This is a genomic window from Acrocarpospora macrocephala (assembly GCF_009687865.1).
Taxonomy (GTDB): Bacteria; Actinomycetota; Actinomycetes; order Streptosporangiales; family Streptosporangiaceae; genus Acrocarpospora; species Acrocarpospora macrocephala.
Genome location: NZ_BLAE01000034.1, coordinates 1 through 57,671, shown reverse-complemented (window position 1 = coordinate 57,671; position 57,671 = coordinate 1). Strand labels below are relative to the sequence as shown.

The 57,671-nt window shown below is 68.4% G+C and carries 48 protein-coding genes and 1 pseudogene (1 of these 49 running past the window's edge); 30 read left to right on the top strand and 19 right to left on the bottom strand.

What is annotated here, in order from left to right:
* A protein-coding gene (locus tag Amac_RS27755; RefSeq protein WP_246268738.1) for an FAD-binding oxidoreductase crosses the window boundary here: on the top strand, positions 1–585 show its 3' end. It extends 624 nt beyond the left edge of the window; only the last 585 of its 1,209 coding nucleotides appear in the window; the start codon falls outside the window, past its left edge; its stop codon occupies positions 583–585.
* Here Amac_RS27755 and Amac_RS27750 read toward each other — a convergent pair whose 3' ends face one another.
* The gene (locus Amac_RS27750; protein WP_155357356.1) at positions 586–873 is read right to left on the bottom strand and encodes a hypothetical protein; all 288 of its coding nucleotides are present in this window, start codon (positions 871–873) and stop codon (positions 586–588) included.
* Positions 874–974: 101 nt separating this feature from the next.
* Here Amac_RS27750 and Amac_RS27745 point away from each other — a divergent pair, with 101 nt between their 5' ends.
* The 3 genes from Amac_RS27745 (at position 975) to Amac_RS27735 (ending at position 4,419) form a co-directional block, all read left to right on the top strand.
* On the top strand, positions 975–2,033 hold the full coding sequence (locus tag Amac_RS27745; RefSeq protein WP_218041313.1) for a helix-turn-helix transcriptional regulator: 1,059 nt from the start codon (positions 975–977) through the stop codon (positions 2,031–2,033).
* 288 nt (positions 2,034–2,321) lie between these two features.
* Positions 2,322–3,350: a lytic polysaccharide monooxygenase gene (locus tag Amac_RS57720; RefSeq protein WP_307729763.1), complete on the top strand. Its 1,029-nt coding sequence runs from the start codon at positions 2,322–2,324 to the stop codon at positions 3,348–3,350.
* A 208-nt stretch (positions 3,351–3,558) separates the two neighbouring features.
* A complete protein-coding gene (locus tag Amac_RS27735) occupies positions 3,559–4,419 on the top strand; it encodes a YihY/virulence factor BrkB family protein (RefSeq protein ID WP_155357354.1) in 861 nt (286 codons plus the stop codon).
* 14 nt (positions 4,420–4,433) lie between these two features.
* On the opposite strand, the gene Amac_RS27730 is transcribed toward Amac_RS27735, so the two are convergent.
* Both Amac_RS27730 and Amac_RS27725 read right to left on the bottom strand, forming a co-directional pair.
* Positions 4,434–5,243 carry an SDR family NAD(P)-dependent oxidoreductase gene (locus Amac_RS27730; protein ID WP_170322684.1) on the bottom strand — a complete coding sequence of 270 codons (810 nt, stop codon included), beginning with the start codon at positions 5,241–5,243 and terminating at the stop codon, positions 4,434–4,436.
* Positions 5,240–5,956, bottom strand: coding sequence for a hypothetical protein (locus Amac_RS27725; protein WP_155357352.1), 717 nt, complete (start codon positions 5,954–5,956; stop codon positions 5,240–5,242). Before Amac_RS27725 ends, Amac_RS27730 begins: the two co-directional genes overlap by 4 nt.
* Positions 5,957–6,010: 54 nt before the next feature.
* Here Amac_RS27725 and Amac_RS27720 point away from each other — a divergent pair, with 54 nt between their 5' ends.
* Positions 6,011–6,481 carry a MarR family winged helix-turn-helix transcriptional regulator gene (locus Amac_RS27720; RefSeq protein WP_155357351.1) on the top strand — a complete coding sequence of 157 codons (471 nt, stop codon included), beginning with the start codon at positions 6,011–6,013 and terminating at the stop codon, positions 6,479–6,481.
* 15 nt (positions 6,482–6,496) lie between these two features.
* Here Amac_RS27720 and Amac_RS27715 read toward each other — a convergent pair whose 3' ends face one another.
* Positions 6,497–8,638 carry a hydantoinase B/oxoprolinase family protein gene (locus Amac_RS27715; protein ID WP_218041312.1) on the bottom strand — a complete coding sequence of 714 codons (2,142 nt, stop codon included), beginning with the start codon at positions 8,636–8,638 and terminating at the stop codon, positions 6,497–6,499.
* 11 nt (positions 8,639–8,649) lie between these two features.
* Positions 8,650–10,701 carry a hydantoinase/oxoprolinase family protein gene (locus tag Amac_RS27710; protein ID WP_155357350.1) on the bottom strand — a complete coding sequence of 684 codons (2,052 nt, stop codon included), beginning with the start codon at positions 10,699–10,701 and terminating at the stop codon, positions 8,650–8,652.
* Between the two features lie 221 nt (positions 10,702–10,922).
* On the opposite strand from Amac_RS27710, the gene Amac_RS27705 reads away from it, so the two are divergent.
* Together Amac_RS27705 and Amac_RS27700 are read left to right on the top strand one after the other, a co-directional pair.
* The gene (locus tag Amac_RS27705) at positions 10,923–13,220 is read left to right on the top strand and encodes an ATP-binding protein (RefSeq protein ID WP_155357349.1); all 2,298 of its coding nucleotides are present in this window, start codon (positions 10,923–10,925) and stop codon (positions 13,218–13,220) included.
* Positions 13,221–13,345: 125 nt separating this feature from the next.
* Positions 13,346–14,227 carry a GAF domain-containing protein gene (locus Amac_RS27700; protein ID WP_155357348.1) on the top strand — a complete coding sequence of 294 codons (882 nt, stop codon included), beginning with the start codon at positions 13,346–13,348 and terminating at the stop codon, positions 14,225–14,227.
* Positions 14,228–14,239: 12 nt separating this feature from the next.
* Here Amac_RS27700 and Amac_RS27695 read toward each other — a convergent pair whose 3' ends face one another.
* The 3 genes from Amac_RS27695 to Amac_RS27685 all read right to left on the bottom strand — a co-directional run bounded on the left by Amac_RS27695 (position 14,240) and on the right by Amac_RS27685 (position 22,083).
* Positions 14,240–14,773, bottom strand: a complete 534-nt coding sequence (locus tag Amac_RS27695; RefSeq protein ID WP_155357347.1) for a hypothetical protein — start codon at positions 14,771–14,773, stop codon at positions 14,240–14,242.
* A 143-nt stretch (positions 14,774–14,916) separates the two neighbouring features.
* Positions 14,917–20,601: a ThuA domain-containing protein gene (locus Amac_RS27690; RefSeq protein WP_218041311.1), complete on the bottom strand. Its 5,685-nt coding sequence runs from the start codon at positions 20,599–20,601 to the stop codon at positions 14,917–14,919.
* 222 nt (positions 20,602–20,823) lie between these two features.
* Positions 20,824–22,083, bottom strand: coding sequence for an ROK family transcriptional regulator (locus Amac_RS27685; protein ID WP_281356347.1), 1,260 nt, complete (start codon positions 22,081–22,083; stop codon positions 20,824–20,826).
* A 227-nt stretch (positions 22,084–22,310) separates the two neighbouring features.
* Here Amac_RS27685 and Amac_RS27680 point away from each other — a divergent pair, with 227 nt between their 5' ends.
* The 3 genes from Amac_RS27680 to Amac_RS27670 all read left to right on the top strand — a co-directional run bounded on the left by Amac_RS27680 (position 22,311) and on the right by Amac_RS27670 (position 24,353).
* Positions 22,311–23,561: an ROK family transcriptional regulator gene (locus Amac_RS27680; protein WP_218041310.1), complete on the top strand. Its 1,251-nt coding sequence runs from the start codon at positions 22,311–22,313 to the stop codon at positions 23,559–23,561.
* Between the two features lie 166 nt (positions 23,562–23,727).
* Entirely contained in the window at positions 23,728–24,171 is a 444-nt protein-coding gene (locus Amac_RS27675; RefSeq protein ID WP_155357346.1) for an ester cyclase, read from the top strand.
* 29 nt (positions 24,172–24,200) lie between these two features.
* A complete protein-coding gene (locus tag Amac_RS27670; protein ID WP_155357345.1) occupies positions 24,201–24,353 on the top strand; it encodes an SDR family oxidoreductase in 153 nt (50 codons plus the stop codon).
* A 20-nt stretch (positions 24,354–24,373) separates the two neighbouring features.
* Here Amac_RS27670 and Amac_RS27665 read toward each other — a convergent pair whose 3' ends face one another.
* The 4 genes from Amac_RS27665 to Amac_RS27650 form a co-directional block, all read right to left on the bottom strand.
* Positions 24,374–25,858, bottom strand: a complete 1,485-nt coding sequence (locus Amac_RS27665) for a plasmid pRiA4b ORF-3 family protein (RefSeq protein WP_170322682.1) — start codon at positions 25,856–25,858, stop codon at positions 24,374–24,376.
* Between the two features lie 191 nt (positions 25,859–26,049).
* A complete protein-coding gene (locus Amac_RS27660) occupies positions 26,050–26,724 on the bottom strand; it encodes an RloB family protein (RefSeq protein WP_155357343.1) in 675 nt (224 codons plus the stop codon).
* Positions 26,714–27,979 carry an AAA family ATPase gene (locus tag Amac_RS27655; RefSeq protein WP_155357342.1) on the bottom strand — a complete coding sequence of 422 codons (1,266 nt, stop codon included), beginning with the start codon at positions 27,977–27,979 and terminating at the stop codon, positions 26,714–26,716. The genes Amac_RS27660 and Amac_RS27655 overlap by 11 nt, the downstream gene beginning before the upstream one ends.
* A gap of 649 nt (positions 27,980–28,628) precedes the next feature.
* Positions 28,629–29,207, bottom strand: a complete 579-nt coding sequence (locus Amac_RS27650; protein ID WP_155357341.1) for a hypothetical protein — start codon at positions 29,205–29,207, stop codon at positions 28,629–28,631.
* 127 nt (positions 29,208–29,334) lie between these two features.
* Between Amac_RS27650 and Amac_RS27645 the strand changes: the two genes are divergently transcribed.
* Entirely contained in the window at positions 29,335–31,167 is a 1,833-nt protein-coding gene (locus Amac_RS27645) for a hypothetical protein (protein WP_155357340.1), read from the top strand.
* Between the two features lie 67 nt (positions 31,168–31,234).
* On the opposite strand, the gene Amac_RS27640 is transcribed toward Amac_RS27645, so the two are convergent.
* Both Amac_RS27640 and Amac_RS27635 read right to left on the bottom strand, forming a co-directional pair.
* Positions 31,235–33,628, bottom strand: a complete 2,394-nt coding sequence (locus Amac_RS27640; RefSeq protein ID WP_155357339.1) for an ExeM/NucH family extracellular endonuclease — start codon at positions 33,626–33,628, stop codon at positions 31,235–31,237.
* A 139-nt stretch (positions 33,629–33,767) separates the two neighbouring features.
* The gene (locus Amac_RS27635) at positions 33,768–34,604 is read right to left on the bottom strand and encodes a hypothetical protein (RefSeq protein WP_155357338.1); all 837 of its coding nucleotides are present in this window, start codon (positions 34,602–34,604) and stop codon (positions 33,768–33,770) included.
* Positions 34,605–34,730: 126 nt separating this feature from the next.
* Between Amac_RS27635 and Amac_RS27630 the strand changes: the two genes are divergently transcribed.
* Positions 34,731–35,594 (top strand): exodeoxyribonuclease III, encoded by an 864-nt coding sequence (locus Amac_RS27630; RefSeq protein ID WP_170322681.1) that lies wholly within the window; start codon positions 34,731–34,733, stop codon positions 35,592–35,594.
* A 6-nt stretch (positions 35,595–35,600) separates the two neighbouring features.
* On the opposite strand, the gene soxR is transcribed toward Amac_RS27630, so the two are convergent.
* Entirely contained in the window at positions 35,601–36,065 is a 465-nt protein-coding gene (soxR, locus tag Amac_RS27625) for a redox-sensitive transcriptional activator SoxR (RefSeq protein ID WP_155357336.1), read from the bottom strand.
* Positions 36,066–36,113: 48 nt separating this feature from the next.
* On the opposite strand from soxR, the gene Amac_RS53845 reads away from it, so the two are divergent.
* Positions 36,114–36,944 carry an SgcJ/EcaC family oxidoreductase gene (locus Amac_RS53845; protein WP_170322680.1) on the top strand — a complete coding sequence of 277 codons (831 nt, stop codon included), beginning with the start codon at positions 36,114–36,116 and terminating at the stop codon, positions 36,942–36,944.
* A gap of 681 nt (positions 36,945–37,625) precedes the next feature.
* Here the strand turns inward: Amac_RS53845 and Amac_RS27615 are convergent.
* The 3 genes from Amac_RS27615 to Amac_RS57425 all read right to left on the bottom strand — a co-directional run bounded on the left by Amac_RS27615 (position 37,626) and on the right by Amac_RS57425 (position 41,035).
* Positions 37,626–37,961, bottom strand: coding sequence for a helix-turn-helix domain-containing protein (locus Amac_RS27615; RefSeq protein WP_155357335.1), 336 nt, complete (start codon positions 37,959–37,961; stop codon positions 37,626–37,628).
* On the bottom strand, positions 37,958–38,356 hold the full coding sequence (locus tag Amac_RS27610) for a nuclear transport factor 2 family protein (RefSeq protein WP_155357334.1): 399 nt from the start codon (positions 38,354–38,356) through the stop codon (positions 37,958–37,960). The genes Amac_RS27615 and Amac_RS27610 overlap by 4 nt, the downstream gene beginning before the upstream one ends.
* A gap of 78 nt (positions 38,357–38,434) precedes the next feature.
* The gene (locus Amac_RS57425; protein WP_155357333.1) at positions 38,435–41,035 is read right to left on the bottom strand and encodes a helix-turn-helix transcriptional regulator; all 2,601 of its coding nucleotides are present in this window, start codon (positions 41,033–41,035) and stop codon (positions 38,435–38,437) included.
* 187 nt (positions 41,036–41,222) lie between these two features.
* Here Amac_RS57425 and Amac_RS27600 point away from each other — a divergent pair, with 187 nt between their 5' ends.
* The 14 genes from Amac_RS27600 to Amac_RS27535 all read left to right on the top strand — a co-directional run bounded on the left by Amac_RS27600 (position 41,223) and on the right by Amac_RS27535 (position 54,594).
* Positions 41,223–41,411 (top strand): lantibiotic protein, encoded by a 189-nt coding sequence (locus tag Amac_RS27600; RefSeq protein ID WP_155357332.1) that lies wholly within the window; start codon positions 41,223–41,225, stop codon positions 41,409–41,411.
* 112 nt (positions 41,412–41,523) lie between these two features.
* The gene (locus Amac_RS27595) at positions 41,524–43,674 is read left to right on the top strand and encodes a TOMM precursor leader peptide-binding protein (RefSeq protein WP_155357331.1); all 2,151 of its coding nucleotides are present in this window, start codon (positions 41,524–41,526) and stop codon (positions 43,672–43,674) included.
* A 33-nt stretch (positions 43,675–43,707) separates the two neighbouring features.
* A complete protein-coding gene (locus tag Amac_RS58065) occupies positions 43,708–43,932 on the top strand; it encodes a hypothetical protein (protein ID WP_155357330.1) in 225 nt (74 codons plus the stop codon).
* A 448-nt stretch (positions 43,933–44,380) separates the two neighbouring features.
* On the top strand, positions 44,381–44,566 hold the full coding sequence (locus Amac_RS27585; protein ID WP_155357329.1) for a hypothetical protein: 186 nt from the start codon (positions 44,381–44,383) through the stop codon (positions 44,564–44,566).
* Entirely contained in the window at positions 44,563–44,745 is a 183-nt protein-coding gene (locus Amac_RS27580) for a hypothetical protein (RefSeq protein ID WP_155357328.1), read from the top strand. Before Amac_RS27585 ends, Amac_RS27580 begins: the two co-directional genes overlap by 4 nt.
* A gap of 25 nt (positions 44,746–44,770) precedes the next feature.
* On the top strand, positions 44,771–44,938 hold the full coding sequence (locus tag Amac_RS27575; protein WP_155357327.1) for a hypothetical protein: 168 nt from the start codon (positions 44,771–44,773) through the stop codon (positions 44,936–44,938).
* Positions 44,939–44,994: 56 nt separating this feature from the next.
* Positions 44,995–45,186 carry a hypothetical protein gene (locus Amac_RS27570; protein WP_155357326.1) on the top strand — a complete coding sequence of 64 codons (192 nt, stop codon included), beginning with the start codon at positions 44,995–44,997 and terminating at the stop codon, positions 45,184–45,186.
* 16 nt (positions 45,187–45,202) lie between these two features.
* Positions 45,203–45,394 (top strand): hypothetical protein, encoded by a 192-nt coding sequence (locus Amac_RS27565; RefSeq protein ID WP_155357325.1) that lies wholly within the window; start codon positions 45,203–45,205, stop codon positions 45,392–45,394.
* Between the two features lie 170 nt (positions 45,395–45,564).
* On the top strand, positions 45,565–47,457 hold the full coding sequence (locus Amac_RS27560) for a TOMM precursor leader peptide-binding protein (RefSeq protein WP_170322678.1): 1,893 nt from the start codon (positions 45,565–45,567) through the stop codon (positions 47,455–47,457).
* Positions 47,458–47,482: 25 nt separating this feature from the next.
* Positions 47,483–49,102 carry a SagB family peptide dehydrogenase gene (locus Amac_RS27555; protein ID WP_155357323.1) on the top strand — a complete coding sequence of 540 codons (1,620 nt, stop codon included), beginning with the start codon at positions 47,483–47,485 and terminating at the stop codon, positions 49,100–49,102.
* Positions 49,103–49,112: 10 nt separating this feature from the next.
* Positions 49,113–51,890: a lantibiotic dehydratase gene (locus Amac_RS27550; protein WP_155357322.1), complete on the top strand. Its 2,778-nt coding sequence runs from the start codon at positions 49,113–49,115 to the stop codon at positions 51,888–51,890.
* The gene (locus Amac_RS27545; protein ID WP_218041309.1) at positions 51,887–52,909 is read left to right on the top strand and encodes a thiopeptide-type bacteriocin biosynthesis protein; all 1,023 of its coding nucleotides are present in this window, start codon (positions 51,887–51,889) and stop codon (positions 52,907–52,909) included. Before Amac_RS27550 ends, Amac_RS27545 begins: the two co-directional genes overlap by 4 nt.
* Entirely contained in the window at positions 52,906–54,123 is a 1,218-nt protein-coding gene (locus Amac_RS27540) for a M50 family metallopeptidase (protein WP_155357321.1), read from the top strand. Before Amac_RS27545 ends, Amac_RS27540 begins: the two co-directional genes overlap by 4 nt.
* 87 nt (positions 54,124–54,210) lie before the next feature.
* Positions 54,211–54,594, top strand: a complete 384-nt coding sequence (locus Amac_RS27535) for a hypothetical protein (RefSeq protein WP_155357320.1) — start codon at positions 54,211–54,213, stop codon at positions 54,592–54,594.
* Between the two features lie 96 nt (positions 54,595–54,690).
* On the opposite strand, the gene Amac_RS27530 is transcribed toward Amac_RS27535, so the two are convergent.
* The gene (locus tag Amac_RS27530) at positions 54,691–55,218 is read right to left on the bottom strand and encodes a hypothetical protein (RefSeq protein ID WP_155357319.1); all 528 of its coding nucleotides are present in this window, start codon (positions 55,216–55,218) and stop codon (positions 54,691–54,693) included.
* Between the two features lie 429 nt (positions 55,219–55,647).
* Here Amac_RS27530 and Amac_RS27525 point away from each other — a divergent pair, with 429 nt between their 5' ends.
* From Amac_RS27525 to Amac_RS27515, 3 genes and pseudogenes are all read left to right on the top strand, one after another.
* A complete protein-coding gene (locus Amac_RS27525) occupies positions 55,648–56,175 on the top strand; it encodes a DUF6879 family protein (protein ID WP_155357318.1) in 528 nt (175 codons plus the stop codon).
* The gene (locus Amac_RS27520; RefSeq protein WP_170322677.1) at positions 56,172–57,020 is read left to right on the top strand and encodes a helix-turn-helix domain-containing protein; all 849 of its coding nucleotides are present in this window, start codon (positions 56,172–56,174) and stop codon (positions 57,018–57,020) included. Before Amac_RS27525 ends, Amac_RS27520 begins: the two co-directional genes overlap by 4 nt.
* A 246-nt stretch (positions 57,021–57,266) precedes the next feature.
* A pseudogene (locus Amac_RS27515) lies at positions 57,267–57,671 on the top strand (hypothetical protein); the annotation flags it as partial.

The following is a 57,671-nucleotide window of genomic DNA, read 5'->3' as shown; positions in this document are numbered from 1 at the left end:
CCGGTCGAGCGGGCGGCCGAGACCCTGGCGGCCTACCGCGACTGGTGCGCGACCTCCCCCGACGAGGTGAGCACGGCGCTGGTGCTGACCCCGGAGAGGGTGATCATCAAGGCCATGTGCACGGGCGCGCCAGACGCGCTGCGGCCACTGTTCGCCACGGCGACCGGTGACACCATGGCCGCGATGCCGTTCGGCCAGGCCGCGATGGGCGGCACCGCCGCCCGCCACCTCGACCTGTTCCCCGCCCTGCCGGACGCGGTGCTCGCCACCCTGGTCGAGGCGGGCCGGCAGGCCACTGTGGAGGTGCGCCACTGGGGTGGCGCGCTGGCCAGGCCGGGCGGTCCGGTCAGCCACCGCGACACCCGGTTCTCGGTCATCGCCGACACCCCGCTTCCCGGCCTCGCCGAGGCGCTGGCGCCGCACGCCGGCGGGGGCGTCTTCCTCAACTTCCTGTCCGACACCGGCCGAACCGCCGACGCGTACACCGGCCACGACTTCCGGCGGCTGATCGAGGTGAAGCGCGCCTACGACCCGGCCGATCTGTTCCGCACCGGTCACCGGATTCCCATGGGGGCGGCGTGTTGATCACGATTGCTCGACCAGCTGGAGAAGCCTGGTGTGGGGCGTGCCGACCAGCGCCGGCGCGTTGGCGGGCGTGGACCACACCCGGGTGGTGAGGAATTCCAGAAATTTCGTGGCTTCGTCCCTGGTGTCGAAGTCGAGATCGATGAGCACGTAGCGGTCGTCGTCCGATGGGCGATGGACGCGGTGGCGCAGCACACCGCTGCTGCGGCGCATGTCGGCGAACTGATCGAACGCCTGCTTCCACGTGCTGAAATCGCTGATCGCGTGCTCGATGTGCAAGGTGACCACGATGTTCTCCTTCCGGCGGACCTGACTGACCAAGGATCGGCCCGCGCTCGTGGCCGGGGGTATCCCAGAAGTCTGGGATCCTCGCGGGTACTCTTCGCCTCGTGGCCACGTCGATCGCTCACGAGCGAGTCCGTGAGCGCATCGTGCGGTTGTGCCGCGGCGCGGCGCAAGCGCGGGAGTTGCGCGCGGCGGTGCTCGACCAGCTGCGCCACGTGATCGAGTTCGACTCCTACGTCTTCGCACTGACCGACCCGCGCACCTGCGTGGGCTGCGATCCCTTGGCCGACGTGCCGCTACTCGATGAGCTGCCACGATTGATCAAGCTCAAGTACGTCACCGCCGTCAACCGGTGGACCCGCCTGGGTGAGCCACCGGTGGCGCTGCTGTACGAGGGCACCGGCGGGCGGCGCGAGCAGAGCCTGCTGTGGCGCGACATGCTGGGCCCCGCCGGCATCGTCGATGTCGCCTCCATGGTGTTCCGTGACCGGTTCGGCTGCTGGGGCTTCCTGGACCTGTGGCGAGCCACGCCGGCGACGCCGTTCACCAGCGCGGACGCCGACTTCCTCACCACGGTCGCTCCGCCGGTGACCGAAGCGCTGCGCCACTGCCAGGCCGCCACGTTCACGGCCCGTCCCGCGGACACCGAACCGCGCACCCCGCTGGTGCTGCTGCTCTCACCGGAACTGACGATCCGGGCCCAGACGCGGCAGACCCACGACTATCTACGCCGGCTCCTGCCCACCCCCGCGGAGCGATCCCCTGTCCCCGCCGCCGCCTACAACGTCGCCGCGCAACTGGTCGCTCTCGAGGAGGGCGTCGACGACCATCCGCCGGCTGCCGGCGTTCATCTGGCGCAGGGAGTCTGGGTCACGCTGCGGGCCGCCCGAATCGGGGACAGCGGCGCCGAGCGCTCCGGCGACGTCACGGTCACCATCGAATACGCCACACCGGCGGAACGGCTGGACATCTTCAGCCGAGCCTTCGCGCTCAGCGCCCGTGAAGGCGAACTCCTCCAGGTGCTCGCGCACGGAGCCGATACCCGCCAGGCCGCCGCGCAGCTGCACCTGTCCCAGCACACGGTGCAGGACCACCTCAAGTCGATCTTCCTCAAGACGGGTACGCGGAGCAGGCGCGAACTGTTCGCCCGAGTCCTCGGCTGACCGCACTTCTAATCCGGGACCGCGCGCAACGGAGCCGCCTGAGTCAGGCCTGTGACCTGCACGGATGGATATTCGGTACGCACCGCACCCGCTGCCTCCACTAGCACGGACGGAATTGAACCGTTCACCCTCCTTGCGGCGAATGCCCAGTTCGCCCGCCCTCGGCCGTACATCACCGTTGTTCCTGACTGGCAGTTAGGAGATTGTTGCGCCCGGATGCACCCTGACCTTAGGAGGAAACCCGTGCATACGCTCCCCCGCTCGTTACTCCGAAGTTTGCTCGCGGCCGTGGGCGCCACGCTCCTGCTCACCACCGCGCTGGTCGTACCCGCGTCGGCTCACGGCTCGGTGAGCGACCCCCCAACCCGCAACTACGGCTGCTGGCAGCGCTGGGGCAGCGACTTCCAGAACCCGCAGATGGCCACCCTGGACCCCATGTGCTGGCAGGCCTGGCAGGCCGACACGCAGGCCATGTGGAACTGGAACGGCCTGTACCGCGAGGGCGTGGCCGGCAACCACCAGGCGGCCATCCCCGACGGCCAGCTCTGCAGCGGCGGCAACACCTGGGACGGCCGCTACGCGGCGATGGACGTCCCCGGCGCGTGGAAGACGGTCGACAAGCCCGCCCGCTTCACGCTGAACCTCCTCGACCAGGCCCTGCACGGCGCGGACTACATCCGCGTGTACGCGACCAAGCAGGGCTTCAACCCCAAGACGCAACGCCTGCGCTGGAGCGACCTGGAACTGGTCGGCCAGACGGGCCGCGTCCCCACGGGCGCCGTGACCCCCGTGGAGGTGAACGCCCCGGGCCGCTCCGGCCACCACATCGTGTACACGATCTGGCAGGCCAGCCATTCGGACCAGTCGTACTACTTCTGCAGCGACGTGAACTTCACGGGCTCGAACCCCTCACCCACCCCCACGCCAACTCCCACCCCAACACCCACGCCCACCCCAACACCCACGCCGACTCCCACGCCGACCCCGACCCCCAGGCCCACCCCCAGCCCCAGCCCTGGCCAGGGCTGCTCGGCCACATACCAGGTCGTGTCCTCGTGGGGCGGCGGCTTCCAGGCCGATGTCCGCATCGTCGCCGGTTCGGCCGCGATCTCCGGCTGGACGGTCACCTGGACGTTCACCGGCGGGCAGACGGTCACCTCGTCGTGGAATGCGACGGTGACCAGCAGCGGATCCGCCGTGACGGCCCGCAACGCCGCGTACAACGGCTCGCTGGGCGCCGGGGCCTCGACGACGTTCGGCTTCCTCGGCACTGGCACACCCGGCGCCACACCTGCACTGACCTGCCGCTCCACCTGATCACCTGATGATCCCCGCCCAGCCCCTCTCCCCCTGTTATTCATGGGGAGAGGGGCCCACCTCTTGTCCCGCCGCGGCACGGCCACGCACCCGGGTCAGAACGTGCCGTGCACGGTGCTGCTCCGCACGGAGGGGAGGGCGCTCCCCGCTGCCCCCACGATCCTGACCTGGTCTTTTCGGTCTGCGAGCCCCGGGTAGGGCTCGAAGCATGAGCGAACAGCCGGACAAACCGCCTGAGCGGCCGCCGCGCTCCTGGTGGGGGGTGCTGAAACGCACCGGCAAGGAGTTCAAGCGGGATCATCTGGCTGACTGGGCGGCGGCCCTGACGTACTACGCGGTGCTGTCGATCTTCCCTGCGCTGCTGGCGGTGATCTCGATTCTGGGGTTGTTCGGCCAGCCCGCGGCCAAGCCCTTGATGGACCTCGGCGAGGTCGTCCCTGGTGCCAGGCAGATACTCAACCCCGTGCTGCAGGCCCTGCGAAGCAACCAGACAGCGGCGGGATTCGCCGCGATTTTCAGCATCGCCGTCGCGCTCTGGTCGGCTTCGGGGTACGTCGGGGCGTTCATGCGGGTCGCCAATGTGGTGTACGGAATCGAGGAAGCCCGTCCGATCTGGAAGACTCTCGCGCTCCGGGTGGCCGCCACCGCGATCCTGGTGATCGCGGTGACCGTGAGCGCAGTCGGCGTGGTGCTCACGGGCAACCTCGCCCGGCGGGCCGGCCAGCTGCTGGGCATCGGCCAGACCGGCGTGACCATCTGGAATATCGCCAAATGGCCGGTCCTGGTGCTCATCGTGATGATGGTCCTGGCGCTGCTCTACTGGGCGGGACCCAACGTCGAACATCCGGGTTTCCGGTGGCTCACCCCAGGCAGCGCCCTCGCCGTCATCATCTGGATCATCGCTTCGGCGGCGTTCGCCTTCTACGTGGTCCACTTCGCCAGCTACAGCAAGACGTACGCGACGCTGGCCGGAATGATCGTGTTCCTGATCTGGCTGTGGCTCTCCAACATCGCCGTCCTGCTGGGCGTGGAACTCGACGCCGAACTCACCCGCGAACGTGCGGGGTGATGATCCCCGGATGGCTAACGTCGCTCGATGAGGTCGACGACGTCACGCAGGGCGCGATCCTGCGGTTCCGGGTCGCGTAGCCGGTCGGGGATGGGCATGAGCCTCCCGTTGCCCTCATAGAAGTCGCCTGATCCGATCCCCTCGGCGGCGAGCGTGGTGGGGGTGCGCGCCGCTTTCCGGGGCGAGCCACGGCGTTGGATCAGTCGCATGAGAGGCCACAGGTACCGCCACGCGGGCACGTCATCCCGGGTCATGGCCCGCACCCCCGGTGTCCAGGCCATCCCTGGGTTCGCGGCGTTGATCCTGGCCCTGCCGGCGAGGGCGCGGGCCAGGCTCAGCGTCGCGAGGAGGTTCAGTTGTTTGGCCCGCGCGTATGCGCTGATCGCCGAGTACGTGCCCGGCTCGGTGAAGGGGTCGCCGGTGTGCATCGTGTACGCGCTGGACACGATCTGTACGATGCGGGCGCGGTCGCCCAGGAGCGAAAGCAGCGCCTGAGTAAGAGCGATGGGGCCGAGGTAGTTCAGTGACAGCGTGGCCTCGTGGCCCTCGGCGGTGCGGGTTCGCCGAGTGAAGGCGGCACCGCCCACATTGTTGACGACGACGTCCAGGTGGGACACCTCCTGTGTCAGGTGGTGCGCGAGGGAGAGATTGCCCGCCACGGTCAGGTGGTCGACGCGTACGAACCTCGCGCCGAGTTCGGCCGCGGTGGCGGCGCCTCGGTCCTCGTCCCGGCCGGTGACGATCACGCTCGCGCCCGTCTGGGTGAGGTTGCGCGCGATCTCCAGGCCGATCCCGCCGGTGCCGCCGGTGACGAGGGCGATCACGGGCGTTCCCGGTTCGCGGCGGCTCGGGTCTGGGGCAGCAGGAAGCCAACAATGATCAGCCAGATCGCCCCGCCGAATCGGCCGATGGGCAGCAATACCTGCAGGGGCTCGACGACCATCGAGACGAAGCTCAGCTCGGACAGCGCCGCGATGACCAGTCCGGTCCAGGCCAGCCAGGCCGGCACCAGCTTCAGGATGAGGGCCGGCACGGCCAGACCGGCGACGAGCAATCCGAGTCCGACGACGTATCCCACCCCGCCCGTGATGAAGGAGAGATAGGCGAGCGCGTGGGTGAGCGCGCCGTCAACGCTCACTTCGGGACGGCTCAGCACCCAGGTCGTCATCGACGAGATCAGGAGCAGCAGGCTCGCCGTGATCCCGCCGTACAGCCCGATCGCGGGGCCGGGAACCCGGATGCCCAGTCGCAGCTGGCGGGCGTAGACGGTCGCGGCGTAGATCCCCAGGGGGACGGCCGATCCGAACTGGAAGAGCGCGAGGACCCGGACGGCGGACGAGTGATCGGCGAATCGCGCGACCACGTCACTGGTTTCGGCGAACGGGGACCCTAGTGCGGCTCCGCCGGACATGGCGGCTCCAACGATCAGCCCGGCCAGGAACAGGGCCAGGCTGATGAGAGCCAGCAGACCGGGATGGGGGCCACCCGCACGGCGGGGACCTGCGGCCACAAGGTCGGTGGAGGATAGTTCGGTCATAGCTAGAATGATTCATATGCTGAATCATTCTGTCAATCCCCTTATGCTGATGACGTGACTGACGCATCCACTCCGCGCCGCCTGGGCTTCCTCCTCACGCAGCTGGGTACGTTCGCCTCGGCCCGCTTCGCCGAGCGGGTCCGCGATCTCGGTCTTGTTCCGTCGGATGCCGGCGTGCTGCGCCTGCTCTCGCGTAACCCCGGAATGAGTCAGCGAGACCTGGCCGGTCGGCTGGGCACCGTGCCGAGCAGAGTGGTGGTGCTCATCGACTCACTCGAAGGCCGTGGACTGGTGGCCCGCACCCGCAGCCCGAGCGACCGCCGCAACCACGAGTTGCGCCTGACGGACGCGGGCCGCACGACCATGGGCGCGCTCCGCGGCATCGCGGAAGCCCACGAGCATGAGCTGTTCGCCTCGCTCGACGACGAGGAGCGCCGCTTACTCCAGGGCATCCTGGCGAAGCTCGCGGCCGACTTCGGGCTCGACACCGAGGTTCATCCTGGTTATTCCGAGCGCGGGCAATAGTTCGCGGACAGGCGGTCATGGCGTGGCCACTCGTACCCTGGTTTCCAGCAGGGTGCCGCAGGCCGGGCTGATGAACTCGTCCAGCAGGACGGCGGGCTCTCCGAGGCGGGGCCGGATCCGGACGCCGAGTTCGGCCAGGCGTTCGGCGGCGGGACGGGTCCGGATCAGGGCGTCGTCGTGCCAGTCCTCGGCGGTGCTGATCAGGGCGCCGCTGGCCGGGCAGTACCAGTGGCCGTCCGCCCCCAGGTGGGGGACGGAGGCTCCGGCGGAGCCGATCGCCGAGTCCAGGATCGGTTTCGCGGGGGGCGTGCCCGCCAGCCGTTCGGTGCGGAGCGCGTCCCTGCGTGCGGCGGTCGCGGCGGCGTCGGCGCGGTCGCCGTCGAACACCACGCCATACACGCTCTCGGCGACGGCCGCGGTCACGTAGCCGTTGTTGACGTCCTCGGCGACCAGAGCCGGGTCGCGCAGGAAGGGGTCACCGTAGCCGCCTCCCCCGGCGATCCACTGGACGAAGACGTCGCCGTGCCGGACGGTGAGATCGTGCTGGTTGATGTCCAGCAGTCGCCTACCGGTCGAAGACAACGTCTCGTCAGTGGGGACGACGCCGCCGGACATGAGCTGCCAGACGTTGGTATCCCGGCACAGGAGGTGCCCGCTGCCGCCGCCGGGCAGACCGCCGCCGTAACCGTCGGCGGGCACCTGGGCGCTCGGCGCGAACACGGTCTGGGTCACCTGGCTCGCGCCGTGCAGGGTCCAGGCGAACTCCTGACCGAGGCCGCCCCGGTTGGCGCCGTGCCCGCCACTGGCCGGGGAGAGCCGCTTCCACAGGTAGAGCACCGGGTAGAGCATCTCGTTCATCTCCACGTCCGGCAGCATGTTGTTCATCTGCGTCATCATCCCGGCGCAGTCCAGGCCGTCGGCCTCGGGCTGGGCGCCGGCCCCCATGCCGCCGCCGTCCATGTTGAACAAGACGAAATACTCGCCGTCGTCCCGGGTTCCGGCCGAGATCCCGCCCGTCCAGGAATCAGCCCAGACACCTTGCGTACGCCCCTGGAGCACGGGGTCGTCACTGGCCCGGCACAGCTGGTTGAACAGCTTGACGATCAATCTGCTCACGCGGGCGCCGGTGGTGAGGTGGCCGTTGCTGATCGGCGCCGGCGGGCGCGGATTGACGATGCTTCCCGGCTCGGCGACCACTTCGAAGGCGGTCATGACGCCTTCGTTGAACGGCACGTCCCACGCCAGGATCGGCACGACGGCGGTGGCGACACTACCTACGAGCGCGCCATAGCTGCAGTTGATGAACCCGCCGGTCTGCGGGCTGGAGCCGGTGAAGTCCAACCTCGCCCGGTCGCCACGCTTGGTCAGCGTGCATCGGACCCGATAGAGGCCGTCATCGTGTCCGTTGTGCTCGGTCCACTCCTCCGCCTCCCACACCCCGTCCGGCAGCCGGGCCAGCCGGTCGCGCACGACCTGCTCGGCGATCTCGAAGTTGCGCCGCGTGTAGGCCCGGAAGCGGTCGAGCCCGAACTCCTCGATCGTGGCGAGCAGCCGTCGGATCCCGGTGTTGTTGCTCGCCACGAGGCTGCGCACGTCATTCCAGTACGGCACGGGAACGCGGACGTTGTTGAGCAGGATCCGCCGGACCCACTCGACCGGCTCACCCCGCTCGAAAACCTTCACCCCGGGCGGCAGCCGCAAAGCCTCGCTGTAGCAGTCGTACGCGCCGGGCGCGAAGCCGCCGGGGGTCATCCCGCCGACGTCGAGCAGATGCGCCTGCGACTGCGCCCAGCCGATCAGCTCCTCGCCGTGGAAGATCGGGGAGATCACGTTCGTGTCGGGCGGGTGGCTCGCCCCCGCGGTGTGCGGGTCGTTGCAGATGAACGCGTCGCCCGGATACAACGACTCGCCCCGGATGACCTCGACCAGGTTGCGGACGGCCACGCTGCCCGACCCGATGTGGAACTGCACATAGTCCGAGTACGCGTAGATGCGTCCCTCGGGATCGAACAACGCGGTGTTGAAATCACCGGCCTCGGTGATGACGGGCGACCCGGAGGACCGGATCATCGCGATGCCCATCTCCTCGACGATCGAGTCGAGGCGCATCCTGATCACCTCGAGCGTGACGGGATCGAAGCCGTCGCTTGAGCTCACAGCGGTCTCCTTCACCTGTGGTTCAAGTAGATGAGGAAGTGCCCGCCGTCGGTGATCTCGATCCCCGCGTCCGGCGGCACGTAGACGGTGGTGTCCGGCTCCTCGATCAGGCAGGGACCCTCGGCCTTGCCGAGCGCGCCGAACCCCCGGTGCACCTCGACGCGGCGGCGGTGTCCGGACAGCGGCTCGATGACCTCCCGCTCGGTGGCCGTGTGCCATTCCTGGCCGTAGGTCTCGGTCACGTTCTGGATCTCGGTACGGCCAACCGCCCGCACCCGCGAGTTGACCAGCAGCACTTCGGCCTCGGTCCACGCGGTGCCGGTGCCGAACTCGGCTTCGTAGTCCGCCACGAACCGCCGCCGCAACGCCTCCTTGTCGCCCTCTCGGAATGGCTCCTCGGGCAGGCGTGTGGTCACCTCGAAGATCTGGCCGACGAACTTCATGTCGGCCTCCCGGTAGAGCACGCGGCGGTCCGCAGGGACGCCCGCAGCGTCGAACCAGTCCCGCGCGCGCTGTTCCAGGGCGGCGAACTCCTTTTCGAGCGCCTCGGCCGGCTGGTCCATCGTCCACGGGCTGGTCTGGACGACAGAGAAGACCGAGTCCGCGTGCATGAGTCCGTAGGCGGAGAACACAGCGGCGTCGCGGGGGATGACCACCTCGCCCGCCCCCGTCTCGGCGGCGATCGCGGCGGCGAACAGTCCGCAGGCGCCGCCGAACCCGACCAGGGTGAACTCGCGGGGATCGTGCCCGCGGTTGACGGTGATCTTGCGCAGCGCGTTGGCCATCTGCGAGGTCGCCAGCCGGTACATGCCGTGCGCGGCGGCGTCCTCAGACAGCCCGAGCGGCTCGGCCAGGTGCCGCCGAATCGCGGCGCGTGCCTTCTCCACCGACAGCGGGACCGTTCCACCGAGGTAGTAGCCGGGGTTGATCAGCCCCATGACCAGCGCGGCATCGGTCACCGCCGGACGCTCGCCGCCCTTGCCGTAGCAGGCGGGCCCGGGCACGGAACCGGCGCTGTGCGGGCCGACGCGCAGTACCCCGCGGCCGTCGATCCAGCCCAGGCTGCCGCCCCCGGCGCCGATGGTCTCGATGTCCACCGCGGTGAGGCTGGTGGGCAGCCCGCCGATCTCGGCCCGCGGCAGCACCCGCAGCTCGTCGTCGATGATCGCGGCGGCATCCAGGCTCGTCCCGCCCATATCAGCGGTGAGCACCCGACGTCGGCCCAGCCGCATGCCGAGCAGGCGCGCGCCGGTCACCCCGCCCACCGGACCCGAGTTGAACATCGAGATCGGCGCCCGCGCGGTCTCCTGGACCGAGAGGAACCCGCCGTGGACCTGCATGATCTGCACCCTGGTGCGCAGCCCCTTGGCGGCCAGAGCGTCGGCGAGCTGCTGGAAGTGGGCCGCGACGATGGGCTTGACCGCCGCGTCCAGCGCCGTGGTCACCATGCGCTCGTACTCCCGATACACCGGCGTCAGCGCGCTGGACAGCGAGTAGGGCACATCCGGGTGGTGCTCGCGCAGGTAGCCGGCGATCGCCCGCTCGTGCGCGTCGTTGCGGAACGACCACAGCAGACACACCGCGATCGACTCGGCCCCGGCCGACAGTGCTTGCTCGACGCTCCCGCGCACGGCGTCGCGGGACAGCGGCACCAGCACGGTCCCGTGCGCGTCAACGCGTTCGGGCACCTCGACGATGAGACGCCGGTCCACGATGTCGGGCGGCGGGGTCAGCTTGTGTGAGTCGCGCTCATCGGTACGCGCGGAGCGGGCGATCCGCAGCGTGTCCCGGAAACCCTGCGTGGTCAGCAGCCCCACCCGGGCGTACTTCTGCTCGTTCACCGCGTTGGTGACGATGGTGTTGCCCAGGACGAACCGGTCGATCGCCGGATAGAACTCCGCCTCGCTCAGCCCGACCCGCTCGCGCAGGATGCTCAACGCGGCGAGGATGCCGGTCGTCACGTCCGGCGTCGAGAAGGCCTTGCCGTGTACGGCGAGGCCGTCCGCGATGGCGACGGCGTCGGTGAACGTGCCCCCGACGTCGATACCCACATGCAGAACCATGACGGTCAGCCTCCCTTCGCTGCATCGGCTCCGGTACGGCGCTCGGCCAGGAGCAGCTCGAAGGAATGCCACCAAACCCCACCAAACAGTCTACAATAACCCGAAATAGGTTTGATTTACCATAAATCAACATCAATTTGGATAAATCGGGAAGAACTATGTGCCTAGGTTGAGTAGAGATAAGCGGTGACGGAGAACGCACGGGAAGGACGAGATGGTCAATGGTGGCCGGCGGAACTGACGTCGCCGCTCTCATCGCCGCTCGCGAGCGCTTCCTGGCCGGCGAGCCCGTCGAGAGTGGCATTCGCGAACGCGTGCTGACGTCATGGCAGCGCTGCCTGCGCATGGGCATCACGCCCGACCACGTGTCCATCGTGTTCCACCCGGACATCGACCTAGACGGCGAATTCGTCCATGCCGCCGCACCAGTGCTCGATCAATTGGAATCCCAGCTCTCCGGCATCAAGGTGACCGTGGCTCTCGCCGACGAGCGGGCCAGGATCCTGCGGCGCCAGGGCGGGGAACCGGCACTCCACAGCTGGCTGGACCGGCTGCCGTTCCAGCCCGGTCTCGGATTCTCCGAGGATGCCGCCGGCACCAACGCTCTCGGCACCGCACTGGCCGAGCGACGTCCGGCCCTCATCCGCGGCCCGGAACACTTCGCCGACTCGCTGCGCACGCTCGCAGGCGCGGCCGCTCCCATCCGCGACCCGATCAGTGGCCGCATCCACGGCATCCTCGATCTGACCTGCCCGGACCGGTACGCCGATCCGGCGATGCTCGCCCTGGTCACGACCGCGGCCAGAAGCATCGAACAACGCCTGCTTGAGCAGCACTCCGAACGGGAACAGGCGTCGCTCCTGACCTTCCTCGACGCCAAGCGCCGGGCCCGAGGGGCGGGGGTCACGCTGGTGGACACCACCTGGCCAGACGACGCTTCCACCGTGTCCGCGTACGACCGGCTTCGCATCCTGGAGAACGCCGCGGAACTGATCTCGGCCGAGCGGGTGGGCGTCGTGATGGTGCCGCTGTCGCAGAGCCGTACCGCCATGCTGCTCAGCCGCCCGGTCGGCAATCCGGACGGGACGCACCGCACCGCGGTCGAGGCCATCGTGGACCGCAGCGCATCCCGGCACATGACGTCGGTCTCGCGGCCCGGTCCCAGAGCCGAATCCGCCGCGCCCGCCCCGGCCACCGTGACCGACGGGTGGCTGCTCGCCGTAAGCGAGCCGAGTATCGGCCGGCTCGCCCTGCAGGCACGCGAACGACTCAGCCTGCTGTGCGACGCGGGCTCCCAGATAGGCACCACTCTTGACGTGACCCAGACCGCGAAGGAACTGACCGAGGTCGCCGTCCCGCGGTTCGCCGACTACGTCGGCGTCGATCTGTCCGACCGCGTGCTGCGCGGGGAGGAGCCCACCACCATCTACGCGGGGATGCGCCGGGTCGCCTTGAAGGGCATCACGGAAGGATCCTGTCTGCATCCGGCCGGGTCGTTCATCCACCCGCTCCCGTACACGCCACAGGCCCGCAGCGTAGCCGCCGAGCAGCCGATACTCGAACCAGTGTTGCCCACCAACCTCGGCTGGATGGCACAGGATCCCGAACGCTGCCGGAGAATCTGCGAGCACGGCATCCGCTCCCTGGTCGCGGTGCCAATGCGAGCCCGCGGCATCACCCTCGGGATCGTGAGCTTCTATCGCGCCGCGGTCAGGGACGTGTTCGAGGAAGACGACCTTTCCCTGGCCGAGGAACTGGTCAACCGCGCGGCGGTGTGCGTCGACAACGCCCGCCGCTACACCCACGAGCACACGATATCCGCGGAGCTGGAGCGCGCCACCACGTCGCTGCGGCAGTCACTCGATCGTCAGCGGCGCTTCACCACCGACGCCTCCCACGAACTGCGCACTCCCCTGGCCGGACTGCGCGCCCAACTGGAGGAAGCCGAACTCCACCCCGGCGAGACCGACCTGGCCGACCTGCTCCGGCACGCGCTGGGCGATGTGGACCGGCTGCAGGCCATCATCACCGACCTCCTCCTGCTGGCCCGGGTCGGAGCCGCCCCGCCCACCGCCCTGGAGCACATCGACCTGGTCGGACTCGCCGAATCCGAAACCTCGCGCCGGATCGGCGACCCCCACCCGACTCGACTCGATCTCACCCCCGGCGTGCTGGCCAACGCCATCCCCACCCAGATCTACCGGGTGCTGAGCAACCTGCTCGACAACGCGCAACGGCACGCCGCCCACGGCGTCGTGGTAGGGGTGCACCGTGCCGGCGATATGGCCGAACTCAGCGTCACCGACGACGGCCCGGGAGTTCCCCCAGCGGAACGCGAGCACATCTTCCAGCCCTTCACCCGGCTGGACACCGCTCGCAGCCGCGACTGCGGCGGCACCGGGCTCGGCCTGGCCATCGCCCGCGACATCGCCCACGCCCACCACGGCACCCTGCACGTCGAGGACGCGCCTCCAACCGGAGCGCGCTTCATCCTTCGCCTCCCACTCGCCGACCCATGAAGCGGCCAGCCCGCCGTTCAGGCGGAAAATCGGTCGTTCTTTGCCCGACATTGAGAATAATGATGCTGTTTGTCCATATTATGGGCAGATGCGCCTAGTGGGAGGGAGCCGTGGGAGCGAGCCGTATGGCAGGCGTCTTGGACGCGAGACGGCAGCCCGCCGACAAGATCATTGAGCGGTTCCTGGACGGAAAGCTCGCAGGGGGCGAAGTGCGCGTTCCGATCTTGAATTCGTGGCGGCGGTGCCAGGCGGCGGGACTCACTCCCGAGACCGCCCGTCCACGCCTGTTCCACGACCTGGATTTCGACTGCGAGCTGGTGCGCGCGGCCCGGCCCGTGTTCGAGCGGCTGCGCACCGCGGTCGCGGGCACCCCGGCGGGCATGTTCCTGGGCGATGCCACGGGCGTGATGTTCCTGCGCAACGTGGGTGAACCAGCCCATGGCAGGCTACTGGACGCGGTCGGCGCCGCACCCGGCTTCAGCTACGCCGAGCCCGATATCGGCACCACCGCCTTCGGCACGGCGCTGGTGGAACGGCGGACCTGCCGGGTCTCGGGCAACGAGCACTTCGCGGCGGAACTCCACGGGATCACCGCTGTGGCCACACCGATCCGGAATCCGCTCAGCGGGCGCGTGGCCGGCGTCGTCAGCGTCACCTGCCCGAACGACCGGGCGAGCGAGGAAATGACCGCCCTGGCCCAGCGGTCGGCCGCCGCCGTCGAGCAGCGGCTGCTCGAACTGACCAGCGAACGCGAGCATGCCCTGATGGAGGAGTTCCTCCGGACGAAGAGTTTCGGAGCCGGAACCGCCGTAGCGCGTTCCGCGCCCCGGGACCTGTGCCGCCGCGATCGGCTCGCCCTGGAGGACGCCGCCGTACGGCTGGTCGCGCAGGGCCAGGGAGCGGTGGTGGAGGTCACCCTCTCCGATGGCCGCACCGCCACACTCCTGGCCCAGCCGATGAGCGATTCCACCGGCATCGCGGTAGAAGTCTGGTTCACCGGCGGCTAGCGGGTAGACATCTCAGCGCCGGATGTCCGCCCGCTGGCGACGGGCGAGGCCGATCCAGACCGCGAGGGCGAGCACCGCCGCGAGGACGATGACGCCGATCTTGAGCGGCAGGTCCCCGTCGGATGCGGGAGCCGCCGCCGCGTCCCGTGCGGGGGCGGTCGCCGCCACAGGCACGGCGGCGATGTCCTGTGCCGTCACTTTCGTCGTCTTGCGCGCATTGGCGGGCTTGGTCGTGGTCACGGTCACCTCCCACTCACCGCTCGGCAGCGGCTGGGCGGAGTGGTAGAGGTTCTGGCCCTCGGGTGACGACCGGAGCGGGACCGGCCCGAAGGAACGGCCGTCGGCGGCGGTCGCGACCAGCGTCGCCTCGACGATCTCCGTGACCGGGGTGCCGCCCTCCTTCCAGGTGACCAGCACGTTGACGTTGTGGCCGCCGTCCCCGACCACCTCCAGCTTGATCGGTCTGTCCTGGGCGGAGGCCGCCGGTGCGCCGAGCAGCAGCCCGAGCCCGGCCAGCACGACGGTCACGGCATATCTCAGTCTCACGAGTCGTGATTCCCTTCAGGTTCGGCGTCGGCGCGCCGCCATATCCAAGCGCGGAAACCCCGCCCAAGGTGCCCACGTGGGCCCCCTGGGCGGGGGCTCGTCGGGGTGCCGGGAAGGACCCGGCACCCCTGGTCACAGCCCGGTCAGTTAACGGGCGTGCCACCGTTCGCCACGATCAAGGCGTTGGCGTCACGCAGGAACGTGGCCTTCACCTCGGCGTTCGAGACGATCTTGGGATCGTTGACGGCTTCGATGAACCGCTCGAGCTTCTTGACGATCTTCTTCTTGTCCCTTTCCCTTTCCTTGTCCTCGGACACCATGACCTTGGAGATCTTGTCCTGGAGCTTCGCGGCGCCGGTGGCGGAGAGCTTGCCGGCGGCCTTGAAGCGTTCGATCAGGGCGGAGATGTCGTCGGTCGAGGTGGCGGTGGAGAACGTGACCGTCTGCTCCACCTTGGTCCCGGACTGGGTTTCGACGGTGACGGTGAGCGTGTGCGCGCCCAGAGCCAGCTGGTACAGCGGCTGGACCGAGCCGGACGTGAACGACTGGCCGTCCAGGGTGCCGGTGACCGTCTTGACGTTGGTTCCGGCGACTTCCCAGGCGATGGTGAGGTCCTGGCTGTCGCCGTACTCCGTGCCGTCCGCGACACCGGAGATCAGGATGGTCGGCGCGGCCTCTTCCTCGATCTTGATGGTCGCGGCCTTGGTGTCCTCGACGTTGCCGGCCTTGTCGGTCGCGCGGTAGCGCAGCTCGTGGTCGCCGACACCGGTGACGTTGACCGCCGCGGTGTAAGGCGTCCAGTCGCCGCTGTCGAGGGCGTACTCGATCTTCTCCACGCCGGACGTGGCGTCCGTCGCGGCGAGGGTCACCGGGACGGTGCCCTGACCCACCGGGAGGAAGTCCGCAGTGGTGGCGGGCGCCGTCGCGTCGACCTTCAGCGCGAGCGACTTGGCCGCCTCGACGTTGCCCGCCTTGTCGACCGAACGGTAGTTCAGCGTGTGCGGGCCGTCGCCGGTGATGACGACCGGCTCCAGGTACGTGGTCCAGGCGCCGCCGTCGAGCTGGAACTCGGTGCGGTCGACCCCGCTGCCCTGCGCCTCGTCGGCGCCGGCCAGCGTGACCAGGACCAGGCTGGTGAACCATCCGCTCGCCGGCTGGGCCGGGTCCGGGGTGGCCGTCGTCACCGGCGCGGTCGTGTCCGGCTGTCCCTGGGTGAGGCGGAAGTAGTCGAACTTGGCCGTCTTCGATTCGGTCGCGTTCACGCCGAAGGCGAACACACCGACCTTGGGGCTGCCGACGGCCGTGTTGGTCACGGCCTCCGCCAGATCCGTCCACGTGGTGCCGTCGGCGGAGTACGACCCGCGGAAGGTGGTGCCTTCCTTCTTCAGCCGCAGGTACCAGACACCCTGGGTCAGGTTGCTGACGCCCGGCTGCGGGTTGAGCACGGTTCCGCCGGCCTCGCTGCGCAGCTCGATCCGACGCGTGAGCGCAGAACCGGGCTGGTTGTCGAGGACGAGGTCCAGCTTCACGTAGTTGTTGTCGTCGGCGTAAACGAGCAGACCACCCTGGTGGTACTGCTGGTTGAACGTCGACCCGTCGACCTTCGTCTCCAGCGTGAAGTCGCCGTTCGGCGCGTTCTGCAGGATGAAGTTCTTCGGGTTGCTGTTGTCGCCGCCGTAGATGTCACCCGACGAGGTGTCGATCTCGAGGTTGCCACCCGTCACGCGAGCGAGGGTGTTGTCACCACGGACGATCGCGTTCCAGCGGCAGGGGTCGATCGTGCTGCCGTTGAACTCGTCGCTCGGCTCGGGCGAACTGGCGGTGTCGTCCGGCGTGATGTGGAACCAGTCGAACGCGGCGTCGACGACCGGGCGGTTGCCGGTGCTCGCGAACGAGATGAGGCCGATGCGCGGGTTGGTGATCCCGGCCAGCGCCTTGGTCTCCGGCATCGCCGTGAAGGTGGTGCCGTCGGCCGAGTAGTGAGCGGTGAGGTTGGAGCCGTCGCTCATGAACCGGACGTAATAGGTGTCGGGGAAAGCGTCACCGAGGTTGCCGGTGTTGCTCGCCGCCACCTCGTTCGGCGTGCCGTTCTCTTCCCGGATGAACTGGAAGATGCGGGCGGCGTGGTTGGCCGTGGCACTGCGACCCTGGAGCACCATCTTGGCGTAGTTGTTGTCGTCGCCGTACACGACCAGACCGGCCTGCTGGTACTGGGTGTCGGCGACCATCGTCACCTTGGTGGTGGCGGTCCAGGCGCCCTGCGGCAGCGGCTGCAGGACGATGTTGCTCACGTTGCCGGGACCGCTGCCGTAGATCTCCGTCTGCGAGGTCGGCAGGACGAGCTTGCCGCCCTCCACCCGCAGGTTCTGGTCCTCACGGACGACCGACCAGCGGTTACGGTCGAGCGAGGCGCCCAGGAAGTCGTCCGAACGACCCGAGAAGCACGTGGTGCTCGGCGGGTTCACCCGGACCGTGACGGTCGCGGTGGTCGAGGCGCCCTTGGCATCGGTCACGGTGACCGACGCGGGGTAGGTGCCCGGTGCGGCGTAGGTGTAGCTCGCGTTCGCTGTGGTCGGCTGCGGCGAACCGTTGACGCCGAAGTTCCACTTGTACGTGAGCGGGGTGTTGTTGTCGGGGTCGGTGGCCGTCGAGGTGAAGTCCACCTTCAGCGGCGCGGTGCCCGTGGTCGGGTTGGCCGCCGCGGTCACCTGCGGGCGCTGGTTGTCGGTGACGCCCTTGCCGATGAAGTCGACCCAGTTGAAGTTGAGCAGCGAGGAGTTGGCCGCCGCGCTCGCCGGCTTGCGCACCACGAAGAACAGCGGGCCGGTCGTCGCGGGCGGGTTCGTCAGGTCGAGCGTGACATCCTTGTACGTCTGCCACGCGCCGGTCGGCGTGATGTCGATCGAGCCGATCACGGTCCCGGTCGTGGGGTCGCCCACCTTGACCTGCACCGTGCCGCCGGCACCCGCCGACGCCGTACGGAACCGGATCGAGGAGACGCCGCCCAAGTTGATCGGGGAGAACGAGAACCAGTCGCCGTCCTGGATGAAGCCGATGTTCTGGCTGCCGCCCTGGGTGTCGCCCGTGGTCTCGATCTGAACGCCCGCGGGGTCGGTGCCCACGCCGTCCGCCGTGCGGCCGGTCCCCGAGAAGTGCTCGGCCTGCTTGTGCTTGGGCTGGAGAATGACCTCGTTTCGCCCGGTGAGCTCCTTGGCCGCGCCGGAACCGCCCTGGTCGGTGTAGGTGGCCTCAAGGATGTAATACAGGTTGTCGTCGCCGCCGTGGCCGCTGTCGGAGAGCGTCTGGACGGTGCCCTCGCAGCCGGAGTGCTGGTCGAGGGGGTGGCCGTGGCTGTCGTGGCCGAGGTACGCCTGGATGGTGACCTCGTCACAGTCGATCGTGCCGTCCTCGGGGTCGGAGACGGTGATCTTGTACTTCACCTGGTCGCCGAACTCGAAGAACCCGCCGCTCGGCGGCAGGTCGATGGTCACCGTCGGCCGGGTGTTGCCCGCCACGATCGGGACGCTCGCCGTGCCGGTGAGGCCGTCCGGGTTGCTGACCGTCAGGACCGCGTTGTAATTGCCCGCCTGGGTGTAGGTGTGCGCGGGGTTGGGGTCGGTCGAGTCGACGGTGCCGTTGTCGTCGAAGTCCCACGCGTACGTGATCGGCTTGCCCTCGGAGTCGCTCGACCCCGCGCTGGAGAACTGCACGGCCAGCGGCGTCGGACCGTCGGTCTTGTCCGCCGAGGCGCGGGCCACCGGCGGCCGGGTGCCCTTGACGTAGTCGATGCGGTAGACGCCGGAGTCGGCGTTGTCGCCGCCGAAGCCGGACCCCCACTCGATCAGGTACAGCGCGCCGTTGGGACCGAACTTGATGTCCATGGGCCGCTTGAAGCTCATGGACTTCAGGATCTGGTTGATCTTGATCTGCGCGGTGCCGGCCTCGTTGAGCTGGAACGAGAAGATCTTGTTGGTGTTCCACTCACCGAAGATCGCCTTGCCGTCCCAGTAGGCCGGCCACTTGACGGTCGACTCCAGGTCGGCGTCGTAGCGGTAGACCGGGCCCGCCATCGGCGCGCCGCCGTTCAGCTCGGGGAAGACGTTCGGGTTGGTCCCGCCGCTGTACCAGATCGTCGCCGGGGTCACCGCCGGCAGGTTGGTCAGGCCGGTGTTGTTGGGCGAGTCGTTGACCGGCGCGGCGCAGTTGAACGCCGACCCCGACACCTTGGTGGCGAAGTTGTAGTCGATGTACGGCGTGTTGTTGCCCACGCAGTACGGCCAGCCGTAGTTGCCCGGCTGGCTGACCAGGTTCCACTCGACGGTGTTCTGCGGACCGCGGGTGGGGCTCGCGGACCCGGCGTCAGGGCCGTAGTCGGCCACCATGGGATGTCCGGTCTTCGGGTCCAGGCCCATCCGGAACGGGTTGCGGAAGCCCATGGCGTAGATCTCGGGCTTGGTCTTGTCCGTGCCCGGGGGGAACAGGTTGCCGGTCGGGACGGTGTAGGTGCCGTCGGACTCGGGGTGGATCCTGAGCAGCTTGCCGCTCAGGTCGTTGGTGTTGGCCGAGGTGCGCTGCGCGTCCCACGCGGCGCGGCCCGTCTGCTCGTCGATCGGCGCGTAGCCGTCCGAGGCGAACGGGTTGGTGTTGTCACCGGTGGCCAGCCACAGGTCGCCGGTCTTGTGGTCCATGAGCATGCCGCCACCGTGGTGGCAGCACTCGGCCCGCTGCACCGGCACGTTGAGGATCGTCTTCTCGCTCGACAGGTCGAGGGTGTCCCCCGTGACCGTGAACCGGCTCAGCCGGTCGACGTTCTGACCCGCCGGGGAGTAGAAGAGGTACAGCCACTTGTTGGTGTCGAAAGCGGGGTCCAGTGCCACGCCGAGCAGGCCGCTCTCGTTGGCGGTGAACACGTTCAGGTGCGCGGCCGTCACGGTGGCGCCACTGGTCTTGACGATCTTGACGTCGCCCAGGCGGTCGATGTAGAAGACCCGCCCGTCCTTGGCGATGTCCAGCATCATCGGGTTCGCCGTGTTGTCGTCGAGGGTGATCTTCTCGAAGCTGCCGCTCTGCGAGGCCGAGCAGTCGGCCTTCTCGGCGCCCGCGGCGGTCTTGATGCCGCCGAGGAGCATCTTCACGAAGTTCGGCTCGACGAAGCTCTCCTTGGTGTGGCCGAGACCGGTGTACCAGGAGCGTCCGCCGTCGTAGTCCTGGCACCACATCGTCGGGTGGTCGATGCCCATGGTGCCGCCGGTGTAGGACTTCTCGTCCATCGACGCCAGCACGTGCACGGTGCCGCGGGGGTTGGCCTGGTAGTCGTACCACTCGTCGTTCCGCGTCCACGAGGTCGGCAGGTGCGCCGTCGACGGGTGCGCGGGGTCCTCGACCCGGATGGTCCCCTGCGGGGTTCCCGCCGGGTGCGATTTGAAGTACGCGCCGACGAGCTTGCCGTACCACTCCCAACTGTAACCGCTGTCCGAGGCCGCGTGGATGCCGGCGAAGCCGCCGCCGCCCTGGATGTAGCGCTGGAAGGCGTCCTTCTGCGCCTGCGTGTTCAGCGGGTCGCCGGTCGTGGAGAGGAAGATGACGGCCTGGTACTGCGCCAGGTTGGCGTCGGTGAACTGGGCGCTGTCCTCGGTCGCGTCGACCGCGAAGTTGTTCTCCAGGCCGAGCTTCTGGATGGCCGCGATGCCGTCGGGAATCGAGTCATGGCGGAAGCCGCTGGTCTTGGAGAAGACGAGGACCTTGAAGGCGGGCTCCGCGGCCGCGGCGGCGTTCGCCGGCGACGTCAGGAGCGAAAGGGCGGGCATGAGGGGCAGGACGAGGGCCATGGCCACCATCGCTGCCGTCCGACGTAAGGTTCGATTTTCGTTGACTGGCAGGACCCTGATGAGCCTGGCCCACGTTCGAGAACGTGGTGACATGGGGAATCCCTTTCCTGACTGGGGATACGTCAGGCAAGGCGCGCGCCGCCGCGCTTGTTGCCACTTGTTACTTTGTGTTGTGGTTACTGCGGTGGCTGGAGGGTGCCGTCTCCAGGCTCTGGGGGGCTGTCAGTAGGCTGCCAGCCGGGGTATTGGATCCATGATCGTGGTCGGGTGGTCGATGAGCCGGTTGATCACCATGCTCGCGGCGCCCCGGGAGGCGGCGCCGAAGCCGAAATTGGACGCCGTGAACCGGCATTGGGCGGCGGGACCGGCCACCACCAGCCGTTCCAGCTCCGCCTGGGCGTGCGGCAGCAGCCATTCGGCCAGCGTGGCGAAGTAGCCGCCGACGACGATCACCCGCGGGTTGAAGAGGTTGGCCACGATCGAGCCGCCGAGCCCGAGCCATCGTCCCACCTCCGCGACCGCCGCCAGCATGCGGCGATCACCCGCGGCCAACCCTCTGGCGATCTCCGTCGCCCGCTCCTCCGGATCGGTGACCGGCTGGTACGGCTGCTCGGGCATGGCCATCCGCACCAGCGCCGCCAGCCCCACCTTGGTCTCCCAGCAGCCGTGCCGCCCGCAGCCGCAGCGGGCGCCGCCCGGGTCGACCGGCAGGTGCCCGACCTCGCCGGAGAACCCGTCCGCGCCGCGGAGCAGCTTGCCGTCGATGATGATGCCGCCGCCCACGCCGACCTCGCCTGTCAGGTAGACGAGATGGGGCGTGCCGGCGGCGACACCCGCGGTGTGCTCGGCCAGGGCCGCGAGGTTGGCGTCGTTGTCGACCATCACCGGAACGCTCAGGCCGAGCGCGGTGGACAGCCGAGCCGCCAGCGGCAGGTCGTGCCAGTCCAGGTTCGGGGCGAACGTCACCACGCCGCGCGCCACGTCGACCAGGCCCGGGACCGCCACCCCGAGGCCGGCCGGGACGGCCCCGGCCCGCTTCATCGCCTCGACGGCCTCCCGGGCGACCCGGCTGAGCCGGCGCAGCGAACGGTCCGGGCCGCTGGCCATCGTGTCGAAGCCGACCCGGCGCTCCACCAGGACCCGGCCGCTGAGGTCGGAGCCGTGAACCGAGATGTAGTCCACGTTGATCTCCAAACCCAGCGCGCCGACGTGCGCGCCGTGCAGCGCCACGGACCGCCGGGGGCGGCCGATGGCGCCGACGTGCTCGATGCCGGTCTCCCGTACCAGCCGCCGTTCGAGGAGCTCGGCCACCAGGTTGGAGACCGTGGCCCGGTGCAGGCCGGTCGCCTCCGCGATGTCGGCCCGGGACCGGGACACGTGGTCGCGCAGGTGGCGCAGGACCAGGGAGAGGTTCGTCTGGCGCAACATGGGCGAACTGGTCGGCGCGGCGGCTTCGGCCGCGCGGGTGACGTGGTGCTCCACGCGGTCACCGCCTTTCGTTTGTCTCGGCGATCAATTAATGAGGTTTGTAACACGCGTGTGTCCGGTTTGCACCACTGGGACAGATAACGAGTTGACATCGTCAAGTATGTGCAGGTCGGCGCCCTGCACACCCCGTTACCCAACCGTTACATCGTGTGCCGATTGCGCCCACTGGACCTGGCCGTCTTTAATTTGGCCAGCCATGTAGACGAATCGAGGGGGCGGTCGTGGATCTCACCGGTCCGGACCGCCGGTCGGCGGGAGTCCCCGCGGACCAGGCCACGATTCGCCGCTCCAACCTCTCCCTCGTGCTGCGCCATGTCAGCGAGAGTGGCCCGTGCTCCCGATCGGCCGCCGCCATCGAGACGGGACTGAACAAGACCACCATCACCAGCCTGGTCGGCGAGTTGCAGGCGCGCGGGCTGGTCAAGGAGATCGGGCCACAACGCGCGGGCTCGGTCGGGCGCCCAAGCCTCGCGCTCGTTCTGGACGGCTCCCGGGTGGGCGCGCTGGGCGTGGAAGTCAACGTCGACTACATCGCCGCCTTCGCCACCGACCTGGCGGGCCGGGTGCTCGCCGACCGGAGGATCAGCTTCGACGCCATGGGACACGATCCCGGCCGCTCCCTCGACAAGCTGGCCCAGGTGATCGGGAAGACCGTCGCCGACCTCGGCCGGCTCGGGGTCGCGCTGGCCGGGATCACCGTGGCCGTCCCCGGTCTCATCGACACCGCCACCGGCACCGTCGTCATCGCCCCGAATCTCGGCTGGCACCAGGTGCCGGTGGCCGACCGGCTGCGGTCCGCCGCCCCGGACGTGCCCATCACCGTCGACAACGACGCCAACCTCGCGGCGCTGGCCGAATATCGCTCGGGGATCGCCATGGGCACGCCGAACCTGGTCTACCTCACCGGCGAGGTCGGCGTCGGCTGCGGCATCATCTCCGGCGGCCGGCTGCTGAACGGAGCGGACGGCTTCGCCGGGGAGGCGGGCCACATCATGGTCGACCCCGCCGGTGAGCGCTGCGGCTGCGGCCGGATCGGCTGCTGGGAGACCAAGGTGGGGCTGGCGGCGCTGGTGCGGATGGCCACCCCGGACCACGCCTACGGGGTTGGCCAGGTCGTACGGGATCCGGAGGAACGGCTGGCTGAGATGGAGCAGCGGCGAGCCGAAGGGGATCCCCGCGTCGACCCGGCGATCGCCGAGATAGGCCGGTGGCTCGGCCGCGGCGCCGCGATGCTGATCAACCTCTTCAACCCGCGGGTGGTCGTCCTGGGTGGATACTTCGCCCAGCTCGCCGACCGGATCATCCCCGTCGCCCAGACGGAACTGAACCGGCTCGGCATGACCGCGGCCACCAACCGCTGCGGATTCGCCGCCTCCGATCTCGGCTTCGGCGCGGCGTCACGGGGAGGAGTCCACGTCGTCATCGAGCGCGTATTGTCCGACCCCACCACGATCCCGATCCGCACCCCATAGGAATTCCGGGACGTCGACGGGATGGGCGGGGTCAGATGCTCTTGAGCCGACCGGGAAATCATGGCGTGTTCCATGGTGCGCGCACAACGCCGCCCTAACCAGCGGCTGACTCCTCGTTGAGTAGCGTAAGAATGAGATTTAGTCTGAATCCGGCCTGGGGGTATCCGTGTCCACAGCCTGGGACCTCAAACGCCAGTTGAAGAACGCGATCAACGCTCACGATCTGCAAAGAGTGCTCGACTGCTACAGCCCAGACGCTGTTTATGTCGCACCGTCAGGCATAGCAGAAGGGCACGAGGAGATCGCCTGGCACTATGAGCAATACTTCAAGGGATTCCCCGACTTTCACGCGACGGCGTGGCTTGAGCTGGCCGAATGCGCTATCCCTGCCGTTACGGAATGGACATACACCGGCACGCATACGGGACCTTTTCTGCTGCCAGACGGGCATGTGATAGAGAGAACAGGTCACCGCATCACGGTGCGCGCTTCATGCGCTGCTCATATTGAGGACGGAAAGATCATCACGCACCGTGAATACTACGATCAGCTAGAGCTGTACAGCCAACTGGGCTTCGGCTTGACCGAACTAAATCCGGCCTCTGCTTAGGAATGCAGTAGGTAATCCGCCATTGCCCCATGGTTCGCCCCGCCACCCTACGTAGCTCGGAACGCAGAATCAGCCTCGGCCGCCCCGGCCAGGCCACCGAGGTCGCCTCGGCCATCGCGTTCCTGGTGTCCGACGACGCTTCCTACATCACCGGCATAGACCTGGTCATCGACGGCGGCTGAACGAAGTCGGTGTAGCGACCTCAGCTGAGGTCGCTCGCGCCTTCGACCTGAGCGAAATGGGCCGCCAGCTTCTCGTTGACGGCCTTCTGGTCGAACGGGACAGGGTCTTCGGGATAGTCGGGGTTGTAGTCCTCAATCGGGTTGTCGCCGCGCCCGCCCACGCATACCGGGCGAGCGATGCCGTCGCTGTGTACCTTCTCCAGCATGATCTCGTGCCGCCAACAGTCTCCGAGGTCGTAGGTGTAGGAGATCTTCGACCGAGGCGCGGGAAGGGCTCGGTTGAGCCGGTAGCCGTACTCGTCGCCGCACTCGTCCAAGCTGTGGAAGGGGTCGGCGTAGCGGCGGCTGACGGTCTCGAACACATGCAAGTGATCATCACCCCAACCGAACAGGACCTGGATCACCTCGTGCAGATCGCCAAGTGAGAGATTCTCCGGCACCATGACCCGCCGCCACAGCCCGCCGTACAGCGAGATTTTCATCTGATAGGCCGGGATTGGTGGCGGGGTGAGCGGCAACGCCTCCAGCAACCTGGCAGCTTCGGGATGACCGCTGTCCCGCACGGACTCACGGATGTCATCGCCGATCGCGTCCAACAGGACATATAAGGCGTCGCTGACGCCATAGCGGTCCAGCGCGGCCAAGGCACAATCGACGGCGACCCAGAGCACGTCCTCCCTCGACGGGTCAGGCCCGTGGTCCAGGTCAGCCAGCGCGCTCCGGGCATGTGCGCCCAGCATGGGGTGAAGGCGCACCTCCCGCCACAGCGGCACGGCATACTCGCCGCGTTCTCCGATCACCTCGATCGCGCTGATCCGCGCTGCGGCAGTTGCATCCGCAGCTGCCTGCAGCAGTTCGCGCAGAGGATCACGCGTGGAATCGCGGTCGGCGGGCAGCCGCCAGCGCCAGACAGGCTCCCAGATCTCCTCCTCGGGCAGGTCCGCCAGCAGACGCAACACCGCCGCAGCTGACAGGTCCGAAGTAATCGGCGGTGGGACTCGACGACCGAACTCACCGCGCGCGTACTCGCCCAGTGCCGTCACGCCCATACGCGAATCGAGCGCGCCGAAATCTCGCAGGATCGCGACGATCCAGTCAACAGGATGCTCCATGGCCGCATCGGCCAGGATCGGTGCCCGCCAGTCCCAGTCGCCACGGCGCCGCATCTCTTCTGCGACCGCCTGCGACAACGCCTCCCCCGGCAGCGGTGCCTTCTCCGCCAGGATCGTCAGCGTCACCTGGCAGCAGATTCGCGGATCAGCCCCGCACGGATCGGTCACCCGAGCCGCCAGCACTTGCTCCACGGCCGCGAACCATTGCCGCGCGGTCGGCTCGGCCGCCGCCTCCGCCTGTACGGCACGACTACCGGAGATCTCGATGAACCCCATCGCCAGCGCGCCGACCCACGCCTGATGGACCACGGCGACATCGCTCAGCCGCCGCACCTTGGCCGGGCACGGCACCCGCAGAGCCCTGGCGGCCTCGGGAACCAGCGCGGGTTTCAACGCACCGCCGGAGGTAACGGCTCGTCCGGTCCCCACCCAGACGGCAAGGTCCTGCACAACGGCGAACGCCGGAAAGCGACACGCCTTCGGGAGGAGACTCTCAGGCACCCGCGTCATCGTAGTGGGTCACACCCACCCGGGTAGGCGGCAGCAGCCGCCCGGTCGTCTAGCCAGGACACTAATGATCCAGTTCAGTAGGAACGAATCCCGAGGCCCTGCTCAACGAAAGTGTGGACATCGGTGTACGGATCTCGCCGCGACCAGGGGACATGATCCCCATGTGCCGCGTTCATCCGCTCGGCGCGCTTCTTCGCCTCGCCGAAGCTACCGACCGGGATCTGTTCTGGAAGCACGAGTTTGACGTTCTCGACGGCCTTGGCGAAGGGCAGCCGATCGGTCACGAGGCCGCAAACCCCACTAAAAGTTCCGGACACCGAGTTGAAGTGCAGCAGTCGCCAAACCTCGAAGCACGGATGCGAGAACGCGACACGGACATCCGCCTCGCGGGCCAGCTTGAAGGCTTCGTCGACCTGCTCGTGATCGTCTCGGTCGAACAGGCACCAGACCTGCGGCCAGAATTCCTCCGGCAGCCCGCCCTGCTTCGCCTCCCGAATCTGCTCGCGCATGAGGCGTGCCGCCGCCTCGACCAACTTGATCGGCTTACGCCAGGATCCCGACACGGTGGCATTCGCGATCCTGACCTCCACCGCGATCGTCGGGTCCGCGTTAACCCCCTGAGCACGGACGATCTCAATGTACGTCGGCTCGGTGACCTGTCCCTCCGAGTAGACATACACGAGGCGGCGCCGACGGGCACGCTGCCTCTTCGAAGGGCCCAGCTCTTCCTTGCCCTTCTTACGCGCCATCCGCTCTCCTCCGCCGGGCCCCCTTCAGCCGCTCGTCTGTACTGATCAATCGACGGGCGATCTGACCCTCCAAGATCAATGGGACTCCGCCGAACGCCCCAGCCAGATAGGACTTCATCAAGTCCTCATTCTCTGTCGGCGAAGCAGCCGTCAATGGGTACAGCGCAGTAGCGCCATCCTTGTCCTTCTCCGTCAACCACACCTGTCCCGGCTCCATCGGACGCTCCCCACTCGAAGTAGTGAGAACCGAAGGATCGTGCGAGGTGAAGATGAGCTGCGCACCTCTGGGATTGGCCTGCGGATCCTGAAAGAGCCTGACCACCTCAGCGGCGAATCGCGGGTGCAGGCTGGCATCCAGTTCATCGACCAGAAGTACGGTTCCCTCATCGAGCACCAAGAGCAACGGACCCAGTAGCGCATACCACGAGCGAGTCCCCAGCGACTCATACCGCCACTCGAACGGAACTTCTCCGGCAGCGGACTGGTGGAACAACACAGGCGCGGGTCGATTCTTCCCTTCCCGGGTGACCTTCGCGTCGGTGATTCCCAAATCCGCGACCCTCAGGAGATCCTTGATCCGCTGCGCCTCCTGGCCCGACAGCGCAGCCGTGGTGAACGCCTCGCGAGCCTCCCGCTCATCTTCTGGATTGATGAGCAGCAGATTACGACGGAACCAATGAAAAAGTGCTGACAGTTGAGGATGGTTGTCCGTGCCCGCTGTCGACAGGAGCAGCGCATTAGGCCGAGTGCGCCGCACCAGCTGAGCTCGGTCCTTCACCCGGTTGCCCGGCCACTCATACACCTCTGCTCGCGAGGTGTCGCGATCCATCCACACCTGACGGTGACCACGAGGGTAGCTGTGAATCCATTCCGCCACGACACGCGTAGGGCCAAGCTCGAATCCGTAAGTCCAGCGAACCTCATCGATCACGAAGTCCACTTCGAAGAAGCTCGGGTCATCCTCGCCCTTTGGGTCCAAGCGGAAGGATTGTCGAGGGATACCGTCGAAAGACGCCCAGCTGGCGTAGGAGTTGAGAACCGCCGCTCGCATATCAGTCAGGGCGGCCAGCACATTCGACTTACCAGACGCGTTGGCACCGAAGATGCCGATCAGCGAGAAGACCCATGTCGACCGATCTCCCCCCAGGCTCACCGCACGCGCTGTGAGACTCGGCTTGTCTTCAGGGACGACGAAAGCCAACTCTTGCTCATCGCGCAGCGATCGAACGTTCGCCGCACGGAACCGGAGCAGCACGCCATCCCCCTTGTCAGCCTACGGTTAGCGTAACTGTCCGTCGCCAGTCGACCCGACTCGCGGCGATCACAACTTGGTGGATGGCTCCAGCACCTGCTGGTCGCCGTTGTGCGCGCCTTGGCTTGGCGATCAGGTCGTCCATGTACTCCTGCTGCGTCACTGGCCTCTCGGCGGTGCGCAGCCGCTCCCCCGCGTCGCCTTCGAGGCGCAGCAGCCTGGCCCGCGCCTACAGCAGCGGTCGTTGGCGTGGAGGCCTAGCTGCTCGTTCAGCCGCACATCGTTCTTGCGCGGCCCTCCTTGCTGGCCAGCGCCCAGAATCCGCGTACATGGTTGACGACATTCGCAGGACCGTCGGTTCGCGCGGGGCCCTGCGGCCTGGTGAGTACGCCATATACCTGGCCGCGTTCACATAGGACCCTTTTGTCACCATGGCAGTAGGTCCGTGGTCGTGACTGGGTGGGGAGGATGTGTGGCGGGCTGAGCGAACGGGGGCAGATGTGACTACGCCGTGGAAATTTGTACTTCCGGAGCAGGCTACCCAGTCGACGAAGAAGGCCAAGAGGAAATCTAATCAGCCTTCACGGACTCGTAAGCGGCAGGCGAAGTCGAAGTCCGGGCTTGTTTTTGCTCAGGATCCTGCTCTTGTCGCTCAGATCGAGGAATTTCCTGAAGAGCCGCGGCGGCTAGGTCCGACTCGGCCCAAGCTGCAGTTGGTTCGCTCCTCGACAGTCCGCACCACGACGGAGGAGAGGTCTACCAGGACCTCCCTCCCGCCCGTGGTGAGCGAGCGCCGCACCTCCACCACGGGCAGAACTCCGGTTTCCTCGCCTTCGCTGGGGTTTCCCTTCTTCGTCCCGGACTCTCCGCCGCGGAGCGAGACCAGGTCCAGGCCCATCTCCACGTTCAGCGTTCCGGATTCACCGCCAAGGCGGCTTTCGAGCGTCCGGGGCGCACGTGACGTCGAAGAGATGGTCGACGTCGTCCCGGAGACCCAGCTCCCGGTGCCCTCGCTCGTCCCAAAGCCGACCACCCGGACTCTCTCCGTCCCGACGGCTTCCACCCGCACGCCTGTCACCACGACGAAGATCCACAGCCCTACGCGCGCTCCAAAGGCCAGGCAGGTCATCGTCATCGATGACTCGTCCGACGACGACGAGCCAGTTCCCCGGACGTCCACCACGACCGACGTCCCCGTTACCACCACGATCACCACAAGCTTCGCAACCACCGACCTCCTCGATGTGGATCCGGCTGAGGACCGGGATTCCGGCTCCGCGCCCGTGGACGATCCGGTTTTCACGCCGCCGTACCGGGCTCTCCAAGAACACGGGCCATTTGCGAATTTTCAGGATTTCGTGGAGTTCACCGAGGAGAACTCCACCCTGACCGAGCGCCTGCTGAATGGGCTCAACAACCCCTACTCCGACGACGGCAAGGTGGCGAGTTACTGGCTGGCGCAGGCCCGCAGAGTCGTTCCCAGCGCACCGCTCTCGGTCGCGCAGCACCTCGAGAAGTCCGAAACCCTGTGGAAGGCGCTGGGAAAAACGCTGAACGTGGCGGCGACCAGCCGGGCGGAGATACTGGCTGAACTTTATTGGACGACGAGCAGGGAGCCCGGTGGAACGGACCTGATGCTCAGCCGGTTACGGTCGTGGACCGGCAGAATCGGCGTGCAGGAGGCTTTCGACGCCAAACTCGCGGCGTTACACGACGCGCAGTGGCTGCCGAACAATACGGGTTCCGTCGAGATGGCATCGATGGAGGGCCTGGGATACTCCGAGTACGGGAAAGCGCAGAGTGCCGCCAAGGACACCATGACGGCACTCCTTGACACCCTGAAGCGTCAGCTGCTGAGGCAGCACGGGTCGCATGCGGCTTGGATGGCGCAGTTGGGCAGCGATCCGACGCTCAAGGACGAGCGCGCGCTCGACCGAGTAGCCGACGTGCTCACCACACTCCGAGGGGACCGGGTGTGCGTCTCGCTGCTGCACCGCGGGCGCGAGATCGGCGTCTTCGCCAACCGGCCGGACCAGGACCTGGGGCGTGACCTGGAAGCGTTGCTGCGCGCCTCCCGGGCGGTCGGTCAGAAGGCCGAAGACGAGGTACGGGCGCTGCTGGACACCATCGCCGCGCGCGAGCCGACGACGTCGAAACCCCAGCTCCTCGAATCGAGGACGCGCGCCGAGATCCGGATCCGGAAGGCCATCGCGTACCTCCGGACGCTGGAACAGACCGAGGGCCGTATCCGGGTGGTCGCGTACAACGGATCGCTGCCGAAGGCGAAGAACGGCACCGAACAGGAAGTGCACGCGGAAATGCAGGCGCTGGCGGTCGCCCGCGAAGCTCCGGGGAGCTACAAGCTGGGCGTCGGCAGGGCCTGCTGCCTCAAATGTTTCCTGGTCCTGAACGACGTCTATCCCGACGTCTTTCAGCGGACCCTGGCCACGCACATGAAGATTTACCCATGGCCCCCGCCGGCCGTGCTCCGTGACGAGGACGTGCTGCGAAGAATGATGGGCGACGATCTGCCGTTGGCGGGACGGAAGGCGCTGAAGTCGATGGGCGGGCGGGGCGCGCTCGCCGGGGGAATCGCCTTCTCCGGGCTCGAGGCCCAGGGCAAGACCCGCTCCGCCGATCCAACCGGTTACGCGTCGAGCCAGGAAGAACCGTCCGACCCGCCGTTGTCACCTGTCTGGCAGGATTTGGACGAGGATGACGACGAGTTGATCCGAGCTCTCGACGAATACGAGTCGTACCAGGCATATCTGGACAGCGACGTGTCTCTGACCGAAGCCGAAGCCCGGCTGGAGCGCGGCGAGCTGGGTCCCCCGCGCGGCCCCACCCTGGCCACCCCTCCGGTACCGACGTCCCTGGCGATTACCCCGTCCACCGGAACGTCTACGCGAATCACCTCGCCCGTAGGCACATCCACGCGCATTACATCTACACGCCTCACGTCTCCGGTGGTGAGGTCACAGGAGACATCACTGACCGGTCGTACCGGCCTGCCAGGCTTGGGGACGACACAAACCACGCCACGATCGATCGCCCCCAGAACTCCCGCGCCCGTCAGGCCCACCAGCACGCGAGACGGCGGCGACCAAGGGGGCGACGACACCCCGACACGGACGACTGGGAACGGTTCGCCCCCGCGGAAACGACTCAGGAAGAAGAAGTCAGTGCAGTAGCGAACAAAGCGGGCCGTGACAGAGTGCTGTCACGGCCCGCAGGTCCCGCAGGGGGAGGAATGCTCCGTTAGAGCTTGAGCCCGACCAGGAGCGGGTCGTGGTCGGAGGAGCGGTAGGCGTCAGGGGCGTACAGGTATGGCGGGTTGAATTCGGTGTTGTAGTCCATGAACCGGCCCTCATCGGAGTTGATGTGCCAGATGGTGGCGCCGGTCACCAGCTTGCGCAGGTCCTTGTCGACCAGGAGGTGGTCGAGCTCGCCGGACAGGCCGTCGAAGACGTAGCTGTAGCGGTCATCCTTCGGGATGTACCTCTTGCTCAGGCTGGTCAGCCCGAAGTCCTCGAAGGCGTGGATGGGGTCTTCCTCGCCGTAGGCGTTGATGTCGCCGGCGACGAGCACGTTCGGCAGGTTGAGGCTGTCGATCAGGGCCAGCAGGGCGGTGGCCTGCTTGACGCGCTTGGCGTTGTAGCAGCTCTGGCCGTCGCCCTGGTCGGCGTCGGGGCCGGTGGCGGGGCCGTCCACGTCGGTGCAGCCCTTGGACTTGAAGTGGTTGACCAGGATCGTGAAAGTGTCGCCCTTGCCGTCCGCCTTGCGGAAGGTCTGGACCAGCGGGGGCCGGTTGAAGATCGGGTCGGCCGAGGACTGCGCCGCGCCGACCGGGGTGACCTTGGCGGGCTTGTAGATCAGCGCGGTCTGGATGAGGTCGGTGCCCGGGTTGGGGTGGGTGATCCCCTTGTACGTGCCCGCGCCCGCCTTGGCGTTCAGCGCGGCGACCAGGGTGTTGAGCGCCACGTCGTTGTTGCGCTCGACCTCCATCAGGCCGGCCACGTCAGGGTCGAGGCTGAGGATGTTGGCGACCAGCTTCGCGAGCTGGCGGTCGCGCTCGATGGCGGTGGTCGCGCCCCGGGAGCCGAGCGTGGTGAACCAGTTGAGCGTGTTGAGGCTGGCCACGCGGACGTTCCCGCCGACGCGCTCGGGCTCGGCGGGGCGCGGGTTCTTCGCCCGGAAGACGACCGGCTGGGTCGGCTGCACCCGGTAGAGGTTGAAGCCGTAGGTGATCACACCGGTCAGCTTCTTCACCTCGTCGCCGAGCCGGACGGTGGTCAACCCCTCACTGTGGTACGGCAGGAGCGGCGGGTTCTGCACGTTGGAACCGTCGTCGAGCAGGATCGTGCGCCGGGCGTCCTTTTCGGTGTCCACGCCGGTGCGGTCGGTCGGCTGCCACAGCCGCTCGTTCGCCGAGATGGTGATCTCACCGAATCGGCCGAGGTTGTAGATCTCCGAGGCGGCCATCTTGTCGTCGAAGGTGACGAGCATGTTCTCGTACCGCTCGAAGGTGGTGCCCGCCTTGAGCGGCAGCTCCAGCTCGATGGGCTTGATCGTGGCGGAACCGCAGATGTTGACGACGGTGGCCGGGGAGATCTCGGTGAGGCCGTTGAACTCGATCACCTTGCCGGAGACGAGCACGCGGCTGCCGACGGTCACGGGCGTGGACGAGAACACGAACAGGCCCTCGGAAGTCGCCACGTTGTTGTCCGGCTTGGGGTCCTGGATGTAGAAGCCGCCGAACCGGCCGGTCCCCTGGAAGGTGCCGGTGACGATGCCCTCGACCCGGACGTCCTGGCCCGCGATCGGGCTGGCGTCGCCGCTGCCCTGCACCTGCGCGATCCGGTGGGTGATGGGGGTGTCGCACGTGGCGGGCGGCGTAGGACTCGGGCTCGGGCTCGCCGAGGGCGACGGGCTCGGCTCGACGGTGGGGCTCGCGCTCGGGCTGGGCGACGGCGACGGCTCGACGCCGCCGCAGGGAGCCGCGGCGGTCGCGCTGTTGCGCGGGGCGGGGGCTCCGGCCTCGAAGTCGGCGGCGTTGTCGTCGGTGTCGGCGCAGCCGGCGCTCTTGCGGAACGCGGCGGTGGTGTTGCTGAGCGTGGGCGCGGCGGCACTGCCTTCGAAGAAGTTCGCCGTGCCGAAACCGACCAGGTCGGCGACGAGCGCGAGCTGCTCCGGGGTGCAGACGACGGTGGAGCCGTTGCAGGCCAGGCCGTCGGTGGAGTGGACCAGCGCCACCTTGCCCGCGGTGCCGCTCATGTTGATGGTGCCGATGTCGTCGGGTGTTGGCAGCGAGCCGCTGGGGGTGGTGCCCGCCTGGAGCTGGATCAGGTGGTACTGGCCAGGGGCGACGGTGCCGGTGAGGTTGGTCTTGTTGGAGCCGAAGTTTCCGGTTCCGGTGGCGCTGGTGTACTGCACCGACCAGCCGGCCAGCGAGACGGGGGCGCCGCTGCGGTTGAAGACTTCGACGTAGTCGTTGGAGAGGGGGGCGCCGGAGTTGCCGCCCCCTCCGTACACCTGGCTGATTACTACTGTTCCCGGCGCCGCGGCGGCGGGAGCGGAGGGGAGAGCGGCGATCGAGCCGACGGCGAGACCGGCGGTTACGAAGATCGCGAGTGCCCTGGGCATGGGACGCATGGCTTGGAAGGTAAAGCCATTGATTAGGAAATATGACATCCAAATGGTTGATAAATGGTGAACTGGGGATAAATCAGCACTTCATGCCGATGGCGGTGCTGGCGATATGGGGAAATGTGACCTTGAGGGCTGAACCCAGTCATAGGTGACGAACGCCTGGATCCTGCTCATCCGCCAGGTCGGTGGGCGCGTCCTCGTCGCGCGGCGAGGCGAGATCGTGGCCGGATCGGGCCAACCAGATCACCCAGAGGGCTTCGGTGGCCCAGATGGCTTCGCGGGAGATCTCCCCGAGGATGGCGAGTGGTACGAACGCGAGCGGGGCCACCAGGTACGCGACGCCGTACCAGACGGTGGTTCGCTGCCAGCGGCCGTCCCGCCACTGCGCCGTGAGCACCAGAACCTGCCAGATCAGACCCGCCAGGCCGCCGAGATCACCGATTTCAGCGATCTGCTCCGCCTGGTGCCAGTCGAGCGCGTCGAACACCTCGGCGCTCGCCGTACTCACGTAGACCAGGACACCGGCGCCGAGGGCGAGCCCGACGTGGCCCACGTTGCGCCGCACCATCGGATGGAACAGCACCACGACCGCCAGCATCAGGAGCGAATCGAGCACTACCGCCCACCAAGGCCAGTCCGGTACGACTGCGTACACAAGCCAGGACGCCGCCGCCGCGTACAGCGCCAGCCGCAGCAGCCGCACACCGCGGTCCGTCTCGGGCGGCTTTCCCGCTATCGGTCCGCGCAGGCACTGCCACAACGCCCAGGCCCACAAACCGCCCGCCAGGACGAGGATGAGCACATTCAGCCACGTAGCCGCGGCACCCTCGTCCGCATCGGAGAGGAGCGCCAACCGCCACAGAAAGCCGATGTCGCCCCCGGCCAGCGCGACCACGGCGGCGACCACGAGCGTCGCTACATATCCGCCCGTGACGACCATGGCGGGAACGGCAAACCGGTAGCGACGCACGAATGACATCCAGGGGATCGAGCGGGGAGATGGAGCGCCCACCCTAGCGAGCCGCCACCGCGAAGTCGATCACGCATCCGCCAGGGGCAGTCGGTTCGCAAATGCGGGGGCAGCAAGGCCGCTAGGGTGGTTTGTGTGCGGGTGGCGACGTGGAACGTGAACTCCGTCAAGCAGCGGGTGCCGCGGTTGTTGCCGTGGCTGGATCAGCGGCAGCCCGACGTCGTCTGTCTGCAGGAGACCAAGCTCACCGACGCCGCCTTCACGGAGTTGCTCGGCGGCGAGCTCGCTGACCGTGGGTATGCGATGGCGCTCCACGGTGAGGTGCAGTGGAATGGCGTGGCGATCCTGTCCAGGGTGGGGCTGGATGACGTTGTGACCGGTGTGGCGGGAGCGCCGGGGTTTCCGCTGCCCGAGGCGCGTGCGGTGGCCGCGACCTGCGGTGGGATTCGGGTGCATTCGCTGTATGTGCCGAATGGGCGCACGCCAGGCTCCGACCACTATGCGTACAAACTGGCTTGGCTGGCCGCGCTGCGTGACGTGCTGGCCGCCGGTCCGGAGGCCGCGATCGCGTGTGGGGACCTGAACATCGCGCCCACCGACGCGGACGTCTTCGACCCGGACGCGTACATCGGGCAGACGCACGTGACGCCGCCGGAACGGGCGGCACTGGCCGAGTTGACGGCGCTCGGCATGCGGGATGTCGTCCGGGATCGCTGGCCCGACCGGCGGGTGTTCACCTACTGGGACTACCGGGCCGGAATGTTCCACAAGGATCTCGGCATGCGGATCGACTTGGTCCTGGCCTCCGGTCCCGTCGCCGATCGGGTCAAGGCCGCGTGGGTGGACCGGCAGGCGCGCAAGGGCACCGGCCCGAGCGACCACGCGCCCGTCATCGTCGACCTCGACGAGGCCCCGGACGGTGACATCGGCCCCGTCGTGCCACCACCGTCCGCCCCGGCCGCCAAGCGCGGCTCCACCAAGCTGCCCCAGTCGTCATGACGTGCCTCACCTCTCGTTCGGCGTCGTCAGGCGCCGGGCGCCCGGCCCTTCCCGGCCGAGCCGATCAGCGGGATTGGTGTATGGGCACGCCGTAAGCGAGAGGCATCCGCAGCCGATGCAGTTCGCGAGGTTGTCGCGCAACGCGGTGAGCCGGTCTATGCGCGCCGAGAGGTCCTCGCGCCACTCGCGCGCGAGCCGGGCCCAGTCGCGTTTGGTCGGCGGGATGTCGCTGGGCAGCCCGTCCAGCGCCTGCTTGATGCGTTCGAGCGAGATGCCCAGGGTCTGCGAGGCGCGGATGAACGCCACGAGGCGCAGGGTGTCGCGCCGGTACTCGCGCCGCCCGCCCGCGGTTCGCCGGCTGCGGATGAGCCCGAGGCTTTCGTAGTAGTGCAACGTCGACACGGCCACACCCGCCCGCTTGGCGACCTGGCCGGGTTTGAGCCATACGGCATCCGGGCTCAACGAGTCCACGCCACCACTCCTTGACGTCAAGTCCACTTGATGAAGTTGACTCTAGCCATGCACACCATCACACCCGCGGAGGCCTCGTCTCTCGACGCCGACCGCCTCGTCGAACTCGTCGCCGTGGTAGAGCGCACACAACGCGCCGAGGATGTCGAAGGTTTCCTCGCGCTCTTCGATCCGGAGGCGGTCTGGGTCACCGGCGGCGGTCGCCGCCTCGTCGGTCTCGATGTGATCGCCGAGTTCACTCGATCGGTGCTCCCCGGGGGGATGGCCGGCATGAGCGTGCGGTACGAGGTCGAGCACATCCGGTTCATCACCCCCGACGTCGCCCTGACGGCCGTCCGGCAGGAGTACCTGACCACCGCGGGCGAGCCCCTCACACCGCGATCGCTCGGCCTGCCCACCTATCTCTGGCGCCGCGGCGCCGGGGGCGACTGGTCCATGGTCGCGGGACAGAACACGGGGGTGCCGCAGGAGGGGCCCTTCGGGCCCGAGGACGTCGCGGCCCTGCACGCGATCGTCCGCGACGTGCAGGAGGGATTCAACACCAACGACGCCGAGCTCATGACCGCGCACTTCGCCTCCGACGCGCTCGTCGTGAACGCCCTCGGAAAGGTGCACCGCGGCCGCGACGAGATCGTCGAGTCGAGTCGCGCCGGGCTGGCCGCCGGATTCCTCCATGAGGCCACCGCGTACTACCGGCTCGGCGACATCGTGCCCCTCGCGGACGACGTGGCCACAGCGACGAAGGACGCGTGGCCAACCGAGGAAGCGGCCCGCGCGGGCGGCCCTCCGGAGATGAGGGCGTTGTACGTTTTCCAGCGACGCGACGGCCGCTGGCTCATCGCCCGCCGCTCGAACACGCTCGTCCCCACCGCGAACTAGGATCCAGACTCCTACGCGAACGCGCCGACGCGCACGTCGACCACCACGCCCGCGCCAACCGGCTGCCCACCTCCGACCAGCGGGTGGCGATCGTCATCGACACCTCGAGTTCGATGGGCGAGCTGGGCGCTCCGGGTCAGCCAGGAGATCGGTGACGACCGCGGCCGCTTGATAGCTCTTAACAACATGCAGGAGGTGGAACTCCGGTTGGGCCGCTATGGTTCGGTCCGAAAACATCTGGAGTAGGCCGCAGCGCTGGAAAGCGAAATGAGCCGACAACATCAGGCTACGTGGCTGGCCAACTCGGGTAACCTGCGACAACACCTGGGCGAGCACTCCAGCGCCCTTGAATTCTACCGAAAAGCACTACAGATCTATGACGAACTCGGCGACCGCCGGAGCAACTCCGAGATTCTCAACGAAACCGGCTCTGCCTCGCGCGCATGAACCGCAACAGCGTACGCGGGGACTCAAGGCAAGCCCATTGGGTCGCTGAAGGGTCGGATGGGCTAGGCACTGTAGAGGCGCGATGCCAACTCAGGAATGGTGTCCGGTGCCAGTGGGGCTGGACGCGGGCAAATGGGTCCCCGCCGCCGACTGACTTCCGTCTCGATTTCCGCCTGAGGAGATGCGATCAACGGACCCAATCAAGCGCGGACGGCGTGGCCGGCAAGCACGGGGTTACGCGGCGTGGGTGTCGGTGCCGCGCAGGATGTACTGGTCGTCGCCGAATACGGCGGAGATCTGAAGGTGCCCGCCGAGAGCCTGGACGTAGCGGGCGATTGCCTCGACGGTGGACACCTCTCCCCGTTCGATCTGAGAAACGCGGCTCTTGGTAACGCCCATCCGCTCGGCCACCTCAGCCTGGGTCAACTCCAGGGCGGTACGGCGCTCGGCGAGGCGGTGCCCGTCGATGTAGGCCTGGTTGCGCTTGCGGGCCTCGGCGATCGCCTGCTCGCCCCCCACATCGGCGACGATGCCGGGGCGTACATCACTCCAATTGGGAAAGTTCGTCATCGCTGCTCCTCCTCTTCCTGTTCCTTCACATACAGCTCTTCGGCGGGGCCGTGGGTGGCTGTGCCGGTGATGATCTTGTTGTTGTGGAAGGTGAGGACCTCGGCGGAGAGTTGGCCGGTTTGATGTTGGAAGTGGATCACGATGGTGTCGATGCCGGTGTAGACGCCGAGGATTTCGAAATGGAGTTGGGGGTTGCGGCGTAGGCCTTCGGCCCAGTACGTGCGTAGTGCGTCGAGGCCGCGTATGACGCCGTTGCTGTCCTCGACGATTCGCGCGGCGAGTGGGGAGGTGAAGATGACGTGGGGGGCGTAGTGGCGGGTTATTCGGTCAAGGTCGTGGGAGTTCCAGTCCGCTGCCCACTCGTCGGCGAATCGGTGTGCTTCATCGAGGTCCATGCCCATATCTCCAGTGGGGGTCAGTGACTCGGGTGCTCGTCTGCGAACAGTGTCGTAGGCGCCCGCACTGCACGGGCTCTACTGGCCCAGTACGTCCGCGAGGGCCTGGCGGCCGGATACGCCGAGTTTGACGTAGATGCGGCCCAGGTGGTTGTTGACCGTGCGCAGGGAGAGGCCGAGGCGGTCGGCCACCGCGCGGCCGGAGAGGCCGGCCGCGACCAGTTTGGCTACCTGGAGTTCCCGGGGGGTGAGGGACGCCTCGCTGCCGGTCAGGTCCGTCAGGGGGGTGCGGGCGCGGCCGCATTCGGCGAGTAGTTCGCGGGCCAGGGCGAGGGTGTTCTTGGCGGCCGTGCGGCGGCCCTCGCGGACATGGAGCCGGTAGGCGGTCGCCGCCGCTTCGGCGGCGGGCAGCAGGTGGCCGAGGTCGCGGAGTGCGCCGGCGGCCTCGGTGAGCTGGCGGGCGTTGTCCGTCGCGTACGCCGTCGCGGCGGCGGCGAACGCCGCTGTGGTCGGTGTCGGGGTTTCCGTGGCGAGTTCCTTCAGCCTTTCGCACACGTCCTCGGCGGCGCCGAATCTGACGGCGTCGAACAGTGCCAGAGCCTCGATAGCGGGTGCGCCGGCGCGGGCCGCTTTCGCCGCTTCGATGGCCAGGTTGGCGGCGCCGGACAGGTCGAGCATGGCGGCGGCGGTCCAGGCACGGTTGCGGTCGATCCACCAGTCGAAGAGCACGCCGGGTGCGGGGGGCATGCCGTCCACGCGGTCCAGCCAGGTCTCCGCCTGGATGGTGTCGCCCGCCAGCGCGTGCGTGCCGGCCAGCTCCGCCATGTACAGCTGCTGGAACCGCAACGCGTCATACCCGTCGAGCAGCACGACGGCTTCGCGCAGCGCTTCCTGCGCCAGCTGCACGCGGCCCTGCGCTTTGGCCACGATGCCCCGGATGGACGCCCATGCGCCGACCAGCGGGGCCGCCTCCGTCTCGACGGCTTCGCGATAGCCGCTTTCCACGGCCGTGGCCGCGGCGGCGAGGTCGCCGCTCAGCATGAGGGCGAGGCAGCGGGCACCGCCGACCTGCACCGGTCCCCAGGGCAGCACGGTGCGGTGGGCGTGGGCGACGTCCCGCCCGATGGCGCTGGCGCGTTCGGCGAGGGTTATGTCTCCGACAAGTCCGGCGGCGAGGGTGACGGCGGTTGCGGCCCACACCGTGGCCCGGGCCGCCAGCTCGGGGTCGGGGCGGGCGAGCAGGGCCGTACCGACCTGGAGGGCTTGTTTGACGCGGCCCTCCAGGAGAAGCGCCCAGGCCCGTACGGCTTCCGCGGCCCGTTCCCCGGCCGGCAACCCCGGATCCGACGAATCCTCCTGCGACCAATACTCAATCTTCTCCGCCAGCATCGCCCACCGGTCCGTGGTCGCCTTGCCGTCGCACCGCTCCCGGGGCGGCAGCACGGCCGCCGCGTCGGCGTAGCGCCCCTGCAACGCCAGCACCTCGGCCAGGGTGAGGTCAGCCTCCACCCCGCCGCCGTTCTCGCGCGAGGCGCTCGCGAGCCGCTCGGCGATGCCGAGTTCCAGCCGTTCCACGGCGCGCTCGGCACCGGCGAGCAGCTCTGGGGCGTACGAATCGAGCCCGGCGTTGAGCCGCCACACGGCAAGGTCGAGCGCGTCGTCCGCACGCAGATGCGCTGAGGTGGCGAGGGACTCGGCCAGCTGGCGCCAGATCGCGCGGGCCTGCGCGCGTGGCATCCGCGCACGGATGACGTCACCGTAGGCGGGCATCGCCAGCCGTGCCTGGTGCCGCAACCCCGACGGTTCGACCACCACCAGCCCCTGCCGTTCCGCCTGCACGACCGCGGCGTGCCCGGTGATGGCCTCCAGGACGGGCTGGCCGAGCGGCTCGGCGCAGGCGAGGACTTCCAGGACGTTCCGGACGACCGGATCGTCGGCCTTCATCTGCTCCTCGATCACATCGCCGAGCCGGCCCGTGACCTCCACCGGAGCGGCCAGGTGCCAGACGCCGTCGACGCGGCGCAACGCGGACCTCTCCAGACCGGCCCGCACGACCTCCCGCAGCACCAGCGGATTCCCGGCGGACAGCCGGCGCAGCGTGCGCCGGCTCACCGCGTCCATCTGGCCGCCGAGCGCGCGTTCGAGCAGCATGTCCACGTCGCTCCCGCCGAGCGGCTCCAGCTCCACGCGCCGGGCCACCTGCTCCTTCCACAACGCCGTCACCACATCGGGGGTGGCCCGGCCAGGCCGCAACGTGAGCAGCACGAATGTCGCGGTGTGCACGGCCAGGTGGTGGACGAGCGCCGCGGAGGCGTCGTCGAGGAGGTGGGCGTCGTCGACCACGAGGACCGGCCGCCGGCCGCCGGGTGCGCTGAGGCGTTCCACGAGGCGGCCGAACACATACGCCGCGGTCGCCACCTCTTCCATGGCCACCAGGTGCAGCAACGCGCCGAACGTGATGGTGCCCGCGGCGCTGGTCCCGGTCGCCCACGCCGTCCGGTGACCCGCCGCGGCGAGCGCCGTGACGGCTTCCCTGGCCAGGCGCGTACGACCCACTCCCGGCGGCCCCACGACCACCACCGCGCGCGCGTCCTCCTGGGCAGCCGCTTCGGTGATGCCCCGTAACGCTGCGGTACGGCCGACCAGCGGCCAGACGTTCAGGGGACGTGTGTCTCCCATGTGACTCCCTCTCCTGGGCGTCTCGACACCGGATATACGTCGCCGAACCGTGCCGGGATTGCCTAGAAGCGGACCTCTTTGAGTATTGGCGGTGGCGGCCTGAGTATGCCGCGTGCTCTACCAGCCGGCCCGCCGGGTTCGTACGGTGCCCGCACGAACTGCCAACCCCTCGGTGAGGTGGGAGATCATGAGCAAGATCCGGAACGAGCTGGCCGCCCTGGAGTCCGAAGTGTTCGAGATCGACGAGATCCCGGACCTGATGGAGGCGCTGGCCTCCGCGGAAATGCCGATCGCCAGCAGCACGGACGGCCTGTCATGCACCAGCACCAACTCCTGCACGAGCTCGGCCAGCACCAACAGCTGCTGCAGCGGCTGATGGCCTGAGCACTGGGACCGGTCGGGTAGCGAGCTGAGCATCCGCTGTGCTCTGTCTGCCGTTCTGGGCGCGGCATACGCTCCGCCAGGATTCGCGATAGCCAGAGGAGGACATGGTGAGCGTTACGGTGGACCAGGCTCCGCTGCTCGTTGTCAGGCCAAAGCTCAAGCTGGATACGGTGATCCTGGAGTCGCGGTCGGGAGCGTACCTGCGCAACGGCGACACCGCCTTCCTGGTCAAAGGGAAGTCCGCGTACCGCTGGCTCGCCACGCTCAGCCCGCTGCTCACCGGCGAGCACACGGTGACGGAGCTGTGCGACGGGCTCGCCGACCAGCAGCGCGTGACCGTGCTGGAGCTGATCGGCACGCTGGTCGAGCGCGGCTTCGCCAAGGACGCGGCGGCGGACGGCGAGGACGCTGAGCTGCCCCTGCCGGTCGCGGACCGGTTCCGCAGCCAGATCGAGTACATCGATCACTTCACGGATCGGCCGCGGAGCCGGTTCGCGGAATTCCGCGCCGCGCGGGTGCTGGTGACCGGCTCCGGGGAGGCGCTACTGGCGGTCGCCACCAGCCTGGTACGCAACGGGCTGGCCGCGCTGCACGTGGCGACGGACGACGATCCGGCGCCCTACCTGGCGCTGGCGGCCGAGTTCGGCATCCCGGACGGCGCCGCGCCGGCGATCAGGCTCGGCTCGCGCGCCGAGCTGATCGAGGCCGGGCTGGACGCGATCGTGTACTGCGCGGACCGGCCGGTGCTGTCGGAGGTGTTCGAGCTCACCCGGCGGGCCCAGGAGTCCGGCCCGCAGCTGCTGCCGCTCATGGTCCACGGCACCACGGTGGTGCTCGGCCCGGTGGTCGGGCCGCGGACCTCGCCCTGCTGGCTCTGCGCCCAGCTCCGGCTGGACGTCGGCGACCCCGCCACGGCGGCCGACCGGTGGCGGTCGATGGCGATCGGCACCGTCGGCGCCGCCGACCGGCTCGACCTGACGGTCGCCCGCATGATCGGCAACGCGGCCGGATTCGAGCTGTTCCGCCTGTTCACCGGGGCGCTGCTGCTCGAGACGCGGTCCGCCGTCGTGCTGCAGGACCTGCGCACCCTGGAGGTCCACCGGGAGCGGCTGCTGCCGCACCCGGCGTGCCCGCTGTGCGCGCAGACACCGCCGCCCGAGCCCAACGCCCCGGAAGAACTCACCGACGACCAGCGCTACCGCCGCCTGGAGCGGCTGTTCGGCCGGCGAGTCGGGGTGATCACCGAGTACGCAGACGACGAGCTGGAGCAGATGCCGATCAAGACCGCCCGGCTGAAGTTCGCGCCGCTCGGCGGTTCGGACACCCGTGCGGTGACCGCGTTCCACCTGGACACGGCCCGCGACGCCCGGCTGCTGGCGTTCCGCAAGTCCATCAGGGAGTACCTGGCCGCGCCGATCGGGCGCGGGGACATGGTGGTGGGAACCGCGGCGGAGATCGCCGCCACCGGCGAGGCGCCAATGCCGGCGGACCGGCTCGCCACCTGGTCCGGGCTGCCGGTGGACCCCGACGCGCCGATCCCCTGGCTGCCGGCCACCGACCTGCGCTCGGGGGCCTTGTACGGCGTCCCGGCCGCCGCCGCCTACCCGTTCTCGACCGCGAACGCGCGGCTGCTCGTGGAGCGGACACCGGCCGGCGCCGCGGCGGAACTCACCCGCGACGAGATGATCGCGAAGGGGTTGACCTCGGCTTTCGCCTACACCGCCCTGCGGGACGCAGTGCGCGGGAGGGGCGGCGTCGTGCCGGTGGACGAGGACGCCATCGCCGCGGACGAGAGCCTGGCATTCCTGGTCAAGTCCGCCCTCCGGTTCGGCTGCCCGGTGCAGCTGTACGCGCTGCCCGGCGCGGCCCCGGCGCACGCCGTCCTGGCCGTCGCCGACGAGGACGGCGACGCCGCGCCGTCATGGTCGATCGCCGGCGGGCTGTCCTTCGCGTCGGCCGCCCGCGACGTGCTGTGCGACGTGGTCGGCACCCTGCAGGCGCAGCACTTCGAGGGGTCGGCGCCGGACCTGGGCGCCCCTTTGATCGCCGATTTCGATCCCCGGGCCGGCCTTCCCCTGGCCGCCGAGACGAGCCGCCCGTCCGACGAGCAGGCCACCGTACCGGCCATGCTCGACGCGCTCAACCGGCGAGGCGAGACAGCGCTGCTGGTGGACACCATGACGCCGGACCTGCTGACGGCGGAGGCCCTGGTCACCGGGGTGGTCCTGATCGGTACGCCAGGGTCCGGACGGTAGAACACCACCCACGTCCCGGAGAGGAAGCCAGCCATGCAGGAACTCGCTCGTGAGTTCGCGGTCCTGGATCTCGGGACCTTCGAGATCGAGGAGATCGCGGACCTGGGCTCCGCGTTCGCCAGCGTCGCAGAGGTACCGGCGGACGGCGGCTGCAGCACATCCAGCTGCTGCAGCTGCAGCACCTCAAGTTGCTGCAGTTGCAGCTGCAGCGACACCAGTTGCAGCAGCAGCAGCTGCAGCGCCAGCAGCTGCTACTAGTCGCGGCGACACCAGCTGATCCCCCCGATTACATCCGGCGGAGATCGCCCGCCGGGTCCGATCCGAGAAGTGAACGGAGGTGAAACTACTTTGAGTATCGCTCTGATGAGACAGGAGATCGCCGCTCTGGAGACGGCAACCTTCGAGGTCGAGGAGGTCGCCGATCTCGCCGCGGCGTACGCCAGCGCGGAAGTCCCCATCGGGGACGGCGGCGAATTCTCGGGTGCGACGAGCTCCAGCTGCAGCTGCTCAAGCTGCTGCAGCAGCAGCACGTCCAGCTGCTGCAGTTGCAGTTGCAGCACTACCAGCTGTGCGGAATGACCAGCTCCGGAACAGGCACGACCAGCGCATCCCCGGAGTTGCGCCTAACCATCGGTGGACATCCGCCGAGGTTCCCATCGGCGGATGTCCACCTCCCCTGAGACCACTCAGCGGAAGGAAGTGAGCAATGATCACCAAGAAGAACGAGCTAGCCGCGCTGGACATCGAGACGTTCGAGATCGAGGAGATCGCGGACCTGGACTTCGCGTACGCCAGCGCCGAAATGCCGGTCGACGGCTCCACCGCATGTGGAGTCCCGATCCTGTGCTCCACGATGTGCGACGCGTGCGCCGCCACAACGAGCTGCTCATGAACAGGACAAAGGCCGAGCTGGCCGCGCTGGAGACCGAGACCTTCGAGATCGAAGTGATCGCGGACATGGACTCCACGCTGGCCAGCGTCGAAATGCCAATCGATCCCGGCTACAGCAGCTGCACCTACTGCAGCACCTCGTGCAGCTGCTGGACCAGCACCAGCACCAGCTGCTCGTAATCCCAGGAGTCGAGAGGACACCCAAATGATCAAGATGTCGGCCGAACTGGCCGCGCTGGAGACCGAGACGTTCGAGATCACGGAGGTCGCGGACACGGACTCCATGCTCGCCAGCGCCGAACTCCCGTTCGACGGCGCCACGGCGACCACGTGCTTTTGCGCCTCCCCCCTCAGCACCGGCTTGGCGTCGTAAGGGGCGGGGCTCGTCGGCGAGCCGGCAGCCGACGGCGAAGACAGAGAGGAGGACAGATGATCAAGATGTCGGCCGAACTGGCCGCGCTGGAGAGCGAGACCTTCGAGATCGCGGAGATCGCGGACGTGGACTCCGCGTTCGCCAGCGCCGAAGTGCCGGTATTCGACGCGGCTCCCTGCAGCTGCATGTGCAGTACGGGCTGCACCCACTGGACCAGCACCAGCACCAGCTGCAGCAGCACCAGCTGATCGAGAGGAGGGAAACATGATCAACCCAAGGATCGAGCTGGCCGCGCTGGAGATCGAGACGTTCGAGATCGCGGAGATCGCGGACCTGGACTCCGCGTTCGCCAGCGCCGAGATGCCGGTCGATTCGTCATTCAGCTGCAGCGTTCCGACCTGGTGCAGCACCAGCAGCAGCTGCAGCATCGTCACCAGCTGCGGGCCGGGCTCGTAGACGGCACGCCCAGCACCTTCTGCAGCACGTCGGGCAGCTGCTGGACCAGCACCAGCACCAGCACCAGCAGCACCAGCTGTACGAGCTGCAACTGACCGGAACCCCAACGACCACCAGTGAGACGACCAGATCAGGCATCCGGCTAGAAAGCGTGAGCGATGAACGTAGTCGTGAGAAAGACTTCAACCCCGCTCGACTCGAGCCTGACCCGCCTTGCCGATCGGCTGCGCGCCCGACCTCCGTCAGCGCCCGCCGTACACCTGGGCGTCCTGGGACTGCGGAACGCACTCGGGCCGGGTGAGCGGGCCGAACCAGCCGACGGCCCGGTGATACCCGTCTGGCTAGGCACCGGCAAGGCGATGGTGGGGCCGCTCTGCGGCACCGACGGCGCCGCCTCGCCCTGCCCGCGGTGCGTGGAAAGGCGCTGGCAGGAGCTGCGCCCGATCCCAGAACGCGGCGGCCTTGAGGACGGCGGCGAGGCGTACGTGACCGGCCCGCTGCCGCAGCTCACCCCGTTCGCGGCCGATCTGATCTGTGACCTGGTCGCCTCGGTCGCCGCGGGCGAGCGGACCCCGCACGTGTACCAGGTGCGGCTGGACAGCCTCGAAATCACCCGGGCCGCCCTGCTGCCGGACTCGATGTGTCCCGCCTGCGGCACTCCCGCGCCCGACCTGCCCGAGTCCGCCACCGTCGAGCTGCCCCCGAGGATCAAGCCGGATCCCGCCGCGGTCCGGCTGCGGTCCGCGAGCGACCTGGACCTGCCGATAGACGCGCTGGTCAACCCGGTGTGCGGAATGCTGGGCGGGATCGCGTTCCGGGACTTCTACGGCACGGCCACCGCCCCCGTGACCGGCGCCTTCAAGATCCGTAGCAGGTGGCGGCTGCACGAAGGCTACTGGAGCGGCCACGCGTCGAGCTACGGGGCCAGCGAGCGGTACGCCGTACTCGAAGGCCTGGAACGGCACGCGGGAGTCATGGCCCGGGGCAAAGCCGTCACCGTCTACGACACCTACGCCAACCTCGCGCCCGACGCGCTCGACCCGAGCGGCCTCGGCTACCACGCCGATATGTACCAGGGCAATACCGTCTACGAGCAGTTCTCCCCCGACCTGCCGATGCACTGGGTCTGGGGCTACTCGCTGCGGGACAAGCGCGAAGTGCTCGTCCCCGAGCAGCTCGTCTACTACCTCGACCAGCGCGCGGACGAGCGGCTGTTCGTCCAGGAGTGCTCCAACGGATGCGCCAGCGGCGCCTGCCTCGAAGAGGCCATCCTGTACGGCCTGCTCGAACTGATCGAACGCGACGCCTTCCTGCTGTCCTGGTTCGGCAAGGCCAGGATGGCCGAGATAGACCCGGCCAGCTGCGCCAACCTGACCGTCCAGCTGATGATCGACCGGGTCGGGCTGCAGGGCTACGACCTGCGGCTGTTCGACACCCGGGTGGACCTGCCGGTGCCCGCGATCACCGCGGTCGCGGTCCGCAGGGACGGCGGTCTGGGCACCATCTGCCTGGCCGCGGGCGCCAGCCTCGACCCGCTGGACGCGGTGCGCGCCGCCGTGTGCGAGACCGCCTCGTACGTGCCGAGCTTCCCCACGCGGGTCGAGCAGAAGCTGGACGAAGCGCGGGAGATGGCCGCCGACTACTGGAAGGTGACCGAGCTCACCCACCACTCCCTGCTCTACGGCCTGCCGGAGATGGCCGACAAGAGTGACTTCTTCCTGAAGGACGCGCCGATGCGCTCGCTCGACGAGCTGCACGCGGACTGGACCCGGCAGCGACCCCTGACCGACAACCTCAGCGACGACGTCCGCTACCTGGTGGACCTGATCGCCGGCATCGGCAGCGACGTCATCGTGGTCGAGCAGACCTCCCCCGAACAGGCCGCCCTCGGCCTGCGCACGGCCTGCGTGATCACACCAGGCCTGGTGCCCATCGACTTCGGCTGGGCCCGCCAGCGCGTGCTGCACCACCCGCGGCTTGACGCCTTCGTGGCGCGCGGCCAGAACGGCCCCGACCAGCTCGGCGCCACCGGGCGCCACCTGTGCCCGCACCCATTTCCCTAAAGAGTTTCCCCAAAGGGGTGGACCGATGGTCAACAGTGACATCGCGCTGATCCGCGACTACGCCGAAGCCGTGTTCCGCCGTGGCCGCGAGCCGATGGAACCCTTCAACTTCCAGCCGGACTGGGACGACGGACCCTCGAAGATCAAAACGTACGGCGACGTGATCACCATGCCGCTGCCGCACGATCACCCGCCGCTGCGGCCGCTCGCCGCGACCGCCACCCTGCCGGACACCGAGGGCCCCTGGTCGTTCACCTCGCTCGCCACCCTGCTGCGGATGTCGTACAGCACGCTGTGCCGGCGCCTGGAACCGAACTGGAACCAGGACACGCTGGCCCGGGTGGGCTACGACCACGCGGTCTGGGGTCGCGGCACCGCGTCCGGCGGCGGGCTCTACCCGCTGGAGATCTACTGGGTGTCCGGCGCCACCGGCCCGCTGCTGCCCGGTGTCTACCACTACGTCACCGGCAGCCACGCCCTGGAGCGGCTGCTCGTCGGCGACCTGACCGAGCGCGTCCGGGCGGCGACCGGGCACCATCCCAGCGCCTGCGAGACCGACCAGTTCCTGCTGATCTCGGTGAAGTTCTGGAAGAACGCCTTCAAGTACAACAGCTTCGCCTACCACGTCGTCACCCAGGACGTGGGCGCCCTGCTGACCTCCTGGGAGCTGATCGCGCGGGCGCTGCGGATGCCGCTGCGGCGCGTCATGTGGTTCGCCGACCGCGCGCTGAACGACCTGCTCGGCCTGGACACGCTGGGCGAGAGCGTGCTCGCCGTGGTCCCGCTGCCGTGGGCCGGCCCCGGTCCGGATCGTGTCCTGAACGACGCCGCCCCCAGGGTGACGAAGCCCGCGTTCGAGCGGTCCCGGACCGTGATCAGCTTCCCCACGGTGGAGAAGGTGCACCTGGCCGCCCTGGTGGACGCCGGGGAGGCCCGGCCGGATCCCGAGGTGGCCAGGTCCGCCGCGCCACCCGCCGCCCCGCCTGCCGCGCGGCCGCAGGAGGTCCCGCTGCCGCCGCCGGTGGAGCTGGGGATGGACCTCGGCGAGGCGCTGGCCAAGCGGCGGTCCGCCTTCGGCGGCTTCGCCGCGGCCCCGCCGCTGACCGCCGCCGAGCTGGGCGGCGTGCTGCGCATGGCCACCGCGGCCCGGCACTACCGCGCCGACATCCACCCCGCCGCCGATCCCGGCCCGCTGACCCGCCTGTTCGTCATGGTCCACCGGGTGGCCGGGGTGCCCACGGGCGGATACGTCTACCTGCCCGAGCGCCACGCCCTCGACCCGGTCGAGATCGACCCGGACGTGCGCGAGCACATGCCGAGCTTCCTGCAAGGCAGCTACTTCCTCACCAACTACAACCTGGACCGGGTGGGCGCGGTGGTGGCCATCACCGCCCGGCTGGATCCCGCGCTGGCGGCGTTCGGCAAGCGCGGCTACCGGATACTCAACGCCGAGGTCGGCGGGCTGGCGCAGGCCGGCTACCTGGCGGCCACCGCGGCCGGGGTGAGCTGCGGCGCCGTGCTCGGGCTCGACAACGTCACCTACAACGGCGTCTTCCACCTGGACGGCACCGACGAGCGCACCTTCCTCTTCCTGCTGCTCGGCCGCGGGCGTACCGCCTCCGCCGAGCTGGATTACCGGCTCTAGGAGCGGACGCATGACGATCACCGAGTCGAAACGTACCGAGCCCGTCGTCGACTGGCACCAGCCGCCGGCCTTCCTGCTCCGCGTCGGGGGACTGCCGTTCGACGCGGCCGTCTCGCTCCGGTCGCCGCGGGCCTGCGCGTGGGCCGAGGAGATCCTGGACGCCGAGCGGGACCTGCGGCTGCGGGCCGAGCGCATCTCCGACACGCTCGGGCACGCCGTCGCCCGCCACCGGGAGAACCAGGCGCTCCGCCGCGACCTGGTCAACATCCGGCGGGACGTGTTCAACCTGCGTGTCCCCGACGCCACGGCCCGGGACCGGGTCGCCGCCACGCTGGACCCGCCCACCCGGCAGGAGATCGACGCCTGGTGCGCGGCCAGGAACAGGTACGCCGCCTTGCAGGAGGCCGGTGCCGCCCTGGCCGGAGCGGAGGTCGCCGAAGGCCGCGAGGTGCTCCGCGCGCTGGCGGTGGACCCGACCCTGCGGGCCGGCATCCTGCTCTCCTCCCCTTCGCTCGACCGCTACCTGCCGACCTACCTCAACGCCACCCCCGGGCCGCTCGGCAAGCGGGCCCGCCGGATCGAGCGGTCCCTGCTGGAGTACCTGTATCGGGCCTCGGCCAAGACCAGCCCGTTCAGCACCCTGACCACGGTGACCCTGGGCCGGATAGAGCCCGGGGCAGGCCAGGCGCTGCGGCTCGACCTCGGCGGCGGGAACCAGCGCAGCAAGGTCCGGCTCAACATCGGCATCCTGTCGCAGCTCTCCACGCTACTCCTCGCCGACCAGGCCATGTCCGCGGACCTGCCGGTGCTGGCGACCGCCGGCTGGGAGGTGTCCGGCGAGCGGATCCGCTACCTGCGGCGGCGCGCGCTGGCCGGGCGGAACGACGACGAGGACGCGCCGATGGCGATGGACACCGTGCGCGAGTCGCTGTTCTACCTGCCCAGCGGGCAGCTCCTCGCCGAGGTGCTGGACCTGGTCGGCGACGGCCCGCCGCGCCGGCTCGGCGAGGTCGCCGATCGCGTCGCCACCGGTCCGGAACGCCCGCGCGACGAGGTGGAGCGGTTCCTGCGGCACCTGATCAGGGTCGGGCTGCTGGTGGTGCCCAACCTGCAGATCGACATCCACGACCCGGACCCGTTCGCCAGCTACCGGGCCGGCATGGCCGCGCTGGACCGGCCGTGGGCGAGCGAGCTGGCCGAACGGCTGGACGGGGTCGCCGCCACCATCAGGTCGTACCCGAGCCGGGGCCTGGCCGGACGGCGGGCGGCGCTGGACGAGATCCGCGACGGGCTGCAGGACGCGCAGCAGCGGATCGCGCCGGCACCGCCGCAGGTGCCGCGCACTCTGGTGTACGAGGACGCCACCCTGGACCGCGGGCAGGCCGTCGCCGACCGGGACGTCTGGCGCGACCGGCTGCAGCCGGACCTGGAGGACCTGGCCCAGGTGTTCCCGCTGTTCAACATGATGCTGCCGCGCCGGCTGGTCACCAAGGGCTTCTTCCGCGCCCGGTACGGCACCGGCGCCCGCCACGACGACTTCCTCACCTTCGCCCACGAGTTCCAGCGGGACTTCTTCGACAGCTACAGCAAGGGGCTGATGCGCTGGCGCGGACCCGCGGGCAGCGACCGGCTGCGCCGCCAGCGCAACCCGCTCCGGATGCCGGAGATCGACGCGCTCGACGACGCCAAGCGGTACCTGGCCGAGGGCGTCAGCGACCTGCACGCGGCGCTGCCGCCCGGCGCGGAGGAGCTGGAGCTGCCGGCCGGCCTGCTCCGCGAGGCCGGCGCCCGGACCCCCGCCACGCCCAGCCTGCTGGAACCCTGGTCGTTCTTCCTGCAACTGGCCGACCGGGGCCCCGGCGAGGTCCCGCTGGCCGTGCTGAACCGGGTCTACAGCGGCCTCACCCTGCTGTTCTCCCGGTTCACCCACCTGTTCACCGACGGATCGCTGGACAGCACCCTGCGGCGTACCCTGCTGGAACTGCAGCCGAAGGGCGCCGTCTTCGCCGAGCTGCAGGGCGGCTACGCCGCGAGCAATCTCAACCTGCATTCCGCGGTGCTGCCGTACGAGCTGGTCTGCCCGGGGGACCGCAGCCGGCGCGACCCGGAGGCGCAGATCCCGATGGAGGACCTGTTCCTGGTCGACGACCGGGAGCAGGACCGGCTGGTGCTGCGCTCGAAGCGGCTCGGGGTCGAGGTCATCCCGGTGTATCTCGGGTTCCTGATGCCGATGGCGCTGCCGGAGGTGCAGCAGGTGCTGCTGAACCTGTCCTACACCGGAATGGCGATGCTCGACCTGTGGATCGGCACCCAGGTGCCGGTGCCGGACCGGACCATCGCCGGATATCCGCGGATCCGCTACGGCAACGTGGTAGTGCAGCGCCGGATGTGGAAGATGCACCCGTCGTACCTGCCGCTGCGCGAGCCCCGCCAGCCCGACCACGAGTGGTTCCTGGCCTGGCGGCGCTGGCAGCGGGACAACGGCGTGCCGTCCCGGGTGTTCGTCAACCCGTACGGCGGGATGCCTACCAGCGACGCCGCGGACGCCGATGTGGACGCGGGCCAGCCCGCGACCAGGCGGCGGTTCGGCGACTACAAGCCGCTCTACACCGACTTCGAGAGCCACTTCTCGCTGTCCCTGCTGGACTCGGTGATCCGGCAGGCCGACCAGCGCCTGATCATGACCGAGATGTTGCCCGACGAGAACCAGCTGGTGGCCCGCGACGGCGCCGCCCGCTACGTCAGCGAGCTCACCATGGAGCTCGCCGGGGTGAGGAGGAACCGGTGAACCGCGACCCGAAGTGGATCTCCCTGCACATCTTCTACAGCAGCAACTCCGACCCGATGCTGGTGGAGTGCGTGGCGCCGCTCATCCAGCGGCTGCGGGACAAGCAGCTGATCCAGCGCTACTTCTTCATCAAGTACTGGCTGGAGGGCCCGCACGTGCGGCTGCGGCTGCGACCGGCCCCCGGGGTGCCCGCCGAGGCGGTACGCGCCGAGGTGGAACCCGAGGTGGACGCCTTCCTGGCCCGCCGCCCGGCGCTGTACGAACTCGACGGCGAGGACATGGGCGACTTCTACCAGCGGATGTACGTCGCGGAGTACGGCGAGGAGGGCTGGGACGACACCTACGGCAACGACGGGATGCCCCACCGGCCCAACAACTCCCGCCACTACATCGACTACGAGCCCGAATACCACCGGTACGGCGGCCCGGACGGCATCGAGCTGGCCGAGTGGCACTTCGAGAAGTCCAGCGACACGGTGCTGCACCTGCTGGCCACCGCGAACGTGCACGTCAGGTCGGTGCTGATGGGGCTGTCGTTCCAGCTCTCCATGGCCATGTGCCTGGTGTTCCTGGAACGGCCCGACGAGGTCGCCCTCTTCCTGGAGCGGTACCGGAGCCGCTGGGAGTCCCAGTACGTCGATGGGATGGAGGATTGGCAGCGGCGCTACAAGAGCAGTTACGGCCGGATGGCGCCGGTGCTGGCCGACCGGCTCAGCCGGATCATCGCCGCCGTGCGGGACCCGGACGGCATGGGGGTTACCCCGTTCGAACGCGAGTGGATCACGCACTGCCAGGAGCTGCGCGACCGGGTGCGGAAGCTGGCCGCGGACGGGCTGCCCTTCGGCGGCGGGCCGGACCGTATGGTCGTGGACCCCGACGCGGCGCTGCGCGCCCTGCTGGGCTCGTTCGTGCACATGACCAACAACCGGCTCGGCGCCAGCATCCTGGATGAGGTCTACCTGTCCTACCTGGGCGCCCGGACGCTGAACGCGCTCGAGGCCGGCGGGAGCGCGGCGTGAGCATCGACTTGTCGGCCCGGCCCCGGATCCGCGAGGACGTGGTATTCGGGCCCGGGCTGCGGGCCGGGGACACCGCCGTCTACCACGTCAAGGACCACGCCACCGGGTGGTACTACAAGCTGGGGCCGCGCGAGCACTTCGTGCTGTCCCGGATGGACGGCGAGCACAGCCTCGACGACATCAACGCGGAGTACGTCGCGGCCTTCGGCAAGCGGCTCGGCCCGCAGAGCTGGGAGCAGATCTTCGGGCTGCTGCACCGGCGCCGGCTGCTCGGTGAGAGCGCGGATGCCGACTTAGCCGAGTTGGAGCGGCTGCGGGCGGCCGCGGCGGCGGAGACCAAGCGGTCCCGCAGCACGCTGCTGCTGAAGCGCATCCCGCTGGTGAACCCGGATCGCCTGCTCGGGCTGCTCGCGCCCCGGGCCGGGCTGCTGTTCTCGCCCAGGTTCGTGGTGCCGGTGCTGATCGCCACCTGCGGCGTGTGGGCGCTGGTGATCAGCGAGTGGAGCGAGATCTGGGGGCAGATGCGGCTGCACCGGGGCGCGCCGCTGTACCTCGCGCTGGTGATCACCACCTCCTGGGTGATCCACGGCGTGCACGAGTTCGCGCACGGGCTGACCTGCAAGCGGTACGGCGGCAGCGTGCCGGAGATCGGGGTGATGTGGCGGTTCCCGCTGCTGGCCCCGTACTGCCGGACCGATGACGTGATGCTGTTCGCGGCCCCCCGGCACCGGGTCTACACCGCGTTCGCCGGGGTGTTCGCCAGCCTCACCCTCTCGGTGCTGTTCGCCGGGCTGTGGCTGGTGACCGCCGACGGGAGCACGATGAAGGCATTCGCCGGCTCGATGGTGCTGTTCACCTCCCTCGCCTCGCTGGTGAACTTCATCCCGTTCCTCCGGCTGGACGGCTACTACATGCTCACCCACGCGCTGGGACTGGCCGACCTGCGCGTGGAGACGTACAAGTTCTGGGGGCATCTGCTGCGCCGCCATATGGCCGAGGTGCAGGGGTATAGGCGGCGAGACCTGTGGACGTACGTCGCGTACGGGGTAGGTTCCGCGCTCTTCGCCGCAGCCCTGATCGGGACGATTTTCACACTCTGGTTCACCCGGTTGAGCGGCTGGCTCGGGCCGGTCCCGGCGGCGGCGATCCTTACCGCCGAGGCAGCCTTGATCATCACTTTGATCGTGTACGCCCGCAGGAGGAAACGGTCATAGCACCTCACCATTTCCGTGGATCGGTTGACAAACCCCTGCACCGCTGGCGGTAATTGCCGAGGGACGCCGGACCTAGGGGGCAGCGCCATGGACCCGACCCTCATCGCCGCACTCATCTCCGCGGTGGCCGGTGGCGTCGCGGGCGAGGTCGGCAAGAACGCGTGGACCTCGCTCGCCTCGCTCGTGCGCCGCAGGTACGGCGACCACTCCCGCGAACTGGCCGCAGTGGAGGCCGCCAGTCCGGAGAGCGCTAGTTCGGAAACCGCGCCGGACATCTCCGGGCTCCTGGTCGAATGGGCTCGCACCGACGCGGACTTCGGCGAGGCGCTCACCACATGGGCAGCCCAGACCGCCGAGACCATCGGACAAAGTCACGACATCGCCAACACCATCAGCGGCGACGCCAGAATCCAGGGAACCGTCATCCAAGCAGGAGACGTGTTCGGATCCATCACCATCGGCCCGCACTAGAGAAGCCGCCGTGACGGAGGGCGGGCCAGTTTCGCGACCACACCCACTGGTTGGTCGCGAACTCCGGGGTCGAGGGCGATCGTCTGGAAGGACCTTTCAAGATCGCAACATTGGCTCGTATGGTCCATCCTCGCTGATTGGCCGGTAGGCGTCATCGGCCGCCGCCGCATGCAGCCCAGCGAGCAGGCCGTCTGCCAACGGCAGGCCCAGCGCCTCCCGCAGACGAGCCCGCGCCTCGTCCAAACCCAGCCAGTCGGGCCCGCGAAAGGCGTCATCCCGACGGGTACCCTCATCGATCTTCGCAAGCCACCCGCGCAACTCATCGCCCAAGGGCCGCGCAAGCGCGTCGTGCAAGCTCGGCAACCCGACCACCAACGCCAAGGCATCACGCAAATCAAACGCGATCAGGCCACCCTCCCCCTCCGAACCCGCGTACACAACCGCTCCCGAGAGCGTCAGCAGAAAGGTCCCACCAGCACCGTCCCCCGCGATCGGCGTCAGCGCTTCACCACTGGCCAGGTGCACCTGCTCGACCGGATCGTCGCGGGTCAGGTCAAATTCGAAACGTGCCAGCAGTTCAGCGAGCCAGGGCGTCGCCCTGATCTGCGCAAGGATGTCCGTCATGCAGCCATCGTAAGCATCCACCCTGACGCTTCTTTGCCACCATTCGAACTATTGCAGCAGCCCTTCGCCATGGCCCTGACCTGCGGCACAAATTTACGAGCCATGATCAAAACCCACAGAAATGTCGGCTCCAGCACTTCGCAGAGAACCTCCTTGACACAACACCGCTCACGGCAGACGATGAGCCCGAATCGCGAAACTTCAAGAAACTTGATCAAGGAGCACAACATGCGCCTTCGGTTCCTGGGAAGTAATAGCGAGCAGGGCACATGTCCCGCGGTCTACGAGACCGACCGAGGCACGATCGCCGTCCAGGGAAAGATCGTGACTGATCCCACCGCCTTGGGCGAAGCGGTTAATCTGGCTCCCGATGAAGTTCTTGTCGAGATCCCGAGGGACCTCCTGTCGTTCTTCCCACGAGGATGATCAATGCTCCTGACCGAGGCTGAGCTTGGTGATCTGCTCGCCAGCTTCTCCGTCAGCGCCTTCAGGTTCGAACTGCGTGACCGTTACAACAGCACCGTGGGTGCGGAGCCATACCGGAAGTGGCTGGCTGGCGAGTCAGACGACTATGCCTGGCATCAGTCATGGATGCAGAAGGTCAGCCAGGACACTGCGGCGGGGAAGGCATGGCAGCGCGTCCGCATCGTATCCGTGCCGGCGTCGGACTACACGCGGTACAGCATCGAGGTCGGCCGACTTAGCGTTGAGGCGGGCGAGGACATTCGCTACCTGCGCCGAGACCTGGCCAAGAGTCTCGGGCTGCGGCCGTATGATGCATGGCTGCTGGACGACTCTCGCCTGGTCTGGCTACATTTCAAAGACAGCGACGACACCTTCACCGGCGCCGAACTCGTCACAGATCCTGAGATCATCGCCCGGCACCGCTCATGGCAAGACCTCGCCTGGAAGCGAGCCCTGCCCCTCGCAGAATTTGCATCCAAGCTCGTTTCGTGAGTCGGCATCTTCTCGGGCAGCAGGCCGTTGAGGCGCTCGGCGTCCGCCTGCGCGATCTCAGACGCGACGCGGGACTGACGGGCCGCGAACTTGCGGCTGCTTGCGAATGGCCCTCGTCGAAGGTGTCGAAGCTAGAGCTGGGCAGACAGGCACCGACTGAAGCCGATGTCCGCGATTGGTGCCTGGCCTGCCGAGTCCCAAGTGAAATTGCGGATCTGATCGCCGCCGTGCGCTTTCTTAACGCTCAATACATGGACTGGCGTCGATCACTACAGACGGGGACGAAGCGCCGCCAGCAGGCCAACCTCGCAGCGTACGAGAGAGCCAGCCTTATCCGGGCATGGGAGCCAGTTGTAGTTCCGGGCCTGCTCCAAACGGCCGCGTATGCTCGTGGAATCCTATCAACGGTCATCGACTTCCACGGCATCCCTAACGATTTGGAGGAAGGTGTCCAGGCCCGCCTGGACGCTCAGGAAGCACTCGGCCATAAACGGCGGCGTTTCCTCTTCCTACTGGGTCAGAGTGCCCTGTTCACGAACGTGGGTGGCGCGACGACCATGGCCGAGCAGTTGCGGCATCTCATACAAATGGCTCGCTCGCAGCGCATCAGCCTCGGCGTCGTTCCGATGACAGCGCCGTACACGGTACCGAGGAACAACGCCTTCACAATCTACGACAGCGACTCGGTTACGGTCGCCACGTACACGGCCGAGTTAACGCTGAGGCAACAGCACGAAGTAGCGGTGTACGAGAAGGCTTTTGATCGCCTGCTCGCACTGGCAGTGCATGGCGCGGCTGCTCGGGCGTTGATCGAACAAGCTCTTGTCGATCAAGAAGAAATCTAGAGAAATATCGTTGAGGCTGAGACTGCCCGATCCTTAGTGTCGTGGCATGCCCCCCGCACGACGACGCGCCGCAGGTGTTTGTTCCCGATCAATCCCTCGTGGTCGTGGAAGCGGAGGATTCCCGGCGCGGCGGCACGAGAAGGTGTTCCTTTCGCTCCTTTCCTGGCTGCCGCTGCGGCCTCTCCTTGTCATGCACGTTCCTGGCAGTTTCCTCCGGATCAGTCACACCGAGGGGTAGGGAGATCAATGGACGTCCAGACGCGCTCTGAACGAGAGGAAGGGTTCGTAGCGCTGCCTGATGATGCCGCGCGGCTGTTCGGGCTGCTGGGGTTGCATCCCGGGGCTGATTTCTCGGTGGAGTCGGCTGCCGCGCTGGATGGCAGGCGGGTGGGGCCGGTCTTGGGCCTGTTGGAGGCGTTCGATGGGGTGGGTCTGGTCACGCGGGTGGTGCCCGGCCGGTACCAGATCGATGAGCCGTTGCGTGCCCACGCGTACGTGCGGGCCCAGCGATCCGCTACGCGGGCGGATGAGGCGCTGGTGCGTCTGGTCTGCTGGTATCTGCACGCCTGCGATTGGGCCGGGTCGGTTCTGGCCCCGTGGGAGGCCTACGACCTGGAGGAGGAGGTCCCGGCCGGGGTCACACCCAAGACC

Excerpts from the sequence above, each read along its gene's own strand:
- Amac_RS27735 (WP_155357354.1), top strand. The coding sequence starts at position 3,559 with ATGAGCGAACAGCCGGACAAACCGCCTGAGCGGCCGCCGCGCTCCTGG.
- Amac_RS27725 (WP_155357352.1), bottom strand. The coding sequence starts at position 5,956 with ATGACCGAACTATCCTCCACCGACCTTGTGGCCGCAGGTCCCCGCCGT.
- Amac_RS27710 (WP_155357350.1), bottom strand. The coding sequence starts at position 10,701 with ATGGTTCTGCATGTGGGTATCGACGTCGGGGGCACGTTCACCGACGCC.
- Amac_RS27705 (WP_155357349.1), top strand. The coding sequence starts at position 10,923 with ATGGTGGCCGGCGGAACTGACGTCGCCGCTCTCATCGCCGCTCGCGAG.
- Amac_RS27700 (WP_155357348.1), top strand. The coding sequence starts at position 13,346 with ATGGCAGGCGTCTTGGACGCGAGACGGCAGCCCGCCGACAAGATCATT.
- Amac_RS27690 (WP_218041311.1), bottom strand. The coding sequence starts at position 20,601 with ATGGCCCTCGTCCTGCCCCTCATGCCCGCCCTTTCGCTCCTGACGTCG.
- Amac_RS27670 (WP_155357345.1), top strand. The coding sequence starts at position 24,201 with ATGGTTCGCCCCGCCACCCTACGTAGCTCGGAACGCAGAATCAGCCTC.
- Amac_RS27660 (WP_155357343.1), bottom strand. The coding sequence starts at position 26,724 with ATGGCGCGTAAGAAGGGCAAGGAAGAGCTGGGCCCTTCGAAGAGGCAG.
- Amac_RS27640 (WP_155357339.1), bottom strand. The coding sequence starts at position 33,628 with ATGCGTCCCATGCCCAGGGCACTCGCGATCTTCGTAACCGCCGGTCTC.
- Amac_RS27635 (WP_155357338.1), bottom strand. The coding sequence starts at position 34,604 with ATGTCATTCGTGCGTCGCTACCGGTTTGCCGTTCCCGCCATGGTCGTC.
- Amac_RS53845 (WP_170322680.1), top strand. The coding sequence starts at position 36,114 with ATGCACACCATCACACCCGCGGAGGCCTCGTCTCTCGACGCCGACCGC.
- Amac_RS27615 (WP_155357335.1), bottom strand. The coding sequence starts at position 37,961 with ATGACGAACTTTCCCAATTGGAGTGATGTACGCCCCGGCATCGTCGCC.
- Amac_RS27610 (WP_155357334.1), bottom strand. The coding sequence starts at position 38,356 with ATGGACCTCGATGAAGCACACCGATTCGCCGACGAGTGGGCAGCGGAC.
- Amac_RS57425 (WP_155357333.1), bottom strand. The coding sequence starts at position 41,035 with ATGGGAGACACACGTCCCCTGAACGTCTGGCCGCTGGTCGGCCGTACC.
- Amac_RS27600 (WP_155357332.1), top strand. The coding sequence starts at position 41,223 with ATGAGCAAGATCCGGAACGAGCTGGCCGCCCTGGAGTCCGAAGTGTTC.
- Amac_RS27595 (WP_155357331.1), top strand. The coding sequence starts at position 41,524 with ATGGTGAGCGTTACGGTGGACCAGGCTCCGCTGCTCGTTGTCAGGCCA.
- Amac_RS58065 (WP_155357330.1), top strand. The coding sequence starts at position 43,708 with ATGCAGGAACTCGCTCGTGAGTTCGCGGTCCTGGATCTCGGGACCTTC.
- Amac_RS27585 (WP_155357329.1), top strand. The coding sequence starts at position 44,381 with ATGATCACCAAGAAGAACGAGCTAGCCGCGCTGGACATCGAGACGTTC.
- Amac_RS27580 (WP_155357328.1), top strand. The coding sequence starts at position 44,563 with ATGAACAGGACAAAGGCCGAGCTGGCCGCGCTGGAGACCGAGACCTTC.
- Amac_RS27575 (WP_155357327.1), top strand. The coding sequence starts at position 44,771 with ATGATCAAGATGTCGGCCGAACTGGCCGCGCTGGAGACCGAGACGTTC.
- Amac_RS27570 (WP_155357326.1), top strand. The coding sequence starts at position 44,995 with ATGATCAAGATGTCGGCCGAACTGGCCGCGCTGGAGAGCGAGACCTTC.
- Amac_RS27565 (WP_155357325.1), top strand. The coding sequence starts at position 45,203 with ATGATCAACCCAAGGATCGAGCTGGCCGCGCTGGAGATCGAGACGTTC.
- Amac_RS27555 (WP_155357323.1), top strand. The coding sequence starts at position 47,483 with ATGGTCAACAGTGACATCGCGCTGATCCGCGACTACGCCGAAGCCGTG.
- Amac_RS27550 (WP_155357322.1), top strand. The coding sequence starts at position 49,113 with ATGACGATCACCGAGTCGAAACGTACCGAGCCCGTCGTCGACTGGCAC.
- Amac_RS27535 (WP_155357320.1), top strand. The coding sequence starts at position 54,211 with ATGGACCCGACCCTCATCGCCGCACTCATCTCCGCGGTGGCCGGTGGC.
- Amac_RS27530 (WP_155357319.1), bottom strand. The coding sequence starts at position 55,218 with ATGACGGACATCCTTGCGCAGATCAGGGCGACGCCCTGGCTCGCTGAA.
- Amac_RS27525 (WP_155357318.1), top strand. The coding sequence starts at position 55,648 with ATGCTCCTGACCGAGGCTGAGCTTGGTGATCTGCTCGCCAGCTTCTCC.